This is a genomic window from Lysinibacillus sp. GW823-FHT06C08, from assembly GCF_058795135.1.
The window spans coordinates 749729-807399 of the sequence record NZ_JBXAHN010000001.1 but is presented as its reverse complement, the minus strand read 5'-3'; the positions used below and the strand labels follow the sequence as shown (position 1 = coordinate 807399).

56 protein-coding genes (2 of these 56 running past the window's edge) are annotated in these 57671 nt (G+C 38.2%); 2 read left to right on the top strand and 54 right to left on the bottom strand.

Annotated features, from left to right (window positions below):
* The 48 genes from fliH to AC1Q6O_RS03450 all read right to left on the bottom strand — a co-directional run.
* On the bottom strand, positions 1-729 hold the 5' portion of the coding sequence (fliH, locus tag AC1Q6O_RS03685) for a flagellar assembly protein FliH (protein ID WP_043990755.1). Its footprint begins 63 nt before the window's first position; 729 of the gene's 792 nt are visible here — the first part of the coding sequence; its start codon is at positions 727-729; the stop codon falls past the left edge of the window.
* Complete coding sequence (fliG, locus tag AC1Q6O_RS03680) at positions 722-1735, bottom strand: flagellar motor switch protein FliG (protein WP_008180783.1); 1014 nt, start codon at positions 1733-1735, stop codon at positions 722-724. Before fliG ends, fliH begins: the two co-directional genes overlap by 8 nt.
* 15 nt (positions 1736-1750) lie before the next feature.
* A complete protein-coding gene (fliF, locus tag AC1Q6O_RS03675) occupies positions 1751-3346 on the bottom strand; it encodes a flagellar basal-body MS-ring/collar protein FliF (RefSeq protein ID WP_492400918.1) in 1596 nt (531 codons plus the stop codon).
* A gap of 119 nt (positions 3347-3465) precedes the next feature.
* On the bottom strand, positions 3466-3771 hold the full coding sequence (fliE, locus tag AC1Q6O_RS03670) for a flagellar hook-basal body complex protein FliE (RefSeq protein WP_025113930.1): 306 nt from the start codon (positions 3769-3771) through the stop codon (positions 3466-3468).
* A 23-nt stretch (positions 3772-3794) separates the two neighbouring features.
* Positions 3795-4256 (bottom strand): flagellar basal body rod protein FlgC, encoded by a 462-nt coding sequence (flgC, locus tag AC1Q6O_RS03665; RefSeq protein ID WP_008180788.1) that lies wholly within the window; start codon positions 4254-4256, stop codon positions 3795-3797.
* Positions 4257-4259: 3 nt separating this feature from the next.
* Positions 4260-4652: a flagellar basal body rod protein FlgB gene (flgB, locus tag AC1Q6O_RS03660; protein ID WP_008180790.1), complete on the bottom strand. Its 393-nt coding sequence runs from the start codon at positions 4650-4652 to the stop codon at positions 4260-4262.
* A gap of 580 nt (positions 4653-5232) precedes the next feature.
* Positions 5233-6012 carry a GTP-sensing pleiotropic transcriptional regulator CodY gene (gene codY, locus AC1Q6O_RS03655; RefSeq protein WP_025113928.1) on the bottom strand — a complete coding sequence of 260 codons (780 nt, stop codon included), beginning with the start codon at positions 6010-6012 and terminating at the stop codon, positions 5233-5235.
* 87 nt (positions 6013-6099) lie between these two features.
* Positions 6100-7500 carry an ATP-dependent protease ATPase subunit HslU gene (hslU, locus tag AC1Q6O_RS03650; RefSeq protein ID WP_008181269.1) on the bottom strand — a complete coding sequence of 467 codons (1401 nt, stop codon included), beginning with the start codon at positions 7498-7500 and terminating at the stop codon, positions 6100-6102.
* Positions 7500-8045: an ATP-dependent protease subunit HslV gene (hslV, locus tag AC1Q6O_RS03645; protein ID WP_008181271.1), complete on the bottom strand. Its 546-nt coding sequence runs from the start codon at positions 8043-8045 to the stop codon at positions 7500-7502. Before hslV ends, hslU begins: the two co-directional genes overlap by 1 nt.
* Before the next feature lie 21 nt (positions 8046-8066).
* Entirely contained in the window at positions 8067-8966 is a 900-nt protein-coding gene (gene xerC, locus AC1Q6O_RS03640; protein ID WP_008181273.1) for a tyrosine recombinase XerC, read from the bottom strand.
* Between the two features lie 285 nt (positions 8967-9251).
* Entirely contained in the window at positions 9252-10565 is a 1314-nt protein-coding gene (gene trmFO / locus AC1Q6O_RS03635; protein WP_008181275.1) for an FADH(2)-oxidizing methylenetetrahydrofolate--tRNA-(uracil(54)-C(5))-methyltransferase TrmFO, read from the bottom strand.
* Positions 10566-10583: 18 nt separating this feature from the next.
* Entirely contained in the window at positions 10584-12662 is a 2079-nt protein-coding gene (gene topA, locus AC1Q6O_RS03630; RefSeq protein ID WP_008181277.1) for a type I DNA topoisomerase, read from the bottom strand.
* 91 nt (positions 12663-12753) lie between these two features.
* The gene (gene dprA, locus AC1Q6O_RS03625) at positions 12754-13650 is read right to left on the bottom strand and encodes a DNA-processing protein DprA (protein ID WP_492400917.1); all 897 of its coding nucleotides are present in this window, start codon (positions 13648-13650) and stop codon (positions 12754-12756) included.
* A gap of 169 nt (positions 13651-13819) precedes the next feature.
* The gene (gene sucD, locus AC1Q6O_RS03620) at positions 13820-14722 is read right to left on the bottom strand and encodes a succinate--CoA ligase subunit alpha (protein ID WP_008181281.1); all 903 of its coding nucleotides are present in this window, start codon (positions 14720-14722) and stop codon (positions 13820-13822) included.
* A 17-nt stretch (positions 14723-14739) separates the two neighbouring features.
* Positions 14740-15900, bottom strand: coding sequence for an ADP-forming succinate--CoA ligase subunit beta (gene sucC, locus AC1Q6O_RS03615; RefSeq protein ID WP_008181283.1), 1161 nt, complete (start codon positions 15898-15900; stop codon positions 14740-14742).
* Between the two features lie 162 nt (positions 15901-16062).
* Positions 16063-16365 carry an EscU/YscU/HrcU family type III secretion system export apparatus switch protein gene (locus AC1Q6O_RS03610; RefSeq protein WP_008181284.1) on the bottom strand — a complete coding sequence of 101 codons (303 nt, stop codon included), beginning with the start codon at positions 16363-16365 and terminating at the stop codon, positions 16063-16065.
* Positions 16362-18251, bottom strand: a complete 1890-nt coding sequence (locus AC1Q6O_RS03605) for a TP0910 N-terminal domain-containing protein (protein ID WP_492400916.1) — start codon at positions 18249-18251, stop codon at positions 16362-16364. The genes AC1Q6O_RS03610 and AC1Q6O_RS03605 overlap by 4 nt, the downstream gene beginning before the upstream one ends.
* A gap of 49 nt (positions 18252-18300) precedes the next feature.
* Positions 18301-19062 carry a ribonuclease HII gene (rnhB, locus tag AC1Q6O_RS03600; RefSeq protein ID WP_008181288.1) on the bottom strand — a complete coding sequence of 254 codons (762 nt, stop codon included), beginning with the start codon at positions 19060-19062 and terminating at the stop codon, positions 18301-18303.
* Positions 19063-19218: 156 nt separating this feature from the next.
* Entirely contained in the window at positions 19219-20091 is an 873-nt protein-coding gene (ylqF, locus tag AC1Q6O_RS03595; RefSeq protein WP_492400915.1) for a ribosome biogenesis GTPase YlqF, read from the bottom strand.
* Between the two features lie 57 nt (positions 20092-20148).
* A complete protein-coding gene (lepB, locus tag AC1Q6O_RS03590) occupies positions 20149-20712 on the bottom strand; it encodes a signal peptidase I (protein WP_008181292.1) in 564 nt (187 codons plus the stop codon).
* A 105-nt stretch (positions 20713-20817) separates the two neighbouring features.
* Positions 20818-21162: a 50S ribosomal protein L19 gene (gene rplS, locus AC1Q6O_RS03585; RefSeq protein ID WP_008181294.1), complete on the bottom strand. Its 345-nt coding sequence runs from the start codon at positions 21160-21162 to the stop codon at positions 20818-20820.
* Positions 21163-21278: 116 nt separating this feature from the next.
* A complete protein-coding gene (gene trmD, locus AC1Q6O_RS03580) occupies positions 21279-22016 on the bottom strand; it encodes a tRNA (guanosine(37)-N1)-methyltransferase TrmD (RefSeq protein ID WP_089985545.1) in 738 nt (245 codons plus the stop codon).
* Positions 22016-22531 (bottom strand): ribosome maturation factor RimM, encoded by a 516-nt coding sequence (rimM, locus tag AC1Q6O_RS03575; protein ID WP_089985320.1) that lies wholly within the window; start codon positions 22529-22531, stop codon positions 22016-22018. Before rimM ends, trmD begins: the two co-directional genes overlap by 1 nt.
* A gap of 346 nt (positions 22532-22877) precedes the next feature.
* Entirely contained in the window at positions 22878-23111 is a 234-nt protein-coding gene (locus tag AC1Q6O_RS03570) for a KH domain-containing protein (RefSeq protein WP_004269410.1), read from the bottom strand.
* Positions 23112-23126: 15 nt separating this feature from the next.
* Positions 23127-23399 carry a 30S ribosomal protein S16 gene (gene rpsP / locus AC1Q6O_RS03565; protein ID WP_004269411.1) on the bottom strand — a complete coding sequence of 91 codons (273 nt, stop codon included), beginning with the start codon at positions 23397-23399 and terminating at the stop codon, positions 23127-23129.
* Positions 23400-23493: 94 nt separating this feature from the next.
* A complete protein-coding gene (ffh, locus tag AC1Q6O_RS03560; protein WP_089985319.1) occupies positions 23494-24852 on the bottom strand; it encodes a signal recognition particle protein in 1359 nt (452 codons plus the stop codon).
* Between the two features lie 12 nt (positions 24853-24864).
* Positions 24865-25200: a putative DNA-binding protein gene (locus AC1Q6O_RS03555; RefSeq protein ID WP_008181685.1), complete on the bottom strand. Its 336-nt coding sequence runs from the start codon at positions 25198-25200 to the stop codon at positions 24865-24867.
* A gap of 341 nt (positions 25201-25541) precedes the next feature.
* Positions 25542-26816 carry a signal recognition particle-docking protein FtsY gene (gene ftsY, locus AC1Q6O_RS03550; protein WP_089985317.1) on the bottom strand — a complete coding sequence of 425 codons (1275 nt, stop codon included), beginning with the start codon at positions 26814-26816 and terminating at the stop codon, positions 25542-25544.
* Between the two features lie 2 nt (positions 26817-26818).
* Positions 26819-30394 (bottom strand): chromosome segregation protein SMC, encoded by a 3576-nt coding sequence (gene smc / locus AC1Q6O_RS03545; RefSeq protein ID WP_239354272.1) that lies wholly within the window; start codon positions 30392-30394, stop codon positions 26819-26821.
* Positions 30395-30397: 3 nt separating this feature from the next.
* The gene (rnc, locus tag AC1Q6O_RS03540) at positions 30398-31162 is read right to left on the bottom strand and encodes a ribonuclease III (protein ID WP_008181680.1); all 765 of its coding nucleotides are present in this window, start codon (positions 31160-31162) and stop codon (positions 30398-30400) included.
* Positions 31163-31557: 395 nt separating this feature from the next.
* The gene (acpP, locus tag AC1Q6O_RS03535; protein ID WP_008181678.1) at positions 31558-31794 is read right to left on the bottom strand and encodes an acyl carrier protein; all 237 of its coding nucleotides are present in this window, start codon (positions 31792-31794) and stop codon (positions 31558-31560) included.
* Positions 31795-31852: 58 nt separating this feature from the next.
* A complete protein-coding gene (gene fabG, locus AC1Q6O_RS03530) occupies positions 31853-32599 on the bottom strand; it encodes a 3-oxoacyl-[acyl-carrier-protein] reductase (protein ID WP_008181677.1) in 747 nt (248 codons plus the stop codon).
* On the bottom strand, positions 32592-33545 hold the full coding sequence (gene fabD, locus AC1Q6O_RS03525) for an ACP S-malonyltransferase (protein WP_239354270.1): 954 nt from the start codon (positions 33543-33545) through the stop codon (positions 32592-32594). Before fabD ends, fabG begins: the two co-directional genes overlap by 8 nt.
* 18 nt (positions 33546-33563) lie before the next feature.
* A complete protein-coding gene (gene plsX / locus AC1Q6O_RS03520; RefSeq protein ID WP_089985313.1) occupies positions 33564-34556 on the bottom strand; it encodes a phosphate acyltransferase PlsX in 993 nt (330 codons plus the stop codon).
* Positions 34557-34558: 2 nt separating this feature from the next.
* On the bottom strand, positions 34559-35131 hold the full coding sequence (gene fapR / locus AC1Q6O_RS03515; RefSeq protein ID WP_025113910.1) for a transcription factor FapR: 573 nt from the start codon (positions 35129-35131) through the stop codon (positions 34559-34561).
* Between the two features lie 130 nt (positions 35132-35261).
* Positions 35262-37328, bottom strand: coding sequence for an ATP-dependent DNA helicase RecG (gene recG / locus AC1Q6O_RS03510; protein WP_089985542.1), 2067 nt, complete (start codon positions 37326-37328; stop codon positions 35262-35264).
* Between the two features lie 111 nt (positions 37329-37439).
* Complete coding sequence (locus AC1Q6O_RS03505) at positions 37440-38543, bottom strand: mandelate racemase/muconate lactonizing enzyme family protein (RefSeq protein ID WP_008173727.1); 1104 nt, start codon at positions 38541-38543, stop codon at positions 37440-37442.
* A 33-nt stretch (positions 38544-38576) separates the two neighbouring features.
* Positions 38577-39728: a M20 metallopeptidase family protein gene (locus AC1Q6O_RS03500; protein ID WP_089985311.1), complete on the bottom strand. Its 1152-nt coding sequence runs from the start codon at positions 39726-39728 to the stop codon at positions 38577-38579.
* A gap of 12 nt (positions 39729-39740) precedes the next feature.
* Positions 39741-41144, bottom strand: a complete 1404-nt coding sequence (locus AC1Q6O_RS03495) for a YfcC family protein (RefSeq protein WP_107921512.1) — start codon at positions 41142-41144, stop codon at positions 39741-39743.
* A gap of 286 nt (positions 41145-41430) precedes the next feature.
* Positions 41431-42291: a LysR family transcriptional regulator gene (locus AC1Q6O_RS03490; RefSeq protein ID WP_089985308.1), complete on the bottom strand. Its 861-nt coding sequence runs from the start codon at positions 42289-42291 to the stop codon at positions 41431-41433.
* A gap of 161 nt (positions 42292-42452) precedes the next feature.
* Positions 42453-43361: an L-serine ammonia-lyase, iron-sulfur-dependent, subunit alpha gene (gene sdaAA / locus AC1Q6O_RS03485; protein WP_008173736.1), complete on the bottom strand. Its 909-nt coding sequence runs from the start codon at positions 43359-43361 to the stop codon at positions 42453-42455.
* A 14-nt stretch (positions 43362-43375) separates the two neighbouring features.
* Positions 43376-44038, bottom strand: coding sequence for an L-serine ammonia-lyase, iron-sulfur-dependent subunit beta (gene sdaAB, locus AC1Q6O_RS03480; protein ID WP_008173738.1), 663 nt, complete (start codon positions 44036-44038; stop codon positions 43376-43378).
* 353 nt (positions 44039-44391) lie between these two features.
* Positions 44392-46041 (bottom strand): DAK2 domain-containing protein, encoded by a 1650-nt coding sequence (locus AC1Q6O_RS03475; protein WP_089985306.1) that lies wholly within the window; start codon positions 46039-46041, stop codon positions 44392-44394.
* 18 nt (positions 46042-46059) lie between these two features.
* A complete protein-coding gene (locus AC1Q6O_RS03470) occupies positions 46060-46419 on the bottom strand; it encodes an Asp23/Gls24 family envelope stress response protein (protein WP_008173742.1) in 360 nt (119 codons plus the stop codon).
* 350 nt (positions 46420-46769) lie between these two features.
* Positions 46770-48374, bottom strand: coding sequence for a M20/M25/M40 family metallo-hydrolase (locus AC1Q6O_RS03465; RefSeq protein ID WP_089985305.1), 1605 nt, complete (start codon positions 48372-48374; stop codon positions 46770-46772).
* 36 nt (positions 48375-48410) lie between these two features.
* Complete coding sequence (locus AC1Q6O_RS03460; RefSeq protein WP_008173745.1) at positions 48411-49838, bottom strand: amino acid permease; 1428 nt, start codon at positions 49836-49838, stop codon at positions 48411-48413.
* A 111-nt stretch (positions 49839-49949) separates the two neighbouring features.
* Complete coding sequence (locus AC1Q6O_RS03455; RefSeq protein WP_008173746.1) at positions 49950-50711, bottom strand: dimethylarginine dimethylaminohydrolase family protein; 762 nt, start codon at positions 50709-50711, stop codon at positions 49950-49952.
* 15 nt (positions 50712-50726) lie between these two features.
* Positions 50727-51599 carry a dimethylarginine dimethylaminohydrolase family protein gene (locus AC1Q6O_RS03450; protein WP_089985303.1) on the bottom strand — a complete coding sequence of 291 codons (873 nt, stop codon included), beginning with the start codon at positions 51597-51599 and terminating at the stop codon, positions 50727-50729.
* Positions 51600-51883: 284 nt separating this feature from the next.
* On the opposite strand from AC1Q6O_RS03450, the gene AC1Q6O_RS03445 reads away from it, so the two are divergent.
* Together AC1Q6O_RS03445 and rpmB are read left to right on the top strand one after the other, a co-directional pair.
* Positions 51884-52627, top strand: coding sequence for an IclR family transcriptional regulator (locus AC1Q6O_RS03445; protein ID WP_043989654.1), 744 nt, complete (start codon positions 51884-51886; stop codon positions 52625-52627).
* Positions 52628-52814: 187 nt separating this feature from the next.
* Complete coding sequence (gene rpmB / locus AC1Q6O_RS03440; RefSeq protein WP_004227417.1) at positions 52815-53003, top strand: 50S ribosomal protein L28; 189 nt, start codon at positions 52815-52817, stop codon at positions 53001-53003.
* A gap of 119 nt (positions 53004-53122) precedes the next feature.
* On the opposite strand, the gene spoVM is transcribed toward rpmB, so the two are convergent.
* The 6 genes in view from spoVM to AC1Q6O_RS03410 are tightly spaced (at most 18 nt apart) and all read right to left on the bottom strand, a layout consistent with a single transcriptional unit that may run on beyond the window.
* A complete protein-coding gene (gene spoVM / locus AC1Q6O_RS03435) occupies positions 53123-53224 on the bottom strand; it encodes a stage V sporulation protein SpoVM (protein ID WP_099805045.1) in 102 nt (33 codons plus the stop codon).
* 18 nt (positions 53225-53242) lie between these two features.
* On the bottom strand, positions 53243-53896 hold the full coding sequence (locus AC1Q6O_RS03430; protein ID WP_008173760.1) for a thiamine diphosphokinase: 654 nt from the start codon (positions 53894-53896) through the stop codon (positions 53243-53245).
* Positions 53893-54561, bottom strand: coding sequence for a ribulose-phosphate 3-epimerase (rpe, locus tag AC1Q6O_RS03425; RefSeq protein WP_043989656.1), 669 nt, complete (start codon positions 54559-54561; stop codon positions 53893-53895). The genes AC1Q6O_RS03430 and rpe overlap by 4 nt, the downstream gene beginning before the upstream one ends.
* A 2-nt stretch (positions 54562-54563) precedes the next feature.
* A complete protein-coding gene (rsgA, locus tag AC1Q6O_RS03420; RefSeq protein ID WP_008173764.1) occupies positions 54564-55448 on the bottom strand; it encodes a ribosome small subunit-dependent GTPase A in 885 nt (294 codons plus the stop codon).
* An 11-nt stretch (positions 55449-55459) separates the two neighbouring features.
* Positions 55460-57448, bottom strand: coding sequence for a Stk1 family PASTA domain-containing Ser/Thr kinase (pknB, locus tag AC1Q6O_RS03415; RefSeq protein WP_008173766.1), 1989 nt, complete (start codon positions 57446-57448; stop codon positions 55460-55462).
* A gap of 2 nt (positions 57449-57450) precedes the next feature.
* On the bottom strand, positions 57451-57671 hold the final stretch of the coding sequence (locus AC1Q6O_RS03410; protein ID WP_008173768.1) for a Stp1/IreP family PP2C-type Ser/Thr phosphatase. It continues 529 nt past the right edge of the window; only the last 221 of its 750 coding nucleotides appear in the window; the start codon falls outside the window, past its right edge — the gene reads right to left on this strand; its stop codon occupies positions 57451-57453.

The window sequence follows — 57671 nt, the reverse complement described above, 5'->3', positions numbered from 1 at the left end:
GCTCACAACTATACGTCCATGATTTGTTTCGATATAGCAATCTGTTTCATTGTTCAAATCTTCATTAACAAAAATCATGAATGGTACATCAACCGGGAACATTTCCGCTAATTCATCACGATTAGCAGTAATTAAAGCGTGATAGGTTGGCGACACATAAATTTTAATTTCTTTCATCTCTCTAGCTTCTTTTAAGCCTCTACGAACAATCGACACAAATAGATCGGGATCACGTTCTAAAGATGTGCCAATTATTCGTTCTGCTGTCGTTAGACCAAGCTCTAGCACCACAGCTTCTTGATCATCAATATATTTTTTTGCGTTTTCTTTTGCTTGATTAATGACCTCATTCGCAGTTTGAAGTGACTCGGCCATTGCTTCAGTGGATTTGTTCACACCGTCTTCATAGCCTTGGCCAAAGCCTTCATCATAGGCTTCTTGAACTCGATTCGGTCTTTCTTCTTCCCAACTTAACTTCAAATGCTCAATCTCTTGATAGTGCATGTGCTTTTCTTGCTCAAATGCTTCACGTTCTGCTTGTAAAGAAGCTCTAGCCTCTGCAAGCAAACGATCTCGCTCAGCCATTATTTCTTCTATTGTTAATTGATGTTGGGATGAAGCATCATCACCATCTTCCAAATCAAATCCTTCAAACATATCGCGAATTTGTATCTCTTTTACATTATCGCTATCGGATTGAGTGTAAATTGAACGGATGATTCTAGACAATGACGTCATCTCCTCCACCACGTGCAATAATGATTTCACCAGCATCCTCTAGGCGACGAATAACAGCAACAATTCGAGATTGGGCCTCCTCTACGTCACGTAAACGTACAGGTCCCATAATTTCCATTTCTTCTTTAAATGTTTCAGCCATACGTTGAGACATATTGCGGAAAATAATATCTTTTACTTCTTCGCTTGACACTTTCATTGAAAGCAGTAAGTCTTCGTTCTCACAATCACGAATAACACGTTGAATGGAACGATTGTCGAGTGTAACGATATCTTCGAATACAAACATGCGTTTTTTGATTTCTTCTGCAAGCTCTGGATCTTGAATTTCAAGTGCATCAAGGATCGTTTTCTCAGTTTGTCGATCAACACCATTCAGTACTTCAACGACTGCATCAATACCACCAGTTTCAGTGTAATCTTGGGTAACTGTAGATGATAATTTACGCTCTAACACCGATTCAATTTCACTAATTACTTCTGGTGAAGTCGATTCCATAACAGCTATACGTTTTGCAATGTCAGCCTGTACTTCCTGTGGTAATGAAGATAAAATCACTCCCGCTTGCCCTGCTTCTAAATAAGAAAGAATGAGGGCAATTGTTTGTGGATGTTCATTTTGAATAAAGTTAAAAATTTGTGCCGGATCAGCTCTCCGTGCAAAATCAAACGGTCGCACTTGTAACGAAGATGTCAGACGATTAATGATCGTCTGAGCTTGTTCTACACCTAGCGCTTTTTCTAATACTGTTTTCGCATAACCAATACCACCTTGCGTGATATAGTCTTGAGCTAGCGCAATATTGTGGAATTCTTCTATAATCTCTTCCTTGACGTTTGATTCTACTTTTTTAACACTTGAAATTTCTAATGTTAAACGTTCGATTTCTTCCTCTGTTAAATGTTTATAGACTGAAGCTGAAACTTCAGGTCCTAATGAAATTAACAAGAGAGCGGCCTTTTGTTTTCCGGTTAATTCCTTATCTTTCTTGGACACAGCCGAACCTCCTAGTTAGTCTTCAGCAATCCAACTACGCAGTAACTTCGCAAAATCGTCTGGCTTATCTTTTGCCATTTTTTCTAGCTGCTTACGACGCATTGTAGCTTCCGTTTCAATTTCTTCATTAATATCGTCAATCATTAAATCTTCTTGTTCTTCTAGGATACTTAGCTCTTCTTCTTCCTGCGCACGTTTACGAGAACGGATAATGAAGAATGCTAACAATACAATAACAGCTAATAAGATACCGCCAATAACCCAAACCCACCAAGGAATCATTGGTTTTTCATCAGCAACCTGTGTGGCCTTACCATATAGAGGCTGTACAGATACGGCTACTTTCTCATCAATTTGCTCTTGAGTAAGCTCAGCTGCTACGTCTTTAGAAATCGTTGTACGAACGATCGTGCTTAAAATTTTCTCAATATCTTCGCGAACACCGTCTGGTAATGACGCTGCATCTGTTGCTGTTGGTGGTTCAACAATCACTTGAATTCCAATATCTTGCACCTTATAAGGTGCTTCTTGAATATCTTTACGTATACGATTCACGTCATTGTTAATAGTTTCTTCTGTACGTTCATAATCACCGTTACCCGATGTACCTTCATTATAGGTAGTAAAGTTATCAGTAGTTGTTTCAGCTTCAGGTGTTCCAGTAGCGGCTGCCGCCCCTGTTCCAGAATATTGCTCAGTAATTCTTTGAGCACTAATGGCAATTCCTTCCATATTCTCTTCATCAACAGGTGTCACAAGATTTTCTTCGCGATTTTCCTTCTTGAAGTCAATATCCGTAGTGACAGAAACCATTACTTTATCTTGGCCCATCAACGTACCAAGCATATTTTGCACTTGACGTTGTAGATCACGTTCGACTAACTTTTTCATTTGTAATTGACCTTCAGCCGTTGCTGTAGATGTTCCATCTGTTGTGGCTGCATTCAAGTCAAAGTACTCTGAGAATTGGTTAGAGATTACGATGTTCTCAGTTTTTAAATTCGGAATACTTTTTGACACCAAATTATACATAGTTGTAATTTGCTGCTCTGTAAATTTATATCCTGGATCTGTATTTAATACGATAGATGCAGTTGCATCCTCTTTCACATCTGTTACGAAGACCCCTTCTTCAGGGACAGTAATCATTACCTTTGCATCTTTAACGCCTTCAAGGTTTCTAAAAAGCTTAGCAATTTCAGTTTCAGTGGCTGCTTTTTTTAATAGATTAAATTCGTTATCTGTCATCCCAAACCCTGAACTGTTTGCAAATGAGTAATCAATCGTACCCGTTTGTGGATATCCTTCTGATGCTAATTGCACTAATAAGGAGTCAACTTGCTCCTCAGGCACTAAAATAGATGTTCCGCCTGGCGCAATTTGATATGTTACACCTTGTGAATCCAGTGCTTCCTTTACTTGTCCAATTTCTCTTGTAGATAAATCTTTATAAAGTGGAACATATGTAGTTTTTGAAGCGAAAAACGTTACAATTGCAGCAAGAGCGATGACGCCTATCAAGGAGCCAATCATAACTATTTTTTGCTTTTTACTTCGACTTTTCCAAAATTGACTGGTGTCGTTTTTTATTTTCGTCAATCGTTCATTCATTATGAATCCTCCGGTTATAGTGAATAACCTAGCCATCAATAATTTGCGAACTTCAAGAGCCCACCATTTAGGTAGTCATTAATCTGCATTGAGAGGGGCTCTCCCCCCTCAATAAAAGATTAAACGCTCATTCGCATTATTTCTTGGTAAGCTTCAATCACCTTATTGCGAACTTCAATTGTTGCGTTTAATGTAATGCTCGCCTTTTGTGAAGCAATCATTACCTCATGCAATTCCACATTTTCACCTTTAATTAGCTTTTGAGTAAAATTATCGGATGTGATTTGCTGGTCATTAACTTTGGCTATTGCCTCTTTTAACGAGTTCGCGAAGCTTTGTTGGGCTTCATAAGGTGTCGTATTAAGTTTATTTGTTTCATTTACAACCTGAGTAGGTGTCATTAGCGAAACGGACGAAATTGTCATTATGTATCTTCCTTTCTTCTTATTTATTTACCAATCTCTAATGCCTTTGTAAGCATAGATTTATTTGCGTTAAATACTGTTACGTTTGCCTCGTAAGAACGAGTGGCTGACATTAAATCTACCATTTCTTTTAATGGGTCGACATTCGGCAAATTGACATAACCATCTGCATTTGCATCTGGATGAGTTGGGTCATAAACAAGTTTGAAAGGTGTTTCTCGGTCTTCTGCAATACGAGTTACTTTCACACCATTACCAACACCGCTTTTGGCGTCTTTCCCAAGTGCTACATTCATAAACTTTGAAAATTGTCCTTCTTGTGCTGTAAACGTTACGGACTTCCGTCGATATGGCTCCCACTCCCCATTAACTTGACGAGCTCGAGTTGTATCCATGTTTGCCATATTAGAAGAAATAACATCCATGCGTAAGCGTTGTGCAGTTAAAGCTGAGGCAGTGGTATTCATCCCATGGAAAATAGACATCTATTACTTACCTCCTTTAATAACTGTGTTTAATGTGTTTAATTTCCCGTTTACACGATCAATTAAAGCATTGTAGTAAATTTGATTTTCTGCTAATTTTGCCTGTTCAGCATCCATATCTACTGCGTTGCCATTATTTCGGTATCGTAGATTTTCTATATTATTGACACCAGGTGTAGATTGTCGAATTGTGAAATCATAATGTCTATTGTCAGTTCGATAGGCAGAAATAGAGATATCCTTTTGTTCCGCCAACATATCCTTAAAACTAACATTTTTCGCCTTATAATTAGGTGTATCGACATTCGCAATATTGTTTGCGATTGTTTTATGATTCAAAGTCGCATAGGAAAGTCCATTTTCCAAGCTACTAATAGTTCCTCCAAATAAATTCAAAACTGTTCACCTCAATTTATTAAATTCTATGTACTTGTTAATATATTCAATAATACAATTGTAATTAAGATGCTACCTAGTGTCTATTGTCTTTTGTCACTTTTTAATAGTATATACGCCCTATTTTTTTAACGTCTCAACCGGGACAATACTTCTGCATCCCTTGTAGCTCTAGGCTTCATGAAAGGTTGGTTAACATCTAGTTATTTTACACTATTTCGACAGTGTTTACGATTTTAGTATTAAATTTGCCTTTTTATGAGCTTTATCGCCTTTTAAAATGAAATTAATTTAAGGTTCCATTTTACTAGTTCGACAAATGGCTGAATATTCTAATATAGACAATTAACAGTTTATTCACCATTATTCTAAAGTATCACATATTTCATTTTTATATGCTAATTGTAGTGACAATTTTATGAACGACATTAGGATAAAAGAAACAAAAAACATCAATATTCTCCAAATTTGTATTTATACAAAAAATAACAATCAATTACATCGCTAAATATCTAGTGAAATGCATACAAAAAGGCGCCTAGTTTTACCTAGACGCCTTCATTATCTTCTTCAAGAAGAATTATTTCATTTTAATTTCAGCTAATGCATTTAAGAACTTATCATTTAACACTTTAATATAAGTTCCTTTCATACCTAGAGAGCGAGACTCAATAACACCCGCTGACTCCAGTTTACGTAATGCATTGACGATCACTGAGCGTGTAATTCCCACTCGGTCTGCAATTTTAGAGGCAACCAGTAAACCTTCGTTACCATCAAGCTCTTCAAAGATATGCTCAATAGCTTCTAATTCACTGTAAGAAAGTGAGTTTATGGCCATTTGCACAACCGCTTTGCTACGAGCTTCCTCTTCGATTTCTTCAGACTTTTCACGTAAAATCTCCATGCCAACTACTGTTGCGCCATACTCTGCAAGAATTAAATCATCATCTTCAAATTGAGAAGATAAACGTGCAAGGATTAATGTTCCTAAACGTTCACCACCACCAACGATTGGTACAATTGTTGTTAATGCGTTTTGGAAAAGATCTTTGTTTTCCACAGGGAAAGCAGTATGTTCGTTATGGATATCTAAATTAGAAGATGTTTCTGAGATTGTAAATAAGCTATGTGTGTATTCTTCAGGGAATTGTCTCTCTTCAAACATTTTTTTCATACGCTCATTTTCAATTTGTTGGTGAATTGAAATACCTAATAATTTACCTTTACGGCTTAAAATATAGACATTACTATCAATAATATCTCCTAGTGTATCAGCCATTTCCTTAAAGTTTACAGGCTTACCAGCAGAAGCTTGTAGCATTGAGTTAATTTTACGTGTTTTTCCTAATAAATTCATTATATGTTCCTCCTATAAATAATCCGAAGAGTATTCACTTAATATTCTAAAGTTTTTTACTACTGAATGATACTGATCAGCTTTATCTTACAATATAAACTGTGACAAATCTTTGTTTTTTACAATACCTGCGAGTTTTTGATCTACATAAGCTGCGTTGATCGGTATACTCGCTGGTGCAATTTCAGCTGCTTCAAACGACAGCTCTTCTAGTAAACGTTCTAAAATCGTGTGCAAACGGCGAGCTCCGATATTATCTGTTTCCTGATTAACCTCTGTGGCTATTTCCGCAATACGTTCAATGGCATCAGATGTGAAATTGATTTCCACACCTTCCGTTTCTAGCAATGCCTTATACTGCAAAATGAGCGATTGATCTGGTTCTTGTAAAATACGGACAAAATCTTGTTTTGTTAATTTTTCAAGCTCTACACGAATTGGGAAACGACCTTGCAATTCCGGAATCAAATCTGAAGGCTTCGACATATGGAACGCTCCTGCAGCTATAAATAGCATGTAATCCGTTTTCACAGCACCATACTTCGTAGTTACAGTTGAACCTTCTACTATTGGTAATATGTCTCGTTGTACACCCTCACGAGATACATTGGCAGAAGAATTTCCTTCTTTACTAGCTATTTTATCGATTTCATCAATAAAAATAATACCAGTTTGCTCCGCTCTAACAATTGACTCCTGTGCCACTTCATCTGCATCTATCAACTTATTTGCTTCTTCTATTGTTAAAATACGACGTGCATCCTTTACCTGCACACGGCGTTTTTTCTGTTTTTTAGGCATTAAGCTAGATAGCATATCTTGCATACCATTATTGGCGGACATATCCATTCCCGTGCCTTGTAATGCATCAAAAATGGATGGAGTTTGTTCTGTTACCTCAACCGTAATCCATTCATTTTCCAATTTACCATTTCGTAAATCAATAGCAATTTGTGCACGTTTAGAGCGTACTTCTGTTTCCTCAGACGACGTATCGTCCGTTGAAGTTTGTTCTTTCCCACCAAATAACATTTCGAATGGATTTTGCATGCTCTGTTTCTTACGCAATGACGGGACTAAAAGTTTCACAATCGCTTCATTTGCTAATTGCTCTGCTTGTTCCTTAACAGATTCCATCATTTCTTCTTTTACAAGACGGTGAGAAGCTTCTACTAAGTCACGGACCATTGATTCAACATCACGACCTACATAACCTACTTCAGTAAATTTTGTCGCTTCCACTTTTACAAAAGGTGCATTTGTAAGCTTCGCAATTCTTCTGGCAATTTCCGTTTTTCCGACACCAGTTGGCCCAATCATTAAGATATTTTTAGGAATAACTTCTGCCTTCATATCTTCATTTAGCAATGAACGACGATAGCGGTTTCGCAACGCAATGGCTACAGCTCGCTTAGCTTCATTTTGCCCAACAATATAACGATCTAAATGCTCAGTAATTTGTCTTGGCGTTAAATTTTTTTGCGTCATTAGCTCAGCGCCTCCACGATAATATTATGATTCGTAAATACACAGATTTCAGCAGCTGTTTCTAATGCTGCTTCAGCAATTTCACGAGCAGTCATCGTTTCACCTGCATATTTTTTTAATGCTCTACCCGCTGATAAAGCATAATTCCCACCAGAACCAATGGCTAAAATTCCATCATCAGGTTCAATGACTTCACCAGTACCAGAAACAAGTAGCAAAGTTGTTTTATCCATGACTAATAGCATCGCTTCTAATTGGCGCAGCATTTTATCTCCGCGCCATTGCTTGGCAACCTCTACTGCAGCACGTTGTAAATTACCGTTATATTCATTCAATTTGCCTTCGAACATCTCAAATAGTGTAAATGCATCTGCAACAGAGCCTGCAAAGCCTGCCAGAACCTGCCCATTAAACAGACGTCTGACCTTCTTCGCTGTACCTTTCATCACAACTGCATTTCCTAAAGTTACTTGACCATCACCAGCCATGGCACAGCCTCCGTTATGATGAACTGCAAATATCGTAGTCGCATGAATTTGTCCCATCTGCTTTCCTCCTTAACTCTATTATGCCCTTGGATGAGCATTCATATATGTTTGACGTAGGTGCTCTTTTGTTACATGTGTGTAAACCTGTGTAGAAGATAAATGCGAATGGCCTAATAACTCCTGCACCGTTCGCAAATCCGCGCCATTGTTTAATAAATGTGTTGCAAAAGTATGGCGAAGCATGTGTGGGTAAATTTTCGTATGGAGTGAGGCCTTGTCAATCATTTCGTTTAAAACATGACGTACCCCTCGTGGAGTAAGTTCCCCACCTCGCATATTGACAAACAATTGCTGATGATTAGTCTTTTTCATCAATCTAGGACGAGCCTGCTCTATGTAGTCCAGCATTGCTAAACTCGCAAATTGACCGAATGGGATAATTCGTTCTTTCCGACCTTTTCCCATAACTCGTATGATGGAATAATGAAAATCTACATCCTTAACTTGAATGGAAGTCAGCTCACTTACACGAATACCTGTCGCATATAACAGCTCTAATATAGCCATATTTCTCAATGATTTCAAATCATCCCCGGTATTCGCATCAAATAACTGCATCAATTCTTCTTCATAGAAGAAATTTGGTAAACGAGATTCTTTTTTTGGATGATAAAGAGAACGAAATGCCCCATCATCAAATCCATACTGTCTATTTAGAAAGCGGAAGAAGGAGCGTATTGAGGATATTTTTCTAGAAATAGAAGCCCTTGCTCTTTTTTCGTCGTACAACTTTGTTACATAAAGACGTGCATGTATATATTCAACACTCGCTAAATCATGAATTCCTTCCCCTTGTAAGAAGGCCAAAAAATCCAGCAGGTCTGATTCATATTCTCGCACTGTATGAACAGAGAAGTTCTTTTCAACTTGGATATAAAGCATGAACTGTTCGAGTGCATCTTGGGACGAAACTAACATAGAAAGATTCACCACCAATAATTTATTAATAATTTTCTCAAATGACTGACACTTGTAATATAACGGATAAATAATTCTTTGTCATCTCTTACAAGTTTGTATCGTAAACCATCATTAATAAACATACATATTGACACTATACCTATCTTTGTAAGATAGCAAGTGTAATTAGTTATATTTTGAGAAAATCTCCATACAAAATAATAAAACATGTCTAAGCAAGCATTTTATCTACAAAAAGAAAAAGCCTCTAAGAGTATAACAACTTTTAGAGGCTTTTGGCAATTAAATTGTTTGTGAATTCACAAAATTGTGAATTGTGCTTATTGCGCGTGTTGCATGCATTTCAGCGCGCTCTGGTTTTGAACGGCGACCAGGTGGTAATTCAGGGAAAATACCAAAGTTAACGTTCATTGGCTGGAAGTTTTTCGATTGCGCTTCTGTTATATAACGCGCCATACTTCCTAACGCCGTTTCGAATGGGAAAATGATTGGCTCATGTCCCAATGCTAAACGAGCTGCATTTATTCCAGCTATTAATCCACTTCCAGCTGATTCAACATACCCTTCAACACCTGTCATTTGACCGGCAAAGAAAATATTCTTTTGTTCACGAAGTTGGTATGTTTTTTCTAACACTTTTGGTGAATTAATAAAGGTATTTCGGTGCATAACACCATAACGTACAATTTCCACGTTCTCTAATCCTGGAATTAGCTGCAATACTTCTTTTTGAGGACCCCATTTTAGATGTGTTTGGAAGCCAACAATATTATAAAGAGTACCAGCAGCGTCATCCTGGCGAAGTTGTACTACGGCATATGGACGTTTCCCTGTTTTCGGATCTTCTAGTCCGACTGGCTTCATTGGGCCAAATAGCATTGTTTTCTCTCCACGAGCTGCCATAACTTCGATTGGCATGCAGCCCTCAAAGTAGATTTCTTTCTCGAATTCTTTTAAAGGCACTACTTCTGCTTCGATTAATGCTTGACGGAAACGATCAAACTCCTCTTTCGTCATTGGGCAGTTTAAATAAGCTGCTTCTCCCTTATCATAACGAGATTTTAAATAAACCTTATCCATATCTATACTATCTTTTTCAATAATTGGTGCAGCAGCATCATAAAAGTATAAATAATCCAGACCTGTTAAACCTTGAATTTTTTCAGCCAAAGCTTTCGAAGTTAAAGGACCTGTAGCAATAACTGTTATACCTTCAGGAATTTCTGTCACTTCTCCGTGAATAACCTCCACCAATGGATGATTTTTCACTGCCTCTGTCACATAACCTGCAAACTCATGACGGTCTACTGCTAATGCTCCTCCAGCTGGTACAGAACATTGGTCTGCTGCCTTTAAAATGACAGAATCAAAAATACGCATTTCTTCCTTAATAACACCTACAGCATTTGTTAAGCCATTTGCACGTAGCGAGTTAGAACAAACAAGCTCTGCAAATTTATCTGTATGGTGTGCAGGCGTTTGCTTTACGGGACGCATTTCATACAGTCTTACTTTCACACCGCGTTTTGCTATTTGCCAAGCTGCTTCACTACCTGCCAGGCCCGCTCCTATTACATTTACTACTTGTTCAGTCATGATTTTACCATCTTCCTATCATTGTGTTGGTGCTTCTTCATAGTCACATTTTGTACATTGAATTTGGACACCTTTTTTAATCTTTTTCTCTACTAATAATGCACTACATTTCGGACATGGTCTACTAATTGGTTTGTCCCAAGACACAAATTCACATTCCGGATATTGATTACAACCGTAGAATAGACGCTTCGTTTTACTTTTACGCTCCACAATTTCGCCTGTTTCACACGATGGACATTTTACACCAATAGGTTTCATAATAGCTTTTGTATTTCTGCAATCCGGGAAATTCGAGCAAGCCATAAATTTACCATATCGCCCTAGCTTATAGACCATTGGTGATCCACAAAGCTCACAATCTTCTCCAGCTGGCTCATCTTTTATTACTACTTTCTCCATTGCCTCGTCTGCATGTTTAACATGGACTTCAAAGTCTTTATAAAACTCTTCCACAATATTCTTCCATTGACGACTACCTTCTTCAATATCATCTAAATCTTGTTCCATTTGTGCAGTGAATTCGATATTGATGATATCAGGGAAAAATTCTAGTACGAGTTGGTGTACGATTTCGCCTAGCTCTGTTGGCATAAAGCGTTTTGCATCTAACACAACATAGCCACGGCGCTGAATTGTATCGAGGGTCGGTGCATATGTGGATGGGCGACCTATACCTAATTCTTCCATCGTTTTAACAAGTCGCGCCTCTGAATAGCGTGGTGGTGGCTGTGTAAAATGCTGCTTAGGTTCAATTTCAAGCGATTTTACTTGATCACCAATTTCCATCTCAGGTAAAAGCTTTGTCGTTTCCTCTGTTTGATCGTCGGTACCTTCGATATAAAGCTTCATAAAACCTGCAAATTTAACTTGTGAGCCGTTCGCACGGAATAAAACATCACCATTTTGAAGATCTACCGCCACAGTATCAAGTATAGCCGGAGCCATTTGACTTGCAATAAAGCGCTCCCAAATCAAGCGATATAAACGTAACTGATCACGACTAAGGACTGCCTTTAATTCCTCTGGTGATCTCATCGTACTTGTTGGACGAATTGCCTCATGGGCGTCCTGCGCATTTGAAGCCTTTTTCGTCTGCTTTATTTCTGTTGCAATATACTCTTTTCCATACTTTGACTCGATGAAAGAAACCGCTTCTGTTTTTGCCGTTTCAGAAATACGTGTGGAATCGGTACGCATATAAGTGATTAAACCGACTGTTCCCTCTTTTTTACCAATATCAATACCTTCATATAATTGCTGTGCAAGCATCATCGTCTTCTTTGCTCGGAAATTTAATTTTCGCGCTGCTTCTTGTTGTAACGAAGAAGTTGTAAAGGCTGGTGCAGCATTTCGTTTACGCTCTTTTTTAGAAACATTAACAACATTAAAGTTTGTCCCTTTAACACCTTTTAAAACGGTCTTTACTTGTTCCTCATTTGTTAGCTTAATTTTTTCTTTGCCATTTCCATAGTAAAGTGCATCAAACGATTTTTTTCCTTTTTCAAAAGTACCTTCAATCGTCCAATATTCTTCTGGTTGGAAGTTTTTAATTTCATTTTCTCGATCAATAATCATGCGCAGCGCTACTGATTGTACACGGCCTGCTGATAAACCCTTCTTCACCTTTTTCCAAAGAATTGGGCTAATGTTATAGCCAACAAGTCTATCTAATATACGTCTTGTTTGCTGTGCATCTACTAAATCCATGTTAATAGGACGTGGGTTTTTAAAAGACTCAATAATCGCATCTTTCGTAATTTCGTTAAATACAACTCGACAATCCGAGTTAATATCGATATTTAATGCAGTCGCAAGGTGCCAAGCAATCGCTTCTCCCTCGCGGTCTGGATCGGCCGCTAGATAGACTTTCTTCACTTTTTTAGCCGCAGATTTTAATTCCTGTAAAACAGGTCCTTTACCACGAATCGTAATGTATTTAGGTTCAAAGTTATTTTCCGCACTCACACCCATTTGGCTACGTGGAAGATCTCGTACATGTCCAACTGATGCTTTCACCTTATATTTTTTGCCTAAATAACGTTCAATTGTTTTTGCTTTTGCTGGTGATTCTACAATCACTAAATAATCCGCCATCTATGTCTCCCCCTTAGCGAGGTCTTTTACTAAATTTTTAAGTTACCTGTTGCAAAATGTATAACAGATTTTAAGATAATGCAACTTTTTTTCAATTTTTGTTAGAAAACAGGTCCAGTGTTTCAACGATTTGATGACCATTTATTACTGGAATTGCTCCATCCACAAGTAATTGATTGGTCCCCTTGGACTGTGTTGCATCAATAGGTCCCGGTACTACAAATACATCCTTCCCTTGCTCTAATGCAAGTTCTGTTGTAATAAGCGTACCACTTTTTAACGCTGCTTCTGTCACAACTAACGCTTGAGCTAAACCACTAATGATTCGATTACGCATTGGGAAATGCCATTTTTCGGGTTTCATATATGGAGGATACTCAGTTATTAATAACTGTTGATTAGCCATTTCCTTCGCCAATATTTGGTTTTCTTTTGGATAGAGATAATTAAAACCATGCCCAAGCACAGCCATTGTGTGCCCACCCATATCGATTGTTGCCCTATGTGCCATTGTATCAGCGCCTCTAGCTAGCCCGCTTACGACCGTATACCCCCATTGAACTAGTGATGGGACAATTAGGTCTAATGCTCTTTTCGAATACGCTGTAGCCTTCCTAGAGCCTATAATAGCTATCTGTTTCTTGTTTGTTAACAGGGAATACTGACCTTTCACATACAATACAGTAGGAGGACTGGATATTTCAAATAATTGCGCCGGGAAATAAGGATGATAAAAAGGTATGGGGAAAATATTGGCCCGTGCATAGGCCTCTTCAAATGGGATTGTCATAATTTGTCGAAAGTTTCGAGAAATTTGCAATGCTTTATGTGACGATATTTGTAAAAAATTTGCGATTTCATCATAATGAGCTTCTTCAAAAGTGTTTAAAACGTTCACTGGGGACAATAATCGTTGAAGTTTTTGAAGAGGTAAAGGATATACATAATGCAAAGCTAGTAATCTCTGTGTATCAACTGCAAGGATCATTCTATAAACCTCCTTTATAATAGAAGAAAGTAAATGACCGCATGATGATTTGAACACAACTTCGTGATGTAATTTTCAATACAGTAAATAGGAAATTGTTTAATGAAGGGAGATAAACAGTGTATAAATAAGGAAAAAGATGTAGCAACTATGTGCTACATCTTCCATTTTAATGGGTTTTACACTTTTCGTATAGCCCTTTTTCTTTAATTACTTTAATCAGTGTTTCACCAATAACAGATGGTGTTTCTGCTACTTCAATGCCTGCCGCATTCATAGCTTTAATTTTCTCTGCAGCTGTTCCTTTACCACCAGAAATGATAGCACCTGCGTGCCCCATACGTTTGCCTGGAGGTGCAGTTTGTCCACCAATAAAGCCAACGACAGGTTTCGTCATATTCGCTTGAATCCATGCAGCTGCTTCTTCCTCAGCTGTACCACCGATTTCACCAATCATAACTACTGCATACGTTTCTGGGTCATTATTAAACGCTTCAAGAACATCGATGAAGTTAGTACCATTTACAGGGTCTCCACCGATCCCAACAGCTGTTGTTTGACCAATGCCAGCTTGTGTTAATTGATGTACTGCTTCATAAGTTAATGTACCAGAACGAGATACAACTCCTACATGGCCTTTTGTATGGATATAACCAGGCATAATACCGATTTTACATTCATCAGCTGTAATAACACCTGGACAGTTTGGACCTACTAGGCGAGTCTTTTTGCCTTCCATGTAACGTTTAACCTTCACCATATCAAGAACAGGAATATGTTCAGTAATACAGATTGTTAATTCTAATTCAGCATCAACAGCTTCTAAAATAGCATCTGCTGCAAATGGAGCAGGAACGTAGATAACTGAAGTTGTCGCGCCTGTTGCAGCTACAGCTTCTGCCACTGTATTGAAAACAGGAACTCCTTCGATTTCAAGTCCACCTTTACCTGGTGTTACACCTGCTACGATTTTAGTACCATACTCAAGCATTTGCTTCGTATGGAAAAGAGCTGTTTCGCCCGTAATCCCTTGTACAATTACCTTCGTATCTTTGTTAATAAATACAGCCATTGTTCTCCCTGCCTTCCTTAGCCTACTAGTCCCACAATTTTTTGTGCACCGTCAGCCATTGAATCAGCTGCAACGATGTTTAAACCAGATGCATTTAAAATTTCTTTTCCAAGTTCTACATTTGTACCTTCTAAACGTACAACTAGTGGCACAGCTAAACCGATTTCTTTAGCAGCTGTCACAACGCCTTCAGCGATAATGTTACATTTCATAATTCCGCCAAAAATGTTTACAAAAATGCCTTTTACATGTGGATCAGAAAGGATAATTTTGAAAGCTTCTGTTACTTTTTCAGCTGTTGCACCGCCCCCTACATCAAGGAAGTTGGCCGGGCTACCGCCGTAGTAGCTAATTGTGTCCATAGTCGCCATAGCAAGACCAGCACCATTAACCATACAGCCAATGTTACCATCTAAAGAAATATAGCTTAAATCATATTTTGACGCTTCAATTTCTTTTGGATCTTCTTCATCGAAATCGCGTAATTCGACAATATCTTTATGTCGGTATAATGCATTCGCATCAAAATTGAACTTAGCATCTAGTGCCACTACATCGCCTTGTCCAGTTACTACAAGTGGATTAATTTCAACAATTGATGCATCTTTGTCGATAAATGCTTGATATAAACCTAACATTAATTTAACAGCTTTCCCTACAAGGTTTGCTGGAATATTCATATTAAACGCCATACGACGTGCTTGGAAACTTGTTAATCCAACAACTGGATCAACTACTTCTTTGAAGATTTTTTCCGGATTTGTTTCCGCTACTTCTTCAATATCCATACCGCCTTCTTCAGATCCCATCATTGTTACGCGGGAAGTTGCACGGTCTAAAACTAAACTTAAATAGTATTCTTTTTGGATATCAGAACCTTCTTCAATGTACAAGCGTTTTACTTCTTTTCCCTCAGGACCTGTTTGATGAGTCACTAAAATTTTCCCTAATAATTCTTTTGCGTACGTACGTACCTCGTCAAGGTTTTTAGCGATTTTTACACCACCGGCTTTACCGCGTCCACCTGCATGAATTTGCGCCTTGACTACAGTTACATTAGAGCCAAGTTCCTTCGCTACTTTCACTGCTTCATCAGGGGAAAAAGCAACTTTTCCGTTTGGTACAGCTACACCATATTTTCTCAGAATCTCTTTCCCTTGATATTCATGGATATTCATAATACATCCTCCCATCAAACATTTGCATAAAATTGTTTTACTAACATAGTCTATTCTAACGAAACATTCTGATAAAGTCTACACTTTGTCTTTTGTTCGAATTTTCTCTATTATTATGACGCATTCTTCTAATTTGTGTACTAAAACAGCTTGTAAAAATAATCAGAATACTTCATTTTTTCTATATTTTCGCGCATGCTCTTGATCTAAACGATATATAAAAGCAAATACCTCTGCCACAGCCTGATATAATTCCTCAGGAATGGACTCATTTAAATCTAATTGACCAAGCAGATGTACAAGGTTAGGATCCTCATAAATCGGCACATTATGCTCATTTGCTCTTGCCAAAATGTTCTCGGCAATTTTCCCTTTTCCCTTTGCTACAACAGTCGGACTATCGAATTGACCGAGTTTATAAGTTAGCGCAATTGCCTCTTTACGGGTAAATTTTTCTTCGCTCATACGCGGATATCCACCCCACTCTGTTCCTCTTGCTGTTCTACTACAGGACTATTTTTGACCGCCTGGCCCTTTTCAAATTGTTTCATAAAAACGCCTGATAGTTGATAATTTTTTTCTGCCAACCCTACTTTTAATGCTGCCTTTAGTGGTTCTGCAATCGATTGAATCTCCAAATGTTCATTAAAGACCGTTACTGTAACTACTCGATTTTGAACCTGCATATCAATGACCGTTTCTTGCATGGATGCCATTTGTAAATAAAATAATACCCTCGCATAGTTGGCATCAATTTTACCATCATCTTTCATGCGACCATTCCATTGCAATGTAGCATCCATTCTCTTACCGAAAAATTCTAGCGGAACTTGCATAATCAGTTGATGTTGGTGTCCATTTTCGCCTGATGATAGCTGCATCCCATTCATTCGTGTCATTAACATTTCTGCCGCTTCCTTCAATTGCGGTGTCATATTAGTTTCCTGCAATAATGTATGAAGCTGCGGTTTTAATTGATGTGCAATCATTTGTAAATCCGCTGATTTGTTTCCGAGTGTCGCCTCATAGCTAATCCCTAAATTTTTTAACACTGTTTTCATCGCATGCTCCATTGCCTTACTATCCATCGAATTTTGTACAAGAGCGTCTGCTTGTGTCACTATTTGTTGAATGAGGGGCTGTGAAGAAGCGATGCTATTTTTTACAAGATTACGCATAAAGGCTTCATTTTGTAAGGGAGAAGCTACCTCTTGCTTCAATAAAGACAGTAGATGATCTTTTACTGACAGTCCTTTTATGTCCTGTGTAAATAAATGATTGGACGTATTTTGAGAAAAGGCTTTTAATAATTGATCCTGCATTTGTTTAGCAAAAATATCTACTGTTTGCTTTGTGACAGGTAACTGATTAAAACGATCAATTAGCTGATTAATCTGTTGCTTTTGATCATTTGTTAAAAATTGTTGATTTGTTGTCCAAGATTTAAGTTGCTCGATCAGCTGAGCGGCATTTTCAGGCTTCGTTGTTAGGATAGTCTGAACGACTTGACCCGCTTGCTGCATTTGCTGAGAAGCTTTTCCCTCGTTCATACTTGACCAATTTTGCAATGTTGCCTGATTCGGAATTATCCCCGACTCCTTTAAGATCGACAAGGCTTGCATTTTTTCACTAGTTGTAGCAGCATTATTTGTTAAACTTTCTAGAACTTTTGCAAGAACCACGCTACCTGTTTCTACTTCAAATGGCTTTGTAATTGCTTGTACTTGCTGCATTAAATTTTGTTTAAGCTGTTCAGGCAAGGCTGTATCTTTTGCTAGAAGCTGTGCAAAGTTTTCCATAATAGCCGCCATACCAGAAGTCTTTTGTCCACTCATTAGCGCTTGAAACACTTCATTAGTCATTGGCATTTTAAGCTCTATCATTTTTTGAATCGTTTGCAAAGCATCCATTTTAGATATACCCTCTGGTAATGCCTTTAACCACATTTCAGCTTGTAAAAGTTGATCTTTTGAAATTGGTAGCTCTGCCTTCATAAAATGTCCTAATAATTGCTGCATCTCTGCTGACTTAGGTAAATTCATAGACTCTAATAGCTGATTAATTTGTTGGCTTGGTGAAGTGGTTGGCGTCATCGGTCCTGACACCACTTTCAATTCTGCTTGTGGATCTGTTCCTGTTACCTGAAAAAAATGGGCATCTCCAGCTTTTAATGGAACTTCAAGTTTAGCGATAAATTTTTGATTTCCTACTTGTATCTCCGCCATTTGATCTGGGTATAATTTCTTAATCGTTCCATGAAATACTTGTCCCTGTTTTAAGGCCAGTGGCTGATTATTTGCAGTTATTGGGTTTTGTTGCATCTGGATCGGATTAAATGATGTGGCTGTCATATATATACTCCTTTCATCAATTACTCCTTCGGTAATTGGTGTTAACGTATTATTCAAACATGGATTTAACCGGCTCAAACGATTTACGATGGTGAATCGTTGGTCCGTATTCTTCTAGTGCTTTTAAATGCTGCTTTGTACCGTAGCCAGCATGTTGTGCAAAACCATACATAGGAAAATCTTTATCTAATTGTTCCATATAATCATCTCGGGCTGTTTTAGCTAGAATGGAGGCTGCTGCTATTGCTAAGCTTTTGGCATCTCCTTTAATGATGGAATCCTGAGGGATAGCCATAGGTAATGTCATGGCATCTACTAAAACATAATCTGGTTTTCTCGATAACGATTCCACACTTGCCTTCATAGATTGTTTGGTCGCCTCATAAATATTAAGCTCGTCTATTTGTTGAGCCGGTTGGAAGTGAATAAAATAACTAATTGCATGTTCTTTAATTAAAGCGGCAAAGGCATTTCGTTTATCCTTCGATAATTGCTTAGAATCATTCAAACCAACTAGAGCCTCACTATTTGTTGGCAAAATTACAGCCGCTGTAACGACTGGCCCAGCAAGAGGACCACGCCCCGCTTCATCGACACCTGCAATTAAAGCATCTATTCCCCCATAACTTAAATCAAATGCCACTTTTGCTTGATGTTCCTGAAGTAATTGGCGCCTTTTTTCTTGTTTCTTTTGCCAAGAAACCCAAGCCTTTTGTACACCTACTCGTTCATCTTCTGCAATACCTGACATCCACTCTTGCCATTCTTCCGCATCTTTTAATGCTACTGTAATTTCTTTAATACTTCTCATTTCTTACTCCTTCTTGCCTCTACTTATTAAACCTATATATCCATTTCAGTCATTATGTAGCTTCATTTTTTTCCTCTATATAATTATTATCGGTAGGAAAATTCATTCCTAAAAGAAAAACTGTCACAAAGAGGGTGTGACAGTTTCCAATACTTTTTATTGTTCTGATTCTTTTTCTAGTTGTTCATCCACAAAATCAAATGTTAAGTTGCCTAATTGCAAGCCTCGAATATCTCGAACGATTAGTTGAGCTACTTGATCATAATCAATTTCTCCACCTGCACCAAACACGCGACGAAGTTTCCCAATATGGTCAAAGGTTTCAACCAAATCTTCATGGACGAATTCAAAGCCGTAACGCTCCTCCATACGCTTTGGATAATGAACGGATAAGAAACGTAAGCCGTATACTGCTAAGTCTTCCATGTTTGTGATGGTGTCTTTAATAGCTCCTGTTAAAGCTAATTTAAAGCCCACTTCTTGATCTTCAAATTTTGGCCATAAAATCCCTGGCGTATCTAATAGCTCAAGTTCTTTCCCGACCTTAATCCATTGCTGTGCCTTTGTTACACCCGGTGTATTTCCCGTTTTAGCAATATTTTTTTTCGCCAAGCGATTAATCAGTGTTGATTTCCCAACATTTGGAATACCAACAATCATTGCACGAATAGCTCGAGGCTTCATCCCTTTTGCTTTCATGCGATCAAACTTTTCTTTTAATATTTCCTGCGCTGCCTTTGTTACTTGTTGTAAGCCTTTACCCTCAAGGGAGTTAATGGCTACTGCTTTATGACCACGCTGTGCAAAATAATCTACCCATTTGCGTGTTTCTTGCTCGTCTGCCATATCCGCCTTATTCAAAATTAAAAGACGTGGTTTTTGATTAATGACTTCATCTATCATTGGATTACGAGACGATAAAGGTAAACGGGCGTCTATTAACTCAAATATAATATCAACAAGCTTTAATTTTTCTGTTACTTCACGTCGGGCCTTTGCCATATGCCCGGGAAACCATTGAATTGTCACTGCTTTGCCTCCTAAATTAAAAGAAAAAGGGAGTTCATAAACGCTCCCTTTCTTGCATTACTTTACAATTTTTATGTCATTAAACGGCCAGAAAATCAAACTTGTATTGCCGATGATTTCCTTTTGATCTACAAGACCAATATGTCGACTGTCTTTACTATTTCGTCGATTATCCCCCATGACAAAAACATACCCCTTTGGAATCTCATCTAATGAAACATCGATGTCTTTTAAGGTAAAGTCTTCTGTTAATGTTCCCCCTGCGATTTGAGCTTTATAAGCATCTAAATAGGGCTCATCAATTGGCTCACCGTTGATATATAATTGATCGTCTTTATATTCCAGTGAATCCCCTGGCAATCCAATTACACGTTTAATGTAATTTTTTTGTTCAGGCGCATGAAACACAACAATATCAAAGCGTTTCGGTTCACCTATTTTATAACCAATTTTATTCACAATCATGCGGTCGCCATCTTCAAGGGTTGGCATCATGGACTCACCATCAACTGCAATTGGTGTAAATAAAAAATATCGTATGATTGCAGCAATCGCAAATGCAATTAATAGCGCTTTTGTCCATTCCCATAATTCATTCTTTTCTTTCACCTGTTTTTCCATTGAGAAATGCCCCCTTGTCTAACACTATTTTAGTTGATAGGGAATTAAGATGACAAGCAAAAAGAAAAGGAGCTTGCGTACAAGCCCCTCACTTTTAAGTCATAATTATCGAATTTCTTTAATACGAGCAGCTTTACCACGTAGGTTACGTAGGTAGTAAAGTTTAGCACGACGTACTTTACCACGACGTACAACTTCTAAGTTAGCGATTTTTGGTGTGTGTACAGGGAATGTACGCTCAACACCTACACCGTAAGAAATTTTACGAACTGTGAAAGTTTCGCTAATACCGCCACCACGACGTTTAATTACTACACCTTCGAAAAGCTGGATACGTTCACGAGTACCCTCTACTACTTTCACGTGTACCTTAACAGTATCACCAGGACGGAAAGCAGGTAGATCAGTGCGAAGTTGAGATTTTGTAATTTCTGTAATAATGTTTGACATTGTTTTCTCTCCTTAGACAGATGCTCTTGCACGCAATCTATGCCACAGCGGAACACCGTAATTCAGTACTTCACATAGAAGTACAGATTAAATGTTATCATAAATATACTAGGCAATCAAGCATCTTGTTGATTGTTTTTAAGTTTTTCTAAATACAATTTTTGCTTGTCAGTTAAAGGATAATCATCGAGTAAATCAGGACGACGTTCAAAGGTTCTTTTCAACGATTGCTCCTCACGCCATTGCTCAATTTTTGCGTGATTGCCCGATAATAAAACATCCGGCACCTTCATTCCTCGAAATTCTGCTGGTCGAGTATAATGAGGATGCTCTAAGAGACCCGTTGAAAAGGAATCTTGTATATGTGAATCTTCTTGGCCTAATACACCTGGTAATAGGCGTACAACACTATCGATAACCGTCATTGCTCCTAGTTCTCCACCTGTTAAAACGAAATCTCCAATAGAAATTTCATCTGTTACAAGGTGCTGGCGTATACGTTCATCATAGCCTTCATAGTGACCACATAAAAAGACTAATTCCTTCTCCTGTGATAATTCTTCTGCTTTTTTTTGGGTAAATCGTTCTCCCTGAGGGCACATTAAAATGATGCGTGGTTGTTTTCCTGCACAAATTGCTTCTACAGCGCTAAACATCGGCTCAGGCTTTAAAACCATGCCTGCTCCGCCGCCATATGGATAGTCGTCCACTTGATTGTGCTTATTCCCCGAAAATGTACGGATGTCGGTTACCTCTAGCTTGACCGCATTTTTTTCTTGAGCTTTCTTTAAAATAGAAGCCCCGAAAACACCTGAAAACATATCGGGAAAAAGACTCAGCACATGAATATTCATCATAATAAACCTTCCATTACGTGAATGACAATTTTCTTCTCTACCACATCAATATCTTTCACGATATCTTCTATATAAGGGATATAATGCTCTTTCTTCGAGCCTTTAACCACCCATACATCATTAGCACCTGTTTGTAGAATATCGTTCACAACGCCAATTGTTTCGCCTTCTTCAGAAACAACTGTACAACCTATAATCTCATGGAAAAAGAATTCATTTTCTTGAAGGAGATCGTCAGTCATTTGATCTTTTGTCACTTTTAACAAACCTTCTTTAAACGGCTCGACCAAATTGATGTTATTCATACCTTCAAATGTTAATAAAATAAAGTTTTTATGACGACGCACTGATTGAATCGTTACCCAAGTTGGTTTTTTATCGTCCTTTTTAAAGGCAGCAAGCTTATTCCCTACCGCAAAACGTTCTTTTTCAAAGTCTGTTGTCGATAATATACGCACCTCTCCTCGAATACCGTGTGTATTGACAATTCGACCTACATTAAACCATTCCATTCAACTATCACCTCATTAAAAACGTACTACTCTCTCCCATTGCATTCATTCTCTTACTCAAATTCACTTTGGAAGAATGTAGGTTCAGCTAAGACAATCAATTGTCTCGTCCATATTAATATAATCAATTGTCTCTAGCTGTAATCTTTGTTGCCCTGTTTGTCCAAAATAAAAAGAACAACTCTAGGCGAAATAAAGAAAAAAAGGAAGGAACCTACAAGCTCCCTCCTTCTTAGTCCAGATATTACGCTTCATGCTAAAGTCCACTTCGAACTCCTAAGCGACATGTAAACACACCTATCAGGACTCAATTGTACTCGTTGCAAGAGCGCGAAAATCTTTTCTATTAATCCAATATATCGACGTAGGTCTTCTTTTGATGGTGACTACCTGCCGCTGAATAAACAATTGTACGAATCGCTTTCGCTACTCGCCCTTGCTTGCCTATGACTTTCCCTCGATCCTCTGGATGAACAAAAAGTTTATAAACAATTCGATTTGCATTTTCATCCGTCTCAATACGAACTTCTTCTGGATAATCGACTAACGGTAAAACGATTGCTTCAATCAGCTGCTTCAAAGACGTCGCCCCCGATTATTTACTGAATTTTTGGTTATGGAATTTCTCCATGATACCTTGTTCTGAGAACAGGTTACGTACTGTATCTGATGGTTTTGCACCGTCAGCTAACCATTTAAGAGCTTTCTCTTCATCAATGTTTACAGTAGCTGGTTGAGTTAGTGGGTTGTAAGTACCAACTGTTTCGATTTGACGGCCGTCACGTGGTGAACGAGCGTCTGCAACTACGATACGATAGAAAGGAGATTTTTTAGCTCCCATACGTTTTAAGCGAATTTTAACTGCCATTTTAATAGCACCTCCGAATAAGTTTCACACAAGATAGTATATTATCAATGTTTAGGTTGTTTGTAAAGTGTTTTTTCTTAACACCTAAAAATTATTATTTAAACAATGAATCAAAGCCTGGTAATTTCATTTTTTTCTTGCCCTTACCACTAGCCATTCCAGTCATTTGCTTCATCATTTTTTTCATTTCATCAAATTGCTTGATCAGACGATTCACCTCTTGAATAGAAGTCCCTGAACCTTTAGAAATACGCTTTTTACGGCTACCATTAATTAATTCAGGATTCGTCTTTTCTGCAGGCGTCATCGAGTAAATAATCGCCTCTACACGTCCCATTTGCTTATCGTCAACTTTAACATTATCTAAGCCTTTGATTTTGTTTGCACCAGGGAGCATTTTTAAAATTTCATCTATAGGTCCCATTTTTTTAACTTGCTGCAATTGCTCCACGAAATCATCAAGTGTAAAGGTTTGAGTCTTGAATTTTTCTTCTAACTCTTTGGCTTTTGCTTCATCTACATTGGCTTGGGCCTTTTCGATCAGCGATAGAACGTCTCCCATACCTAAAATACGAGACGCCATACGCTCAGGATGGAAAGGTTCTAGCGCATCCATTTTCTCACCCATACCGACAAACTTAATTGGTTTCTGCGTTACAGAACGAATAGATAATGCTGCACCACCACGAGTATCACCATCAAGTTTTGTTAAGACAACCCCTGTAATACCAATAGCCTCATTAAAGCTTTCTGCTACGTTTACAGCATCTTGACCTGTCATTGCATCGACAACAAGGAAGACCTCATCTGGCTCTTTTAATGCGCGAATATCTTTTAATTCTTGCATCAAATCCTCATCGATATGCAAACGACCAGCCGTATCGATAATTACGACATCATGATGCTCTTCTTTCGCCTTTTCAATTGCCTGACGTGCAATCTCTACAGGGGAAATATCAGTGCCTAACGAAAAAACTGGTAATGAAAGTTGTTTACCTAATGTTTCTAATTGTTGAACAGCTGCTGGACGATAAACGTCGGCTGCTACTAACAATGGTTTACGATTATATTTTTTCCTTAGAACATTTGCCAATTTACCTGAAGTTGTCGTTTTCCCTGCCCCTTGGAGGCCGACCATCATAATAACAGTTGGAGGCTTCGTATTAAATTTAATTGGACTTTGCTCGCCACCCATTAATTCTGTTAATTCGTCTTGTACAATTTTAATAACTTGTTGACCGGGTGTTAAGCTTTGCATAACATCGACGCCAACAGCACGTTCACTAACCTTTTTTACAAATTCCTTGACTACTTTTAAGTTAACATCCGCCTCAATTAAAGCAAATCGGACTTCACGCATCATTTCTTTGACGTCTTGCTCCGATACTTTCCCTTTGCCCTTAATTTTTTGGATCGTTCCTTGGAGTCGTTCCGCTAATCCTTCAAAAGCCATTGCTTTCGCCTCCTAATCCCATTCTTTCAGCTGTTCGATAAGCACTAGCTGCTCTTCAGCCGTCATACTTTGTTCTGTTATCCCCATTGTTAGCTGTGAAAGCATTTGGGTACGTTGTTGAAATTTTTCAAGTAAACATAATTTTTCTTCATATTCCTCAAGCATTGCTTCTGTTCGACGAATATTATCGTAGACAGCTTGGCGTGATACACCATACGATTCAGCGATTTCACCTAGTGAGTGATCATCCAAATAGTATAGTTCCATATAACTTCTTTGCTTATCTGTTAATAATGCTTGATAAAAGTCGAAGAGAAAGTTCATGCGTGTTGTTTTTTCAAGTAGCATCGAATGTTTCTCCTCCCGCTATTTAGTCATTTGTATCATAACGAAAAGCGCCCGTCTGTGTCAAGGTAATCTCCTTGTCTAAAAGCCTAATTTACTTACTTTCGGGCAATTCTTGCCTGTAGCTAGTATGACTCTTTCCAACAAGTCAATTCAACTGATCACAGTCGAGCGTTTCTACTCCACTACACTCAGTGGATTGGTGCCACATTTCTTAAGTTAAACATCGAGAGGTTAACCTAAAATGAATGACTCATAAAAAAACAAAACAAACATTCATCCCCTCCGATACATGAAGGAGATGAATGCTAGATCAAGATAAAATGACACTGCCCATTTTACTGTTATTCTTCATTATTTTGTAATTCTTTATCTAAACCATCGGCAAATAATCCATAGACATATCGTTCTGCATCAAATGGCTGTAAATCGTCCATTTTCTCCCCAAGACCTACAAATTTCACAGGAATGTGTAATTTGTTACGGATTGCAAGTACAATACCGCCTTTAGCTGTACCGTCCAGCTTTGTTAAAACGATACCTGTCACATTCGTTGCTTCTTTAAATGTTTGTGCTTGAACAAGGGCATTTTGACCAGTTGTTGCATCTAACGCTAATAATACTTCATGTGGAGCACTTGGAATTTCACGGGAAATGACACGATGTACCTTTTCAAGCTCGTTCATTAAATTCACTTTGTTTTGTAAGCGTCCTGCTGTATCACAAATTAACACATCTGCTTTTCTGTTTTTCGCAGCACGAATTGCATCATACATAACTGCCGCTGGATCAGAGCCCTCAGATTGTTTAATAACCTCACAGCCTACACGATCTCCCCACACTTGTAATTGATCGATAGCACCTGCACGGAATGTATCACCCGCAGCTAAAACAACTGTTTTGCCTTGGGACTTGAGACGACGAGCGAGTTTACCAATTGTCGTTGTTTTCCCTACACCATTCACCCCAACAAATAGAATGACTGTCAGTTCACCATCAGGCTGCATATTTAATTCAATTAAATCATCTTCACCTTGCTCATAAATTTCTACAAGCTTTTCAGAAATTAAAGTTTGGATACCATTTGTATCTTTTATGTTTTTACGTTGTACCTCGAAACGTAATTTATCCATCAGTTCCATGACCGTTTCAAAACCAACATCGGCCTGTAATAAAAGATCCTCTAATTCCTCAAAGAAATCCTCATCCACTTTACGATAACGTGCAACAAGGTCGTTCACTTTTGATGTAAAGGAATTACGTGTTTTTTCAAGGCCCGCTTTAAATTTTTGCGTAATAGACCAAGCAGAAGGTTTTTTCTCCTCTGTTGGTTGTTCCTCAATAATTTGTACTTCTAGCTGCTCTTCTTCCTCTATTGGAGAAGGCGGCTCTAAATCCTTTGTACCTTCGATGTCCGAAGATTGTTCGGATTCTGTAGTATCTTCTATTGGTGAGAATTGCTCAGAAGGTTCTTCAACAACAGTCTCAGTAGTGGCAGGTTCACCGCCTTCTTCTAATTCCTGTGGATGAGAATCTAAATCATGTTCAATGGCTTCTAGTTTTTCTTCGTCCGCTGGATTCCCCATCAATTTATCTTTTATACGTTTAAAAAAGCTCATCCTTATTTGCTCCTTTGCTCCGCAAGTACGGGTTCGTCTTCTAATTTTACTGATACAAGTTTTGATACGCCTGACTCCTGCATAGTTATACCATACAGGACATCCGCTCCCTCCATCGTTCCTTTACGATGTGTAATGACAATGAATTGTGTTTCACCACTAAACTTCTTCAAATATTGGCTGTAGCGCACAACATTTGCTTCATCAAGGGCAGCCTCTACTTCATCGAGAATACAGAATGGGACAGGTCTTATATTTAAGATGGAGAATAATAAAGCGATCGCCGTTAGCGCACGTTCACCACCAGAAAGCAAACTTAAGTTTTGTAACTTTTTCCCTGGAGGCTGAGCAACAATGTCAATGCCTGTTTCTAGTAAATTCTGCGGATCAATTAGCACTAAATCGGCTTGCCCTCCACCAAATAATTCACGGAATACACGTTTAAATTGTTCGCGAATCGCATAGAACGTTTCGCTAAAGCGCATTGTCATTTCTTCATCCATTTCTTTAATGGCTTCATGCAATGTTTCTTGCGCCGCAAGTAGATCCTCTCGCTGTTCAGTTAAGAAAGTATGTCGTTCAAGCACTCTTTCATATTCTTCAATCGCGCCTAAATTAACAGGGCCTAGCTCTTCAATTGATTTTTTAAGCAATTTAACACGTCGACGTACAAATTCCTCATCTTCTATAGCCTGTGCTTCTTCTTCTGCCTCTTCAAATGTTAACTGATAATTCTCCTCGAGCTGAGCTGTGAAATTGTCCATTTCAAATTCAACACGATTTCGTTTCAACTCATTTGCACGTATCGCTTCAAGATACCCCTTATGGATACGTTGTAATTCCTTCAGCTGAGCCTCTAACGATGAAAGTTCATTCTGTTGCCCTACTTTTTCCTCTTTTTTCTGAGAAATTGTCTCTTGTAGCGCATCTCTTCTGTTCTTCCATGTCAACACCTGTTCATCGACCTCTTCATCACTTAAATAATTTGTCGATTCATCAGATTGAAGCCACGATATTTCCTGAGAAATATTTTCAACTTTTTGTTGAGCTTTGTTTAATTGTAGGGCTAAGTCAGCTGTAGCTATTTGAACTTGTGACATTTGTTCTTGCATAACAGCTAATTGTGAGCGTTTTTCTGCCAATTGCTCACGTAATACATCTTTCTCTGTCTCACTTTGTAGCTTAACCTTACTTAATTGCTCAACGGTTTCATTGATTTCGATTAATTCTCCTGCAAGCGCACTTAAACGTTCCTCTGCTTCTTGCTTTTGAGCCAATAATGACTCTTCACGTGTTTTAACATCCTGTGTTTCAGTCGAAGCAAAGGTTACTCTAGCCGATAAGCTTTTTTCTACAGCCTCTAGCTCACGTAAACGACCCGCCTGCTGCATCTCATCTTTTCGTAATTGCTCCCCTTCAAGCTTCAATAGCTCTACTTGATCTCGAAGTGTTGCTAGCTTTTCTTTTTCCGCTGCAACAGCCTGTTCTGCACCATAAATGGAAGCTTGCAATGTCTCTAACTTAAGAATTAAACCATCTAATTCTGCTTTTCTTGTAAAGAGTGAAGATTGCTGTTTAAGGGCACCACCCGTTAACGAGCCCCCTGCATTAACAATATCTCCATCAAGTGTAACCACTCGATAACGGAATCCACATAATCTAGCAATTTGACTTGCCCCTTCAAGATTTGCTGCAACAATGACATTGCCTAGAAGATTTTCAACAATCGTTCGATTATCTTCATTAAAAGTCACTAACGCATCCGCCATCCGAATGAATGCTGGGTGCTCAGTTGCTAATTGGATAGTCGCTAAATTAATTTTACGTGATTTCATTACGGTTTTTGGTAAAAAAGTAGCACGCCCAGCTCGCTTTTGCTTTAGCCAATGAATAGCCTGTTGGGCATGGCGTTCATTAGTTGTAACAATATGCTGAGAGGCGGCTCCTAAAGCCGTTTCTATCGCTTGTGAGTATTTCCCCTCAACCTGGATTAATTCAGCTACAGCACCCTCAATACCTTGTAATTCACCTTTATCTCGTGCAAGCAGCACTTCTTTAACCCCTTGGAAAAACCCTGAAAAGTCAGCTTCAAGCTCCGCTAACGTATCTTTTCTAGCTTTTAGTTGCTGTTGATGCTGATAAGCCTTATAAAGCATATCTTGCTTTTCAGTAAAGGTAGAATTAACATTTTTCAACTGTATTTGTAAAGCTTCATATTGTTCTAGCTTTTCTTGTAAGTCATTTGTTGTTGAAGTATGTGCAGCTATTAGCTGTTCTTTTTCAGCAACAATTTGCATAAGCTCTTGCCCGATTTCATCAGTTTGGTCGGACATTCGTGTTGCCATAGCTTTTTGTTGAGCCAACTGCTGATCGATATTTTTCAACTCATTTTTGATGGTCGCTTCTTCATTCAACGAATCGATATATCGGTTTTTTTGCTCCTCAATTTCTTGTTCGATTTCCGTTACGGAGCGATTTAAAGATTGCTCTAACTGTTTAATGCTTTGTTTGAGCACCAACACGGCTTGTTGTTTTTCAGAAAATACGTCTTTTTTCTCCTGCTCCTGCATAAACAGTGCCTCTACTTCTGCTTTGGCCTCTTGTAATGACGTATTCAGCTGCTGTAATTGATTGGACGCATTTTGACGCTTTTCAGCCATTAGCGCCTTTCGTCCATCCCAACGTTCTACCTCCATTGTGGCATTGACTAGGTCAGCTTGAGAAACATCCAAATATTCATCAAGTTCTTTTAATAGCTTGCGAATATTAGTTGTCTGTTTATCGAAAGTAGCAATATCTTGAGCTTGCTTTTGCTCTATCTCAGATAGGTTTGTGTACTCTTCTTTAAGCGCACGCAAAGATTGTGCACAATTTTTAAAATCATGCACAAGAATGGCAATATCAAAATCTTTTAGCTCAGTAGACATTTGTACATAGTCTCTTGCACTAGATGCTTGCATTTCAAGCGGTCCAAGTCGACTGTCTAATTCATGAAGAATATCTAATACACGATATAAATTCTCATCTGTCTCAACAAGCTTATGCTCTGCTTTTTTCTTTCTTATTTTATACTTTAATACGCCAGCTGCCTCTTCAAAAATCGAACGACGGTCATCAGGTCGGCTATTTAAAATTTCATCGACACGACCTTGTGAAATTATAGAAAATGCCTCTTTTCCAAGCCCTGAATCCATAAACAAGTCCGTAATATCCTTCAGGCGACACTGCTGGTTATTTAATAAATATTCACTATCACCTGAACGGTATACGCGTCTTGTTACGCTGACCTCTGTATAGGAAAAAGCAAGTTGCTCGTCGGTATTATCTAATATTAGTGTTACCTCTGCAAAGTTGAGTGGCTTCCGAGAGTCACTCCCTGCAAAAATTACATCTTCCATCTTTGATCCACGTAACGACTTTGCCGATTGCTCACCAAGTACCCAACGTATTGCATCTGTGACATTACTTTTTCCACTGCCATTTGGTCCCACAACTGCTGTAACACCGGGTACAAAATCAATACCAATGCGCTCCGCAAATGATTTAAAGCCAATCACTTCTAGTCGTTTTAGGAACATCTTTTAAGCCTCCTCTTTCGCAGCTTCTTCTCGCATCATTCGCATCGCACATTGTGCAGCTTGCTGCTCGGCTTCTTTTTTCGATTTTCCCCGACCTATACCAAGCTCTTGTCCGTTCAGTAAGACGCTTGATACAAAGGTACGATTATGTGCAGGACCTTTTTCATCAATGATTTCATAATGAAGAAGTCCATTATTCGTTTGCTGTACCATTTCTTGCAATTGGCTTTTAAAATCCATCACATGCGAAAAAGCACCGACTTCTACTTTTGGGAACACGATACGTTCTAAAAAAGACACGACCGTTTGTAAATCCTGATCTAAATATAGGGCACCTACAAATGACTCAAACACATCTGCAAGTAGTGCTGGGCGTTCCCGTCCACCTGTTAATTCTTCACCTTTTCCAAGTAAAACAAAGCGACCAAAGCCTAGTTCATTCGCAAAAATAACTAGAGATGGTTCACAAACAATGGATGCTCGTAACTTTGTTAACTCACCCTCGCTCATATTCGGGTATTTCTCAAAAAGATATTTAGAAACAGACAGTTCAAGTACTGCGTCTCCTAAAAATTCAAGACGCTCATTATCCGTAAATAACTTACGGCGATGCTCATTCACATAAGATGAATGCGTGAATGCTTGATACAATAAATTTTTATTAACAAATGTGATATTTAATTCATGCTGTAACAGCTCGAATTGATTGCGTACTTTTTCAGGAAGTACGCCAGATTTCTGCATAGTTCCTTTTCTTTTCATAGCCATTGAACAAATCTGCCTTCCTAATAGTTTCTACCGTTTTAGTGTACCTTTTTCAAAGCGTTTATGCAAAAGTATTTCGGCTTAAACACAATATTTTGGAAAATTTTTAGAAAATTTATTTCAAATTCAATAAAGCCTTGGCACATTTGCGTCCGAATCGATCTTCGGAATATAAATCCACTGTATAATTGACACAAAAAAGGGACGTCCATAGATCGTAAACCGATCTATTTCGTCCCCTTTGAATACATCTTTGTCTATTAGATCTGCTTCTTTGTAAAGAAAAGCAGTAAACTATTTCTCTTTATTCAACCAATCATAAATACGATTTGTATAATTACGATAACCATTACACCTATAAGGGTGATAAATTTCTGCTAAATAAAGTATAAACGAAATTAGTTAATTTTACTTTCGATGTATGAAATTGCAGAACCTACTGTTGAGATTTTTTCAGCATCTTCATCAGAAATTTCCATATCGAATTCGTCTTCAAGCTCCATTACAAGCTCAACTACGTCTAATGAGTCAGCACCTAAATCATCACGGAAAGAAGCTTCAAGTGTTACTTCGCTTTCTTCAACACCTAAACGGTCCACGATTACTTTTGTTACGCGTTCTAATACTGTAGACAAATGATTCACCTCCCCTCAAATGATTATACAGAAAATTAGCGCCTATGCCTAATTCAAATTACATGACCATACCACCGTCTATATGAAGTGTTTGTCCTGTCATATAGTTAGCGTCTTCAGATGCAAGGAAAACAACTGCCTTAGCAATATCTTCCGGCTGCCCTAGTTTCGCAAGTGGGATTTGTGTTAACATCCCTTGTTTAATATCTTCTGGTAACTGATCAGTCATTTCTGTTTCAATAAAGCCAGGTGCAATAGCGTTGACTAAAATATTACGTGACGCTAATTCCTTCGCAGTTGTTTTAGTTAACCCAATAACACCTGCTTTAGCTGCAACATAGTTTGCTTGGCCCGCATTTCCAGCTACGCCAACAATCGATGAAATATTGATAATACGACCGGCACGCTGCTTCATCATTTGGCGTGTTACCGCTTTGGTACATAGGAAAACACCCTTAAGATTCGTATCTAATACATCATCCCATTCATCTTCCTTCATGCGCATAAGTAAATTATCTCTTGTAATACCAGCATTATTCACTAAAATATCAAGGGAGCCAAATGTTTTCACAGCAGTATCCATTAAGGCTGTCACTTCTTCTGTTTGAGAAACGCTAGCTTGTACAGCAATTGCCTCGCCACCGCCCTCTTGAATCATAGCAACTACTTCTTCAGCTTTTGCTTGCGAGCCGCTATAGTTCACGACAACTTTTGCACCCTCGTCAGCAAGCTTTAATGCAATAGCACGACCAATTCCTCGTGAAGCTCCTGTTACAACAACTACTTTTCCTTCAAGTTTACGCATTGATTGACCACTCCTTTGACGCTTCTAAAACCGCTTCTAGTGATGCCTCATCATAGACACAATAGGCAGTAACAGAGCGATCGATTTTTTTCAAGAGACCACTTAATACTTTACCTGGGCCACATTCAATAAAGACATCCACACCTTGTGCAATCATTTCGCGCATAGAGGCCTCCCATTGTACAGCACTATAAACCTGTTCAACAAGCTCTTGTTGAATGGCTGGAACATCCGTTAACTCCTTCGCCATAACGTTCCCTACAACAGGAATTTGCGGAGCAGCTAAAGTAACATCCGCCAACACCGCTTTCAACTTCTCTGACGATGGTCGCATTAGCTCAGAATGGAATGGACCACTTACAACTAATGATATAGCACGCTTAGCCCCTGCTTCTTTTGCAGAGCTTGATGCCTTCTCAACACCCTCTTTTGTACCTGAAATAACGATTTGACCCGGACAATTAACATTGGCTACCTGCACAGGTTCCCCTGCTGCTGACACTTGCTCAGTTACTTCATTTAACGCTTCTAATTCCATGCCTAAAATGGCTGCCATAGCACCTTGTCCAGCAGGTACAGCTTCATTCATATATAGACCACGTTTATGCACAATCTTCACTGCATCTTCAAAGGACATGACACCCGCTATGACCAATGCGCCATATTCTCCAAGAGAGTGACCTGCTGCATAATGAGGTTGAATTCCTGCTGCACGTAGCTTCTCTGCTACCATTACCCCAGTAGTAAGTAGTGCTGGCTGAGCATGATATGTTAATGTTAATTCCTCTACTGGACCTTCTAACATAAGCTTAGATAGCTCCAATTCAAGAGCTTGATCTGCACGATCATAGAAGGCTCTACTTTCCGCAGCATTTTCAACAAACTCTTGCCCCATTCCTACTACTTGCGAACCTTGTCCTGGAAAAATAAATGCAATTTTCGTCATTTGAATAGTCCCCTTTGTCTAATCAATTTCTATGTGGCGTACTGTCTCTGTAATTGTCGAAATAACAGTATGTTCTACCATTGTGTTTGCTTGGCGGATAGCACTAAAAATCGCTTTCGCATTAGATGATCCATGCGCCTTTATAACGGGTGCTTGTAAGCCAAACAATCCAGCACCACCATATTCTGTATAGTCCATTTTATGTTTTAAGTCACGTAAATTATTTTTCATAAGGACAGCTGAGATCTTCGTTTTTGTTGAAGACATAAACGCCTCTTTTAACATTGAAAATAAAGCACCTGCAGTACCTTCAATTGACTTCAGCACCATATTTCCTGTAAAGCCATCCGTAACAACGACATCAGCTACTCCTTCAAGTAAATCACGTGCCTCTACATTACCAATAAAATTCAAATCCGCTTCCTTTAATAAATCAAAGGCTGCTTTTGTTAATTCATTTCCTTTTTTATCTTCTGTACCGATATTTAATAGGCCGATTCTAGGTTTTTGTAGGCCGCCAACTTTCTTCGCATAAATATCGCCCATAATAGCATATTGCACTAAATGTTCTGGACGGGCATCTGCATTTGCACCTAAATCAAGCATTAAAAAGCCCTTACCATCAAGTGTTGGTAATGTCGTAGCTAAAGCTGGTCGAGCAATTCCCTCAATACGACCTACTTTAAATAAACCGCCTGCCATTAAAGCACCTGTATTTCCTGCTGACAGGCAAGCCTCTGCTCTACCCTCATCCACTGCGTCCATCATGCGCGCCATGGAAGAATCCTTTTTTCTACGAACAGCACGTGCTGGATCGTCCGTTCCTTCAACGACTTCCTCACAATGTACGATCGTTAATCGATCATGTTGTTTTAAAAATGGCTCGAGCTTCTCTTGCTGTCCATATAATTGAATTTCTAAATTTGGAATTTGCTCTAATGCTAAGAGTGCACCTTCAATTACTGATTTTGGTGCATTGTCTCCACCCATTCCATCAAGCGCTAATTTCATTATTACTCACCCTTACCTTTCGTACGGTACATATCAAATTCACCAACAAAAACGGTTTCACCATTCACAGTAGATGTTACCTCGACTTTTGTCCGATGATTTTTATCATCTCGTCCGACAACAATCGCTTTTGTAATAACACGATTTCCAGCACGAACAGGTTTCACAAACGTAATAGTAGAATGTACTGTCAATGCTAGTTCATCGTTAATAACGGCTACCGCTAAGGAGTTTGCTTGCGCGAACAAATGATGTCCTCGTGCGATGCCGTTGCGCTGGAAAACATGTTCTTCTTTCACATCAAAAATCGAAAGTGCTCGATTATCTAATTCAATATCAACAATTTCTCCGATGATCTCATCAATCGGTAGAGATTTTACTTCATTTTCATAGTTTTTTGAAGCGACATCTTTAATACGCTCTCGTAATTCTGGTATGGATAATTCCATACGATCTAAACGAATTGTTTGAACACTTACCTGAAACTGTGTTGCTAGCTGTTCATCTGTGACGAATGGATTTTCAGCTATCGTTTCAGATAGTAGTCGCTGTCGTTCTTTTTTTGTTCGTCTCAACATCATTCGCCACCTTTTGAGTTGTTATTAGCACTTGGTACTAATATCAGTATATAGAGGTTAAAAAAAGAATGCAAGACTTGTTTTGAAATCAAGTCCTGCATTCTCCGCATGAATCATCATACAATTATTAATCGAAGCGCTCCCCTTGCAAAACGCCAGAATTTTCTAACATTTCTCTCAAGTACCGATAGTCGTCACCATGCCAAAAATCATCGGTTTCAAGCATCGTAGTAGCATCCTTTCGAGCAGTCTCAAGAATCCGGTAATCATGTACTAAATCAGCTACTTTGAAATCTGGTAGACCACTTTGCTTACGTCCAAAGAAATCCCCTGGTCCTCGCAACTCTAAGTCTTTCTCAGCTAAGCGGAAACCATCATTTGTTTCTGTCATAGACTGCATCCTCTCTTTCCCCTCGTCAGACTTAGGATCAGCCAGTAAAATACAATAGGATTGATGTTCACCTCGTCCAACACGCCCTCGTAGCTGGTGCAATTGTGCTAAACCAAAGCGTTCAGCGTCATAGACAATCATAAATGTAGCATTCGGTACATTCACCCCTACTTCAACGACTGTCGTAGAAACTAAAACCTGTATGGACCCATCACTAAAAGCACGCATAACAGCATCCTTCTCATCTGCAGATAAACGTCCATGCATTAGACCAACTTGATAGCGGCCTGTAAAATAAGTTGCTAGCTGTTCATAGATTTCAACTGCATTTTGAACATCCAGTTTATCTGATTCCTCAATAAGAGGACAAATGGCATAGGCCTGCCTTCCAGCGGCTAGCTCTCCTTCTAGTTTTGATATAACCGATCCGAATTGTTCTTTTTTCATCCAATGGGTTTCAATCTGCTTACGCCCTGCCGGCATTTCATCAATCATCGACACATCCATTTCTCCAAACGCTGTAATGGCAAGTGTTCTGGGAATTGGAGTGGCTGTCATAAAGAGCACATCCGGGTTTTCCCCTTTATCTCTCAATATGCGACGTTGTTCAACACCAAAACGATGTTGTTCATCGGTAATAACAAAACCTAGATTTTTAAAAATAACATCAGGTTGGATTAAGGCATGTGTACCAATTACAATATCGAGCTCTCCATTTGCCAAATCTGCAAGTATAACACGGCGCTCCTTCGTTTTGGTTGAACCAGATAATAAAGCCACACGAACGCCAAATGGTTGGAACCATTCTAGCAAGTTCTCCAAGTGTTGCTCTGCTAAAATTTCTGTTGGTGCCATTAACGCACCTTGATAACCTGCTGAAACTGCAGCGTATAGGCCTATAGCTGCCACCACGGTTTTCCCCGAACCTACATCACCTTGTAATAAGCGATTCATCCGATGTGGCTCCTTCAAATCTTTACAAATTTCATTGACAACACGTTTTTGAGCATTGGTTAATTCGTATGGTAATGCCGCGATAAATTCACGTAGCATATGCACATCATATTGAATGACAGTTCCTTGTTCATTTTCCTTCCGTACCTTACGTAACGCCTGCATACGTAGTTGAAAATTTAATAGCTCTTCATAAGCAAAACGTCTTCTCGCTTGTTTAGCATGTTGTGCATCTAGCGGAAAATGAATACCCTCCAAGCCTTCCTGTATAGGCACAAGCTTATAGGAATCCTGCAAATCTTGTGGAATTGCATCAGGCAAATTAGCACCATAATCGTCCAATACTTGTCTCATATATTTTCGAAATCTTTTTTGTTGAATCAAACCTTTCAGACTGTAGACAGGCTCAAAGTCTACTTGATCCGTTTTAGGACCAAATATAACAGAAGTGCCATTGATTACTTGTCTACCACGATCCCATTTACCAGTCACCGTAATAATAGAACCAGGTACAAGCTTTTGCTTTAAATAGCCCTGATTGAAAAATACGACTTTCACTAAATGTCTTCCTGCTAAAACGGTTACTTGGAGTCTTGATTTATTGCGACCTAAAAATAAAACCGTAGGCTCCCGCTCCACCTTACACTCAACTGTAACCCGTTCGTTATGTGGTGTTTGCGCTAAATCTTTTAAACGAAAATCTTCATGTCGATGTGGGAACGTCCATAATAAATCAGCTATTGTATTGATTCCTAGTGATTCAAGATGTGCTGCTGTTTCTTTCCCGACGCCTTTTAATTCATTGACGGGTCCATATAATTCAGTCATCTTATCCCACACTCCCTTCATTGCTTGTTTATGTAGTGTTATAGCCTCTCTCTCTAATGTACCATAATTTTTTTCCCTAACCCTACACATAAGCAAAAACCCTACCAATGAATGATAGGGTTAAATTTTTGATTATTTAATTTCACAAGAGAAACATGTAATTTCTTTCACATATTGCTCATCAACTTCTATACCTAATCCAGCTTTATGGCTTAACTGCAGGATGTCTTTATAGTATGTAACATTTGCCACATCTTTTACAAACATTAAAGGCCCAACCATCTCGTTTGTATGGATAATAGACTTACTGATCGCTAGGTGCGCTCCAGCCATTGTTCCGATTGCTGATTCCACCATAGAGCCTACTTGACAAGGCATCTCTGCAGCCTCAGCCAGACTTGCAAGAGCTAGAGCTGGATATATTCCACCTGATTTCATTAATTTTATATTTAGCATATCCGCAGCACGCATTTCTATGACATCGACTAAATCATAAATATTATGAACACCCTCGTCTACCATAATACTACAAGGTGAAAGGGCTCTGATTTCTTTTAACGCTCTTAAATCATGTGCTTTTACAGGTTGCTCGTACCAGTCTACATGACAAGCTGTAGTTTCTCTTATTACTTTTAGTGTCTCCATCCTATTCCAGCCTTGATTGGCATCTACCCGCAGTTGCACCTCGTCACCTATTGCTTCTCTTACCGCACGAATACGAGCAATATCTGATTCAGCATTTGTACCAACCTTAATTTTAATATTACGGAAGCCCGATTTTACAAATTCACTTGCATCTTTAGCCATTTCCTCAGGACTCTTAATACTAATCACTCTTGGCACCTGTAATTCCTCATGTGCTTTTCCACCAATTAATTGATAAACAGGTTGTCCAGTCATTTTTCCCATCAAATCATAGAGCGCAATGTCCAATGCTGCTTTTGCTGAAGGGACTCCATCAATTTTTTCATTAAACTTTTTATGAATACGCTCTACAGCAAATGGATCTTCATTAATCAATAATGGGGCTAATTCATGTTTAATAACATGATACGTACTCTCCCAAGTTTCACCAGTCACATTTTGATCAGGCACAGCTTCGCCCCAGCCAACTACACCCTCATCCGTCTCTATTCTGGTAAGAATAGTTGGCATATCATCTAAATGAACATACGAAATAACGAATGGTTCCTTTAATTGTAAACGTGCTGCAAACACTTCAATCTTTTTTATCACGACGTATAACTCCTTTTTGTATAAATAGTCTAATTATTTATGTTGCAAGATAATGTTTATAAATAGTTGAATAGCATTAGGGAAAACATCTTCATCTACATCAAATCGTGGATGATGATGTGGATATTGGCTTTTTTCACCACCCATACCTACAAAAACAAATGCTCCAGGCTTATGTTGTAAATAATAAGAAAAATCTTCTCCACCCATGACTGGTTCGACTACTTTAAATGCGGTATCTCCAAATTGTTCCCGTACAATCGATTCAATATTTCGTGATTGTGTCGGATCATTTATGAGCGGAGGTGTTCCTAAAATAAAATCGATTTTTCCCTCTGCTCCAAATGCTCGACAAATTCCTTCTGTTAAACTTACCATTTTCGTTTTAATGATTTTTATAGTGTTCGGTGTCAAAGCTCTGATCGTTCCAGTTAATTTTGCCGTATCAGGAATAATATTATAAGTGGTTCCAGCTTGAATATTACCTACTGTAATGACACCCGCATCAATAGGATTGACATTTCTACTTATAATACTTTGAAAAGCTTGCATTAAATGGCTCGCTATATAAATAGGATCAATTGTTTCATGTGGCATTGATCCATGGCCACCATATCCTTGAATTATAATTTCAAAATCATCAATAGAAGCCATCATTGGTCCATGTGTTAGACCAATCATCCCTTTCTCTAAACCTTGCCATAAGTGAATGCCAAAAATAGCCTCTACATCTTCCAACACACCTTTTTGAATTAATAAATCAGCTCCACTTGGGGTGATTTCCTCTGCCGATTGAAATATAAACTTGATATTCGGCTCGATTTTCTCTCTATTTAAGCTTATCCATGCAGCAACTGCTAATAAAATCGCAGTATGACCATCATGGCCACACATATGAGCAACACCTTGCTTGTGAGAAATATATGGTTTGTCTCCCTCTTCTTCTATAGGTAATGCATCTATATCGGCACGTAATGCAATAGTTTTTGTTCCCTTTGTCCCTTTTATAAATGCCACTACACCTGGAGGTTCGTAATCTAGAATTTCTATGTCTAACTCCTCTAGTCTTTGGCGAATAAACTCACTTGTTTCGTATTCCTGACCAGAAAGCTCTGGATATTGGTGCAGATGACGGCGATCCTCTATTGCCTTTTCTGCTAATCTTTTTATATTCATTATTTCCATTGTTAAACTCCTTTAGAAAGGTCCGTATTGTATGACTTGTGCAATAATAAGCGATATTACAGCAACTGTTACTTGAATAAGCATAAACGGAAAAATCCATTTTATCCATTTACCCCAAGGAATACCCGCAATTGATAATCCCGCCATTAAAAAACCTACAGTTGGGAAAATAATATTCGACATACCATCTCCAAATTGATAGGCAAGTACTGCTGTTTGTCTTGTAACGCCAATCATATCTGATAAAGGCGCCATAATCGGCATTGTTAAGGCAGCCTGTCCACTTCCTGATGGTACTAAAAAATTTAAAAATAACTGGAAGATAAACATCCCTACTGCATTTAGTACAGGTGGAACTGAATCAAGCAATACAGACGTGTAAAATAGGATTGTATCAATCAATCCTGAGTTATTGAAAATCACTAAAATAGACTGTGCTAATCCAATGATAAGAGCGCCACCAACTAAATCACCTGCACCCTTCATAAATGAATTAGCAATATGCGAAGGTGATAGTTTGCCAATAAGTCCCATTAAAATACCAAACAATAAAAATAAACCGGCTATTTCGGTAATGTACCAACCTAGTTTTACAACCCCGTACATCAATACGATAAAATTCAAAAGAAATGTAGCCATAACAAGCTTATGTCTTATTTCCATTTTCGAATTCGCCTGTACAATACCACCTTCATTATTAAGAAAATTTCCATAAAAGCCAATTTTAGGATTATTTTTCACTTTTCTTGCATAGCGATAAACATATATTGTTGCTACTGTGTATAAGACAATAAATATTACAATTCGAAAAGCAATTCCTGAAAATAATGGCAAGCCCGCAATTTCCTGCGCTATTCCTACTGTAAACGGATTCATAACAGCTGCCGAAAATCCTACAGATGCACCTAGAATAACGATAGCAAAACCTGTAATTGCATCAAAACCTAGGGCAACAGCAAGCGGTGCAAGAATCCCTACATACACAATCGTTTCATCAGACATCCCCATTAATGACCCAGCACAGGCGAAAAACAACATCAATACTGGTATTATTAACATTTCACGTTTAGCCATTTTTACAGATAGCATGGCGATAAAGGATTCCAATGCCCCTGTGGCTGATAGTATTCCAAAGGTACCTCCTACAATCAATACGAAGAAAATAATACTTGCTCCTTGCATCATGCCAGAATGTACGCTGCTAAAAATATCTAAAAATCCAATAGGGTTCATATCTGTAAAACTAAATGTTCCTGGTTGAATTACTTGACGTCCATTAACTTCTTCTCGTTGAAATGAACCAGCTGGGATAAAATACGTTAAAATGGATGATACAACAATAAGGCAAAAGATTAACACATAAACATTAATTCCTTTTGGTTGCTCTATTTCTTTATTAGCTATAAATTTACTCATCCGTCATCCTCCTTAGTTGAATCATTGATCAAAAACAAATTTTTATTACCACTATCAATGCATATCGCATCTCTCCAACATAAAAAGCCATCCCCTTTTTTTGAAATTTCCGTCTTCTTCATTGTAATTGATTAAAAAAAAAATAAAAAATTACTATTTCGAATAGTTACTATTGATAAATTTACATATAAATTCATCGGGATACATCAAAAAAATTACAAATAAAAAGAACATTACATTCCTGCGATTTCACCAGGCTGCAACATTCTTTTCATATACAAACCATTTAAATTGTTTTCCATGTATCTTTAACTAAATCAATAAAAGTACTTACATTACTAAATGTTTTAGCATTTTGAGGAAAGATTAAATAAGTAGGTAACTTTTTAGGAAATCGGTAAAGAACTTGAAGACTCCCTTTGCTTACCTCTTTTTGAATAATAATATCACTCAGCAAGGCTAGACCTACTTGTTCCATTACTGCTCGCTTAATTGCTTCCTCGCTTCCAAATTCCACTATCGTTTGGGGCTTACACTGAATTTCTTGAAGGCAACTGACAATACAGTCATCCATACCATAGGTTATAAAGGGATAATCATCGAATATTTCCTGCACAGTACGATCCTTTATAATAAGCGGATTTCCAACCAATACCAAATCCTCTTCCTCCAATAAAATCCCCTCTACACCAGCGTAACTAGGGTATCCAGCTATAAAACCTATATCTGCTTGATTTGAACTCACAAGTTTGGCTGTTTCTTTACTATTGGCACAAAGAAGTTTTAGGTTTACCTGAGGGTACTGTTTTAAAAACGAGCCAATAATATGGGATAAATAATAGCCACAATAAAATTCTGGTGCAGCGATTGTCAAATGGCCAAATGGCTTTTCAAAATTCTTCAAATCCTGTTCCATTTCTTCAATAATCCCAAATAATTGATCTGTATGTTCCTTTACTATTTTTCCTACTTGAGAAAGAAACATTTTCTTGCCTATTCGATTAATTAAGATATGCCCTAATTCTTCTTCTAACGCTTTAATCTGTTGGCTAATTGTAGGCTGGCTATAATTTAAAATTTGAGCCGCTTTTGTAAAGTTGAGGTAAGTTGAAACAACATGAAACGTTTTCAAATTACGTAAATCCATCTCTATTCACATCCCTGCTATAAATTAAGATAAATATTTTTTCCTTATTAAAATTTAATTATACTTAAATCGACTATGTACGTAAGAGGGTTTTTCTTTTCATTAAGATATCAATCAACATAAAAACATGCTACCTATTCAGATAGCATGTTTCTTCATTTTTATTGAATTGCCTTAATACTTTGTAATCCACCATTTTCGAGAATGGCTTTACTAATTGCCTTACCTGTTGGCGTTGCTGCTAAACCACCGCGTGCCGTCTCTTTCAGGTTTGGACTCATAGATTGTCCTATGCGATACATCGCTCCAATTACTTCATCACATGGAATTCGGCTTGTCACACCTGCAAGCGCCATATCTGCTGCTACAAGAGAGTTAGCAGCGCCCATAGCATTCCGTTTAACACATGGTACTTCCACTAAGCCTGCTACTGGATCACAAACAAGGCCAAGCATATTTTTTAACGTAATCGCAAATGCTTCTGAACATTGTTGCGGTGTTCCACCAGCCATCTCAACGATAGCTGCCGCTGCCATACCTGCCGCTGAACCAACCTCTGCTTGGCAGCCACCTTCAGCACCTGAGATGGAAGCATTATTAGCCACAACAAAGCCAAATGCACCTGATGTAAATAAATAACGAATCATTTGCTCACGAGTTGGATTTAATTTATTTTTTACCGCAAAAAGTGTTCCAGGTACAACCCCAGCTGAACCTGCTGTTGGCGTTGCACAAATTGTTCCCATTGCTGCATTGACTTCATTGGTTGCAACCGCTTTACTTACTGCATCTAATAATAAATCACCTGATAGTGATTTTCCTTGTGCAATGTAATTTTGAAGTAATACGGCGTCCCCACCTGTTAAACCTGTAACAGATTGTACACCTTGTAAGCCGCGTTCTACCGCTTCTTCCATCACCGTTAGGTTTCGATCCATTTGTTGAATGATTTCTTCTCGTGTTCTGCCAGTTATCAACATTTCCTGTTCAATCATAATTTCTGATATTAATTTATCTTCCTGTTCTGCTCGTTCCACAAGCTCGCGAACATTATGAAATAAAACGTCCATCTTGGGACACCCCCTTAGTTATTAATCTTTGATACTTTTGTAATATATGGGATTAATGAAATCTGCTGTAGTACTTTGTCTTCTATATTTTGATCGACTTCAATAACCATTAAAGCCGTTAAACCTCGTTCTATACGTGATACTTCCATATGTCCAATATTAACTTCGTGCATCGCTAAGCAATTGGCTACGTTCGCTATGCAGCCAGCACGGTCATCATGTACGACAAGAATCGCTGGCATGCCACCTGTTAAACGCAATTTAAAGCCATTTACTTCACTTACTTCTATTTTACCGCCACCAATAGAAATACCGACGACAGACATTTCTCCTTCATCGTCTCCAATAACTAGACGTGCCGTATTTGGATGCTCCGTATTAGCTGTTTCTGGAATAAATTCATATTCCAACCCTGCTTTTTCTGCATCTTCAAATGCCGTTTTAATACGATCATCAAATGTATCGTAGTTCAATAAGCCCCCAATGATTGCAACATCTGTCCCATGCCCTCTATACGTTTCTGCGAACGAACCATATAAATGAATTTTCGCCCATTTAGGTTGTCTACCAAATAAATCCCTTGCAACTCGTCCGATACGAGCTGCCCCTGCCGTATGAGAGGAGGAAGGCCCAATCATGACTGGCCCAATAATATCAAAAACCGAAGTAAATTTCATACAAACACCCCTCTATTCTATTCCTATAATAATATTTATATTTACTTATATCATGCTTGATAGTTACCACAAAAGTAAAGTATTTAATTTGTCAGCTTTCAGAAAATTACCACTACTATAATTTGTAGCCAATCGTGATATGTTTTACATTGTCCATACCCTGTGCACACATAATGAAAATTATTGATATTCCAATATTTCCAATTTTTTATATCCTCTACATACGTACATTCAACTATGAATAGTACGTATGTTTCCGACTAAATATAGATAATACTCTCTTTGTAGCATAAACAAAAGCAGTACACATTTTGTGCACTGCTTTCTTTACGGAATAGCAAAGTAGCATGTAATTATTCTACCGAAATAATATATGGGTATAACCCTTGTTTTCCATTAAATAATTCAACTTCTACGTCTGGATAGTTCTTCTCAATGAATGCTACTAACTCTGTAGCATCTTGTTCAGTTGTATCCTCTCCATAAATGACTGTTACAATTTCAGCATCCTCATCAACTAAATCAACGATTACTTTTTCAGCTGCATCTTTTAAAGCTGGTGTAGAAAGGACAATTTTTCCTTCTGCTAACGCCATAAAATCATCTTTATGGATTTCAACACCATCAATAGATGTATCACGCACAGCATAAGTTACCTGACCTGTTTTTACATTTGCAAATGCATCCGTCATTGTCTTTTTATTTAAGTCTACAGCCGCTTCAGGATTAAACGCTAAAATCGCAGCCATCCCTTGCGGAATTGTCTTCGTTGGGACAACTGCTGCTTCAATTTCTAAAAGCTCAACAGCTTGCTCTGCAGCCATCACTATATTTTTATTATTAGGTAGAATTAAAACTTTTTCTGCACCAATTTCTTGTACTGCTTTAACGATATCTTCTGTTGAAGGGTTCATCGTTTGGCCACCTTCAATGACATAAGATGCACCGATCGAACGCAATAAACCTGCAACACCCTCCCCCATCGCAATTGTTACAATAGCATAGGGATGTTTTTCTAATTTTTTCGTTGTCGTAGGTGCCTTATGTTCTTCACCGACGATAGCTGAATGTTGTTCACGCATATTATCGACTTTTATTTTCATAAGACTACCATATTTTTGTCCAATTGATAAAACAGAGCCTGGTTGCTCAGAATGGATATGAACCTTGGCAATTTCTTCATCTGAAATAACAAGTAACGAATCACCTAAAGGACTTAATTCTTGACGGAATTGCTCCTCATTAAATGGCTCTTTCCCATCTTCTAAACGCACCATTATTTCTGTACAATAGCCGAATTCAATATCTTCAGTATTCATAAAGTCTTGAGCTCTATGATGCTCTGCATTGATTAAATCATCTAATGTCGCATCATTTTTTTCTGGGAGAGGCTCTCCTTTTAAAGAAGCTAAAAACCCTTCATATACAAACAATAATCCTTGGCCACCACTATCGACAACCCCTACCTCTTTTAAAACAGGTAGTAAATCCGGTGTTCGATCTAGCGATGCCTTTGCCTCTGCAGTAAAAGCTTCCATAACCGCAATGATATCGGTTTCAGTTTCTGCCACTTCTACGCCTTTTTTCGCCGCTTCTCGAGCAACCGTTAAAATAGTTCCTTCGACAGGTTTCATAACGGCTTTATATGCTGTATCTACCCCAGCTTGGAAGGCACCTGCAAAACCTTTTGCATCAATTGTTGCTTCTTTTTCAATGAATTTCCCAAATCCACGGAATAATTGTGATAGAATTACACCTGAATTTCCACGCGCACCCATTAATAAACCTTTTGATAAGGCCTGTGCCGTTTTACCAATATGCTCTGAAGCATAAAGCTCCGTTTCCTTTGCACCAGATGTCATCGATAAGTTCATATTTGTCCCTGTGTCACCATCCGGTACCGGGAAAACATTTAATGAATCTACATAATTTGCATTTTGGAATAGGTGATGCGCACCCATTTGTACCATTTCTGCAAACTTTATACCGTCTAAAGACTGCATTCGATTTAGTTCCTCCTCTTAATTCGCTACACGAACGCCCTGTACAAAGATATTGACAGATTTTACGCTCATACCCAATGTTTTATCTACTGTATATTTCACTTTCGACTGTACTTGGTAAGCAACTTCCGAAATTTTTGTCCCGTAACTAACAATAATGTACATATCAATATGTAAATCGTCGTCTTGTTGTCGAATCACAACACCTTTTGCGAAGTTTTCTTTACGTAAAATATCAGTTAGACCATCACGAATTTGATGTTTAGATGCCATGCCAACAATCCCGTAGCATTCTACAGCAGCACCACCAGCAATTTGTGCAAGTACATCTGTTGAAATATCAATTTGGCCGAATTCACTGTTTAATTCAATTGACATAGAAATGCCCCCTTGGCTCTTTTTGACTAAACTATATTGTAACACTTTCGTTGTAATTTAAGCAACCTAAGGGGGTAAAGAAAGGCTATGTAGCAACGTTTTGTGACTTTAAATCGACGTATTTATGAATTCATCAAAAATGGCGTTCTTACAATAAAATTTATTTCCGCCTAATTGTGTTATGACGTATAACGCTCGGTCAGCAAGCTCATAGCCTAATTATATATGCCCTTACATCAAAATCTTATTAGGACACATGCCTATATGGCCTCTCTTTATTAATCTTAAACATCACAGTCAATTCTAGATAAAAAAAGTTGATACTATGAAAGCATCAACTTTATATTGCATTAAATTAAACTTTTTATAAGGGTATCGATCATAACTGGCATTTCTTTAAAGGCACTATCCACATGTAATCTTTCTGTTTTTTGATGCGCATCCTTACCAAATGGTCCTACATTTAAGACCGGCCCTTGTAAAGCGGTCATTTCTTTAAATGGGATACTATACGTTTCCCCCCATACAGGTGTATTGCGTTCGAAGGCTAACCATTCATCTGATTCATCTGTATAGTTCACATAGCTTAAATCACAAATTCCATTAAAATAATGGATTTGCTCCACCTCAACATCGAATGTTTGCGCCGTTTTCTTCATTAATTCAATCGATTTTATAATAAGTGGATGATTGGATGAATTAATAGCCGGGTAATAAGGTGGAGCATATAACAGGACAGTAGCTGGTGCTAATTCCTGACAACGTATCATAAGCTGATCAACAATGCGTATTGACTTTTCACGGTCATCCCACGTACTATGCTGAAGAACTTGAGATTTGATAGAATCGACTTCGGCAGCTCCCAGTTTCCGGATGGCATGTTCTAAGAGAGCTTCATATCGCAATACTTTGACTGTCCCAACACCTTGTACTTTTTCTCGTTTACAAATTTGCACATACTGTTGATTACAAGCCGTCATTGCTTCGAATGCGACCTGTTCAAATATATCCATCACTTCTGCTGCTGTACGTTTTAATAAAAATACATTGTAAAGAGCCGCAGCACGATATGGCGTTTGTGTAGAGTATTCCATTTTTAAATCTTTTAGCTGTAAAGAGACTGGTAGTGGTGTACTCTCTCCTAAATCTGTTTCACGGAAAAGAGGATTCCACTCCATATGCTGTGTCATATAAGAAGCAATGAAATTAGCTGTCATTCCTTTTAAAGGTTCACCGACATGTGTTTCCTTCCCATAAAACAGTGCGGCGGGCATTATCTTACCAATGGTGCCTGAATAAATATATTCATTCGTATCAGATGGTCCTTGTGAAAAAGACGGTTCACTATTTAAAAATAATTGATACGTTAAATCATACTGTTCTCGTATTCTTACAAGCTCCACTACAGCAGCTCTCATTCCCGCTGAATTTACTTCTTCATCGGGAACCGCTGTTAAAATCAGATTAATTGGCCATTGCTCGAAGCTTGCTTTTTCAATTAGCTGCATGTGTAATGCCAGTCCCATTTTCATATCCATTGTGCCACGACCAAACAAATAATTGCCTGATTCCAAATCCAATCTAGCAGCTTCTGGTAAATCCTTTTTGTACTTAGGCTCCATAAGCTTTTTAGTCAATTCCTCAGGGAAAACAGCTAGAGGCTCTAATTCTCCATATTCTTCAGTATGCACTGTATCAAAGTGACTAATTAGCACTACTGTGTTGGTTGCTGTAGGATGTTTATATAATGCTGTTACAGCGTTTCTTCCTAGACCTGCTTCATGCAATTCGATCAACTCAGGATGCTTATTAAAATATGGAAGCGCCATCAATTTATTTTTCAATTTATAGGCAAATTCATTTTCACCCTCAGTCAATGTTCTACTGTCCCAGCTGACAATTTCACATAGTAGTGCTCGCAGTTTTTCTGGTGTATTCCACATATAATTATCCATAAAAATTCTCCTTTAAATCTCATTCGTTAAAGGTTCTTAACGAATATCTAGTGACTCTTCATTTTTGGTATCTGTAGTTGCCATAGGTGCTTTTTTTAATTTCAAGCGATAAAAAATCATACAAGCAATAAAGAAGCCAATGCCATACAATAGGCCAATTCTTTGGGTTGGATCAAATGCTAAAAAAATCAAAATCACTAAACAAAAGAAAATACAAAATATAGGTATTAATGGAAATAAAGGTGTCTTAAACTTTAAATCTGCTAAATTTCCACCCGACTTAATATAACGATAGCGGAACATTAATTGAGAAGCACAAATCCCCATCCATGAAATCGTGACAGATATTCCTGCAACCGACATTAATAAAACAAATACCGCATCTGCTTCCATCACACTTGTTAGTAATGATAAGAGTGAGAAAACCATCGTAAAGATCAGTGCATTTAGAGGCACTTTATTTTTAGTAAGACGACCAAATAATTTTGGTGCCATTCCCTCATGAGACATCGAGAACAATAAACGAGTTGACGCATACAAACATGAATTACCAACGGATAGAATCGCGGTTAAAATAACAAAATTCATGATACCAGCTGCATAGGGAACACCCGCTAAATTCATCAACGTCACAAATGGACTCTCCATTAGACCAAGCTCTGATGATGGGAAGATGGCTGATAATACAATAATAGAAGCAATATAAAAAACAATAATTCTAAAAAGTATTGTCCGGATAGCTCTTGGAATATTTTTTTCTGGATTTTCGGTTTCACCGGCTGCAATTCCCACAAGCTCTGACCCCTGATAAGAGAAAATAACATTCATCATCGTCACAAAAATAATGGTAATACCTGCTGGGAATAAGCCAGAAGGTGCTAAATTTGTGAGATGAGGTGTTGGACGATCTGCTAACGGTATCATACCAAAAATAGCAGCCCCACCTATTATAATAAAGGCAATAACTGCGACTACTTTAATACTCGCAAACCAAAATTCTGCTTCAGCAAACCCCTTTGTAGTTAAAGCATTTAAGACAAATAAAAGAACCATAAATACAGCACACCATATCCAAATAGGGATATCTGGAAACCAATGCTGCATTAAAATTCCGGCAGCTGTGAACTCAACACCCGCTGTCGCTGCTGAACCGACAAAGTACATCCAGCCTAATGAAAATCCGGCTGAGGGGCTAATGAAACGTGTAGCATATGTTTGAAAGGAACCAGTAACAGGCATGTAAACAGCTAATTCCCCTAGACAGTTCATTACCATAAATAAAATTAACCCACCAAATAAATAACCAATAAGTGCTCCACCTGGACCCGCTTGATTAATGGTATAGCCTACATTTAAAAATAACCCTGTTCCGATAACCCCCCCAAGTGAAAGCATTAATAAGTGACGACTTTTCATTGAACGGTTTAATTGTTGATTGTGAACTTGATCCCCTTTATCCAACATTCATCCATCCCTCCCATATAATGTGAATATATTGAATATTCTGATATACAAATAACGAAAGCACCCAACCAATTTATTTTTTTAAAATTGATTGGGTTCAAGTAGTATTACTTAAAAACGTAATGATAAGCAGCTTAAGCCACCATCATGTTTTCTAAATTCGGACATTTCAAGTTCAATCGTTTGATAACCTAGATCGAGTAATTTACGATTTGTGTCCGGGTATCCTGCTGGAATAATAATATAATCATTGACTTGAATACAGTTAGCAGAATATTCATCTTCCTTTGGAATAATAATTTTTTCATAGGATTCAAATGCCGGATGATCTACGAACTCACCAGCTAGCACCATACGATTGTCTCCTACATAAGCAATACCCGTTTTTAAATGGAAGAATTCTTTTAATGGGATAATCGTCGCCTCATACCCCTCTTGTTCAACGATTTCCTTAAATTGTTGTGCCCCTTCTTCATTTGTACGATCTGAAATTCCTACATAAAATTTCTTTTCAGCCTGTAATATGTCCCCTCCATCAAGCGTTCCAGATCCTTTTATATAATAAATTTTATCGTAGAATTGCTTTACAGCAGGTTCGATATCTTCAATTTCCCGGTTACGGGCAGCAGCTCCTGGATTTGAAATGATAGCAAATTCTGGTGTTAAAACTGCCGTATCCTCTACAAATGTTGAGTCAGGAAATGCCTCATTCGCTGGTAATTGTGTTACTTCAACCTCACATTTTTTTAAAGCTTCTACATACTTGTCATGCTGCTCGTATAATTTCTCTAAAATCGGTTTTCCTAAATCACTAGTTGTTAAACCGTTTACAAAACTATTTCCTGGATTTTTAACAATAACATTTTTAAACATTTCTTTTCTCTCCTTTTATGCTCTTATTACAGGACAAGTCAGACATGTAGGCCCGCCTGTTCCTAACACAGAAATTTGTTGACCTTTATATTCAAATACCGTTGCACCAGCTTCGATTAGTTGCTGTTTTGTGACCGTGTTTCCTTCAGGAAGAACACAAACTCTAGGTGCAAGCGCTAACACATTACAGCCAAGTGTATCGTATTCATCCTTTGGCACTTCCACTAACTGAATACCTCTTTCCACTAGTAATTGGCGGAAAAATACAGGCATTAAACGGGAATGTACAACTGCTAAATCTTTATCAACCATACTAATGAAAGACATAAGATGTAAGCATTCAGCTTCACCTAAATCATGTGGTAGCTGTACCACTATAAATTCATCTACCATTTCAGCTGTCATTTCTTTTAGCTGACGAATGGCCTCATCATTTGTTCGATAACCTCTCCCAACAGCAAGTGTTCGATCATCTAACCAAACAATGTCTCCACCATCTGCTACTGCATCTCCAGTGAGTTCTCCGATTATGGAAATACCCTTGTCCTTTAAAAATTCTTTGTAGATGGAAGCTTCTGGCTGTCTTAATTTTTTTCCAGACTTTAATAAAATGGCACCCTTCGGCGTAAATTTGACTGGATCATGGGCATAAAGCGAGTCCAACCCTACCTCATCTGAAAGTGGTAGATAATCAATTGTGTCAACATACTTCTTAAGAATCTCAACAAATTCTGCATATTCCTTTAATGCTTCTTCAAAGTTGGGCTCAGATAAGTAGTTAAAAGTTTTCCATTCATCACTAAGATGTTTCTGACTTCGAAAAGCATCTTTTGGATGTTTTACTATTACGTGTTTTAAAGGTGTATACATCGACGAGCAATAATGCATTCCCTTCACTCCTTTTCCGTGTAGTGGAAAACGTTTCCGTTTAGAGGAAAGTTTATATGAAAAATATATGCGTTTTATGTTATACTGTCAATATATTTAGAAAACTTTTTATTTTTCATTTTCTTCTCAAACCACTCTCAGTAAGCCCTGTTGAATTAAGTCTGAATTTTTCTAAAAGGGTATTCTCTTTCTTTTTGTATTCAATGAACTCATGGTCTCAGTAAGATTGGAACTAGACGTAGATGGAGAATAAAAATAAAATAGGAGAAAAGGAGGTAGGACAAATGCAATTATTAGAGCGGGCTATGACTATTGCGAAGGTTTTAGCTTCTGAAGCAAATGACAGTAGCTTGTCCATTTCGGAGCTTTCTACAAAATGTGATTTACCTCTAAGTACTTTACATAGAATTTTAAAAGCGATGATTAATCAAGGAATGATTGAGCAAGATGAACAAACTAAACATTATCGACTCGGGACCATTTGGATGGAACTCGGCTTGCAAGTCTATGATACGATGGATTATATTAGCAAAATCCGACCAGAGCTAGAGCGATTAGCAAGAGATGTTGAGGAAAGTGTCTATTTAAGTAAGCCAGCAGGTTTAGACACGATTATTATTGAAAGAATAGATAGCGCTGCCAATCCAATTCGTATTTATGACCAGCTGGGCATTCGTATACCTCTACATATTGGAGCAGCCAATAAGGCCATTCTCGCCTCTATGTCTGACGCACAATCGAAAGAAATATTAGAACAACTAGTAACGCAAGATGAAATGCCTGAACTGGAGGAGCAACTTCGTCAAATTCGACAACAAGGTTATGCGATTAGTCACGGAGAACGAACGGCTGGTACTTCCTCCATTGCCGTTTCCGTTTTAGATGGTTTTGGTGAAGTAATAGGAGCAGTAAGCATCGGTTTTGTCAGCTTTAATGTTTCTCAAGAGCACATTCTAACACTCATTGAACGTTTGGTTAATACCGGCAAACGCGTCTCACTGAAACTCGGTTATCGAGGAAAATATTAGAAGAACTGATTCCTTCAAAGAAAATCTATTTTTGTTCATCAATTTTGCCTGTAAAGGTTTTTTTCTTGAAAGGTTATGTGAAAACTGTTGCACTGAACGCCATCGTATGTTAAATTATTATGGTATGTGAAATACCGAACTGAAATATAATAATCTTTCAGCATCAACAGTAAGGAGGGAATACAACATGCCAAAACAATGTGTAATCACTGGACGTAAAGCTCGTACTGGTAACAACCGTTCCCACGCTATGAACGCTAACAAACGTACTTGGGGTGCTAACCTTCAAAAAGTTCGTATCTTAGTTGACGGTAAACCAAAACGTGTATGGGTTTCTGCTCGTGCATTAAAATCAGGTAAAATCGAGCGCGTTTAATCGACGCTTCTAAAAAATCGATTTCGCTTTGAGCGTAAATCGATTTTTTTCTTTGGTTATAGAATGATTACTGCAGTAAAAATCTACATATAGCAAAGAATGAAAAAATCCGACTACTATTAGTCGGATTTTTTTACTTTCTTATCTTTTTTAAATAGGTTAATACACGTGCGCGTAATACTACTAACGAATTTCGGCAATTGGAACGTATATACTTTCAGGACTCTCTCCCCCTTACGCTAATCTATGCTTCTTATCATTAAACATATGCCTCTTGAGAAAGATATAGACCCTGAAGTTCCTATTATTTCATTACTTGTAAATCGGGATGTTCCTAAAGAAATTTCTTCTTTCGTCGTTTCATATTTCACTTGCCTTAATGTCACATCTTTTATCGGCTCTTCATGAGCAAAGAAGGATAAGTACCGATATCGGTTATCTGCATAAATAGGATGTGTACCCGGCAATAAAAATTGTAACATATTTGTATGATTAATAATCTTCAATACAATGTGTGGATGCTCTTTTTGTAAACGATATATAGAACGAACAGCTGCCTCATAATGATCTAGACGCCCTCCCGTAACACCTGTCAAAATAATTTCTTCTGGTGCATACGTAAATGCTTTAAGCAAGGCCAAATCCGTATCTGTTTCATTTTTCTCTTCTTGAAAACGTTGTTGATCATTTGTCCGCGCCATCACCCGCTGATATTCTTCTTCTGATAAAGAATCAAAATCTCCAACAATTGCATGTGGCGTAATCCCCTGCTCTATTAAATATAAAGCACCACGATCTGCGCCAATAAACACTACATCCTGTTGTAATTGAAACGATGTGAATGAACACAGCTCTTGTTTTGGACCACCTGCACAAACAACGACTGTCGTCATCCGTTAATCGCTGCCTCACCAGCCGCTAAAATTTCTTGAAGCGCAGCTGTTCGATCCTCTTTACTATAGATGGCTGATCCTGCCACAAAAATCGTCGCTCCTGCCTGTGCACATGGAACAATCGTTTCGGCTGTAATGCCACCGTCAATTTCAATGGCGATGTCCAATCCACGCTCTTTAATCAGTGAAGATAAAGCCTCGATTTTAGGCACAACCGAATGAATGAATTTTTGTCCGCCGAACCCTGGATTGACAGTCATTAATAAAACCATATCGATATCTTCAAGAACATGCTGGATAGATTCTATCGGTGTATGTGGATTTAAAACGACACCCGCCTTTATACCATACGAACGGATTAATTGAATTGTACGATGTAGGTGACGACAAGCTTCAACATGTACGGTAATATAGTCTGCTCCAGCTTGAGCAAACTGTTCAATATACTGATCTGGGTTTTCAATCATTAAATGTACATCTAATGGTAAATCTGTTAATGGACGGATAGCATCCAATACGATTGAGCCAAATGAAATATTCGGCACAAAATGACCATCCATCACATCTATATGAATTAGTTTTGCACCCGCTTGCTCTACTTCTTTTACTTCTTCTCCTAATTTTGCAAAATTCGCTGCTAAAATTGATGGTGCTATTTGTATCATCATTAATACCTCGGCTTTCGATCCATAATTTCTTGCATAAATTGTTCATAATGCTTGTAGCGGTAGTCACGAATTTCCCCTGTCTCTACGGACGCCTTGACTGCACATTTGGGCTCTTTCATATGTAAACAGCCTCTGAATTTACAATGATCCGCTACTCTAATCATTTCTGGAAAACATGCGCCTAATTCTTCTTTCTCAATTTCATCAAAATCAAACGAACTGAAACCAGGCGTATCTGCCAATAAACCATCACAGACCTCAATTAGCTCAACGTGACGCGTCGTATGTTTTCCACGTCCTAGGCTCTGTGAGATAATTCCTGTTTTTAAATTCAATTCAGGAATTAATGTATTTAGTAATGTTGATTTTCCAACACCAGATTGGCCTGCTAGCACAGTTGTTTTTCCCTTTAATATAGGCTGTAATCTTTCCACTAATTCTTCTTCATCTTTATAAGTTTGAAGAACGGTATAGCCCATATTTTCGTAATCAGCGATATAACGCTGTAATTCCTCATGTTCGTTATTTTCTAGTAAATCCATTTTTGTTAGACAAATAATAGGGTGTACATGGAATGATTCTAAAACAACTAAAAAGCGATCGAGTAATATCGTATTGAAATTAGGCTCTTTTACAGAAAAAACCAAGATACCCTGATCAATATTGGCAATTGGCGGCCTAACTAATTCATTTTGACGTTCTAAAATCTTTTGAATAGTGCCATCCGATCCTTCTGTTTCCAATGAATATTCTACAATATCACCGACAAGCGGGGATTCTCCACGATTGCGAAAGACCCCACGTCCTCGGCATTGAATAAGCTGATGACCATCATAAACATAATAATAACCGCTTAACGCTTTTCTTATTTGGCCTTGCGCCATCCAATTCCTCCTTAATTGACATCGTTATAATTAACTTTTTCTTCTAAGATGATTTCTGAGTCACGGATAATTCTATAACTCGCATCTTTGCCTTCTTCAATAACAAGCTGTATATTGTAAGGCGTATCATTTAAAATTTCCAGCTCCGTAACTGGTTCAGAAAATGTATGATTTTTATCTTGAATTTCAATTCGAACTTTTTGAGGTACACCCTCTTCTTTAGGTTTATACTCAATGACTACGGGCTTAAGCAGAAGTTTCTCAGGCTTTTTAGCTGGTCCCTTACTAATTATAACCGAAATAGCAGAACCTTCCTCCACCATAGTACCTGCTTTTGTCAATTGCGAAATTACACTACCAGCAGGGATCGATTCATGATAGTCTTCACGAGATACTCGCCAGCTGAGACCTACTCTATTCACATAGTTATCCATATCCGCTTTCGAATAATTCACAACATTTTCTACTCTGACCATACGAACACCTTGACTTACTTTAAAGGTAATCGTTTCCTCTTTCGCTACCACTTCCGTATCTGCCGCAATACTTTGCTCAATAATTCTACCTTCAGGTTCACGAGAAGGAACTTCCTCTTTCCTTACTTCTTTATACTTTCCTTTTATTAAAGCCTCTACTTGACTATAATTTTGTCCGACATAATTATCAACGGTCGTCGTCTCCACACCTAAACTAACAATTAGGTCAATCTCTGAGCCTTTTGCGCGCATCGAGTTTTTCTCTGGATCGGTTTCTATAACATGACCCTTTTCAATGTCCTCATGATTTCGTTCCTGATGCTCCTCACCAACAACAAATCCCTCGGCTTCTAATTTTTTTGTAGCTTCCTCTACAGTCAAATTTATTACATCTGGGACTGCCACTTTTTTCGGGCTAAATAAATCTGCTGCAAATATGAAGAATAAGAAGATGATAATTACCGCTATTAATAATCCCGCCACAATCTTAGGCCATTTTTTCTTCTTTGCTTTAACAGGAGTAGGTTTTTCTACAGGTTTTTTAGGTGGTGCCTGAGCTGGAGATTTATATTCCACAATGGGTTCAATAACCCTTGTTTTAGTTAAATCTTCATCTTTCTTTAGAGCTTCCTCTTTAATAATTGGAATGGCCTTTGTCGCATCATTATCCACTGGAATAACAAACTTTGGTTCATTTATTCGGGAAGATGATAAGACGGTTTCCAAATCATCATACATTTCTTCCACTGTATTATAGCGATGAGATGCATCTTTTGCTGTAGCCTTGAGCACCACATTTTCCAAGCTTTGCGGAATAGTTCCATCAAAAGCGCGAACTGAAGGTGTTTCCGCTTGTAAATGCTTAAGGGCAATAGAAACAGCTGACTCCCCTGAAAAAGGTAATTCACCTGTTAATAATTCATACAATACAATACCCAATGCATAGATGTCCGATTGACTTGTAGCCGTCCCACCCCGAGCCTGCTCTGGTGATAAGTAATGCACTGTCCCTAGCACAGAATTCGTTTGAGTAAAGGATGTAGCGCTTAACGTCATGGCAATGCCAAAATCAGTTACTTTGACATTTCCCTCTGCATCCATCAAAATATTTTGTGGTTTAATATCACGGTGAATAATATGATTTTCATGGGCATTAGCAATAGCAGACGTTAATTGCTTCATAATATGCACACTTCTAGACGGAGAAATTGGTGCAAATTCTTGTATGTACTGCTTTAACGTTTTTCCTTGAACAAATTCCATTACAATATAGTGTAGATCCCCATCGTCACCTACATCATAAACACTAACAATATTAGGATGTGTAAGACTTGTGGCAGACAGTGCCTCACGTTGAAAACGTCGATGTAACTCATCCTCATTGGAAAAATCATAGCGTAATATTTTTATGGCTACATCACGATTTAATATCATATCATGAGCTAAATAAACATTGGACATACCTCCGCCACCAATGAGGTCTAATATCTTATAACGGTCACTAATTCTTTTACCTACCAGCATTCTTACACCTCCTCATCCTTTTTAGTTAGTAGCACGAGGGAGATATTATCTTCTCCCCCGCTAGCATTTGCTAATTCTACAAGTTTACGTCCTTTTTCCAATATAGGATCGGGATACGTAATGATCGAAGCCATTTCATAGACAGTTAGTTTATTGCTTAATCCATCTGAACAAATGAGTAAATACGATTTTGGTGCCAACTCTACTTCATAAAAATCTGGTT

What these genes read in the sequence shown, in the direction of transcription:
- fliF (WP_492400918.1), bottom strand. Translation starts at nt 3,346, where the DNA reads ATGAATGAACGATTGACGAAAATAAAAAACGACACCAGTCAATTTTGG.
- fliE (WP_025113930.1), bottom strand. Translation starts at nt 3,771, where the DNA reads ATGACAATTTCGTCCGTTTCGCTAATGACACCTACTCAGGTTGTAAAT.
- flgC (WP_008180788.1), bottom strand. Translation starts at nt 4,256, where the DNA reads ATGTCTATTTTCCATGGGATGAATACCACTGCCTCAGCTTTAACTGCA.
- codY (WP_025113928.1), bottom strand. Translation starts at nt 6,012, where the DNA reads ATGAATTTATTAGGAAAAACACGTAAAATTAACTCAATGCTACAAGCT.
- hslU (WP_008181269.1), bottom strand. Translation starts at nt 7,500, where the DNA reads ATGACGCAAAAAAATTTAACGCCAAGACAAATTACTGAGCATTTAGAT.
- hslV (WP_008181271.1), bottom strand. Translation starts at nt 8,045, where the DNA reads ATGGGACAAATTCATGCGACTACGATATTTGCAGTTCATCATAACGGA.
- xerC (WP_008181273.1), bottom strand. Translation starts at nt 8,966, where the DNA reads ATGTTAGTTTCGTCCCAAGATGCACTCGAACAGTTCATGCTTTATATC.
- trmFO (WP_008181275.1), bottom strand. Translation starts at nt 10,565, where the DNA reads ATGACTGAACAAGTAGTAAATGTAATAGGAGCGGGCCTGGCAGGTAGT.
- topA (WP_008181277.1), bottom strand. Translation starts at nt 12,662, where the DNA reads ATGGCGGATTATTTAGTGATTGTAGAATCACCAGCAAAAGCAAAAACA.
- dprA (WP_492400917.1), bottom strand. Translation starts at nt 13,650, where the DNA reads ATGATCCTTGCAGTTGATACACAGAGATTACTAGCTTTGCATTATGTA.
- sucD (WP_008181281.1), bottom strand. Translation starts at nt 14,722, where the DNA reads ATGGCTGTATTTATTAACAAAGATACGAAGGTAATTGTACAAGGGATT.
- sucC (WP_008181283.1), bottom strand. Translation starts at nt 15,900, where the DNA reads ATGAATATCCATGAATATCAAGGGAAAGAGATTCTGAGAAAATATGGT.
- AC1Q6O_RS03610 (WP_008181284.1), bottom strand. Translation starts at nt 16,365, where the DNA reads ATGAGCGAAGAAAAATTTACCCGTAAAGAGGCAATTGCGCTAACTTAT.
- AC1Q6O_RS03605 (WP_492400916.1), bottom strand. Translation starts at nt 18,251, where the DNA reads ATGACAGCCACATCATTTAATCCGATCCAGATGCAACAAAACCCAATA.
- rnhB (WP_008181288.1), bottom strand. Translation starts at nt 19,062, where the DNA reads ATGAGAAGTATTAAAGAAATTACAGTAGCATTAAAAGATGCGGAAGAA.
- lepB (WP_008181292.1), bottom strand. Translation starts at nt 20,712, where the DNA reads ATGGAAAAACAGGTGAAAGAAAAGAATGAATTATGGGAATGGACAAAA.
- rplS (WP_008181294.1), bottom strand. Translation starts at nt 21,162, where the DNA reads ATGTCAAACATTATTACAGAAATTACAAAATCTCAACTTCGCACTGAT.
- trmD (WP_089985545.1), bottom strand. Translation starts at nt 22,016, where the DNA reads ATGAATATTCATGTGCTGAGTCTTTTTCCCGATATGTTTTCAGGTGTT.
- rimM (WP_089985320.1), bottom strand. Translation starts at nt 22,531, where the DNA reads ATGGAATGGTTTAATGTAGGTCGAATTGTCAATACACACGGTATTCGA.
- rpsP (WP_004269411.1), bottom strand. Translation starts at nt 23,399, where the DNA reads ATGGCAGTTAAAATTCGCTTAAAACGTATGGGAGCTAAAAAATCTCCT.
- ffh (WP_089985319.1), bottom strand. Translation starts at nt 24,852, where the DNA reads ATGGCTTTTGAAGGATTAGCGGAACGACTCCAAGGAACGATCCAAAAA.
- AC1Q6O_RS03555 (WP_008181685.1), bottom strand. Translation starts at nt 25,200, where the DNA reads ATGCTACTTGAAAAAACAACACGCATGAACTTTCTCTTCGACTTTTAT.
- ftsY (WP_089985317.1), bottom strand. Translation starts at nt 26,816, where the DNA reads ATGAGCTTTTTTAAACGTATAAAAGATAAATTGATGGGGAATCCAGCG.
- smc (WP_239354272.1), bottom strand. Translation starts at nt 30,394, where the DNA reads ATGTTCCTAAAACGACTAGAAGTGATTGGCTTTAAATCATTTGCGGAG.
- rnc (WP_008181680.1), bottom strand. Translation starts at nt 31,162, where the DNA reads ATGGCTATGAAAAGAAAAGGAACTATGCAGAAATCTGGCGTACTTCCT.
- fabG (WP_008181677.1), bottom strand. Translation starts at nt 32,599, where the DNA reads ATGCGTAAACTTGAAGGAAAAGTAGTTGTTGTAACAGGAGCTTCACGA.
- fabD (WP_239354270.1), bottom strand. Translation starts at nt 33,545, where the DNA reads ATGACGAAAATTGCATTTATTTTTCCAGGACAAGGTTCGCAAGTAGTA.
- plsX (WP_089985313.1), bottom strand. Translation starts at nt 34,556, where the DNA reads ATGAAATTAGCGCTTGATGGAATGGGTGGAGACAATGCACCAAAATCA.
- recG (WP_089985542.1), bottom strand. Translation starts at nt 37,328, where the DNA reads ATGAAGGGAGTGTGGGATAAGATGACTGAATTATATGGACCCGTCAAT.
- AC1Q6O_RS03500 (WP_089985311.1), bottom strand. Translation starts at nt 39,728, where the DNA reads ATGGAAATAATGAATATAAAAAGATTAGCAGAAAAGGCAATAGAGGAT.
- AC1Q6O_RS03495 (WP_107921512.1), bottom strand. Translation starts at nt 41,144, where the DNA reads ATGAGTAAATTTATAGCTAATAAAGAAATAGAGCAACCAAAAGGAATT.
- AC1Q6O_RS03490 (WP_089985308.1), bottom strand. Translation starts at nt 42,291, where the DNA reads ATGGATTTACGTAATTTGAAAACGTTTCATGTTGTTTCAACTTACCTC.
- sdaAA (WP_008173736.1), bottom strand. Translation starts at nt 43,361, where the DNA reads ATGGACGTTTTATTTCATAATGTTCGCGAGCTTGTGGAACGAGCAGAA.
- sdaAB (WP_008173738.1), bottom strand. Translation starts at nt 44,038, where the DNA reads ATGAAATTTACTTCGGTTTTTGATATTATTGGGCCAGTCATGATTGGG.
- AC1Q6O_RS03475 (WP_089985306.1), bottom strand. Translation starts at nt 46,041, where the DNA reads ATGCAGTCTTTAGACGGTATAAAGTTTGCAGAAATGGTACAAATGGGT.
- AC1Q6O_RS03470 (WP_008173742.1), bottom strand. Translation starts at nt 46,419, where the DNA reads ATGTCAATTGAATTAAACAGTGAATTCGGCCAAATTGATATTTCAACA.
- AC1Q6O_RS03465 (WP_089985305.1), bottom strand. Translation starts at nt 48,374, where the DNA reads ATGGATAATTATATGTGGAATACACCAGAAAAACTGCGAGCACTACTA.
- AC1Q6O_RS03460 (WP_008173745.1), bottom strand. Translation starts at nt 49,838, where the DNA reads ATGTTGGATAAAGGGGATCAAGTTCACAATCAACAATTAAACCGTTCA.
- AC1Q6O_RS03455 (WP_008173746.1), bottom strand. Translation starts at nt 50,711, where the DNA reads ATGTTTAAAAATGTTATTGTTAAAAATCCAGGAAATAGTTTTGTAAAC.
- AC1Q6O_RS03450 (WP_089985303.1), bottom strand. Translation starts at nt 51,599, where the DNA reads ATGCATTATTGCTCGTCGATGTATACACCTTTAAAACACGTAATAGTA.
- AC1Q6O_RS03445 (WP_043989654.1), top strand. Translation starts at nt 51,884, where the DNA reads ATGCAATTATTAGAGCGGGCTATGACTATTGCGAAGGTTTTAGCTTCT.
- rpmB (WP_004227417.1), top strand. Translation starts at nt 52,815, where the DNA reads ATGCCAAAACAATGTGTAATCACTGGACGTAAAGCTCGTACTGGTAAC.
- AC1Q6O_RS03430 (WP_008173760.1), bottom strand. Translation starts at nt 53,896, where the DNA reads ATGACGACAGTCGTTGTTTGTGCAGGTGGTCCAAAACAAGAGCTGTGT.
- rpe (WP_043989656.1), bottom strand. Translation starts at nt 54,561, where the DNA reads ATGATACAAATAGCACCATCAATTTTAGCAGCGAATTTTGCAAAATTA.
- rsgA (WP_008173764.1), bottom strand. Translation starts at nt 55,448, where the DNA reads ATGGCGCAAGGCCAAATAAGAAAAGCGTTAAGCGGTTATTATTATGTT.
- pknB (WP_008173766.1), bottom strand. Translation starts at nt 57,448, where the DNA reads ATGCTGGTAGGTAAAAGAATTAGTGACCGTTATAAGATATTAGACCTC.